52 protein-coding genes and 2 pseudogenes (1 of these 54 only partly in view) are annotated in these 45,663 nt (G+C 65.8%); 24 read left to right on the plus strand and 30 right to left on the minus strand.

What is annotated here, in order from left to right; translation table 11 throughout:
- The 7 genes from DC31_RS15630 to DC31_RS17255 all read right to left on the minus strand — a co-directional run.
- Window positions 1–1,528, minus strand: the 5' portion of a protein-coding gene (locus tag DC31_RS15630) for a cytochrome P450 (protein ID WP_036281745.1). The gene continues 725 nt to the left of window position 1, outside the view; only the first 1,528 of its 2,253 coding nucleotides appear in the window; the start codon lies at window positions 1,526–1,528; its stop codon lies beyond the left edge, outside the window.
- Window positions 1,529–1,566: 38 nt separating this feature from the next.
- The gene (locus DC31_RS20025) at window positions 1,567–2,217 is read right to left on the minus strand and encodes a serine hydrolase domain-containing protein (RefSeq protein WP_200872952.1); all 651 of its coding nucleotides are present in this window, start codon (window positions 2,215–2,217) and stop codon (window positions 1,567–1,569) included.
- A complete protein-coding gene (locus DC31_RS20030) occupies window positions 2,217–2,768 on the minus strand; it encodes a serine hydrolase domain-containing protein (protein WP_200872953.1) in 552 nt (183 codons plus the stop codon). Before DC31_RS20030 ends, DC31_RS20025 begins: the two co-directional genes overlap by 1 nt.
- Window positions 2,769–2,780: 12 nt before the next feature.
- Window positions 2,781–3,590, minus strand: a complete 810-nt coding sequence (locus DC31_RS15640) for an SDR family NAD(P)-dependent oxidoreductase (RefSeq protein WP_036281747.1) — start codon at window positions 3,588–3,590, stop codon at window positions 2,781–2,783.
- Between the two features lie 102 nt (window positions 3,591–3,692).
- Window positions 3,693–5,186, minus strand: a complete 1,494-nt coding sequence (locus DC31_RS17250; protein WP_081813911.1) for an MFS transporter — start codon at window positions 5,184–5,186, stop codon at window positions 3,693–3,695.
- 85 nt (window positions 5,187–5,271) lie between these two features.
- Window positions 5,272–5,877, minus strand: coding sequence for a TetR/AcrR family transcriptional regulator (locus DC31_RS15650; protein WP_036281749.1), 606 nt, complete (start codon window positions 5,875–5,877; stop codon window positions 5,272–5,274).
- 185 nt (window positions 5,878–6,062) lie between these two features.
- On the minus strand, window positions 6,063–6,722 hold the full coding sequence (locus tag DC31_RS17255) for a hypothetical protein (RefSeq protein WP_051607138.1): 660 nt from the start codon (window positions 6,720–6,722) through the stop codon (window positions 6,063–6,065).
- 234 nt (window positions 6,723–6,956) lie between these two features.
- Between DC31_RS17255 and DC31_RS15660 the strand changes: the two genes are divergently transcribed.
- Both DC31_RS15660 and DC31_RS15665 read left to right on the plus strand, forming a co-directional pair.
- Window positions 6,957–7,805 (plus strand): hypothetical protein, encoded by an 849-nt coding sequence (locus tag DC31_RS15660; RefSeq protein ID WP_036281752.1) that lies wholly within the window; start codon window positions 6,957–6,959, stop codon window positions 7,803–7,805.
- Between the two features lie 79 nt (window positions 7,806–7,884).
- Window positions 7,885–8,532: a DUF2510 domain-containing protein gene (locus tag DC31_RS15665; protein WP_036281866.1), complete on the plus strand. Its 648-nt coding sequence runs from the start codon at window positions 7,885–7,887 to the stop codon at window positions 8,530–8,532.
- Here the strand turns inward: DC31_RS15665 and DC31_RS20660 are convergent.
- The gene (locus DC31_RS20660; protein WP_081813912.1) at window positions 8,456–9,121 is read right to left on the minus strand and encodes a DUF262 domain-containing protein; all 666 of its coding nucleotides are present in this window, start codon (window positions 9,119–9,121) and stop codon (window positions 8,456–8,458) included. The genes DC31_RS15665 and DC31_RS20660 overlap by 77 nt on opposite strands.
- 284 nt (window positions 9,122–9,405) lie before the next feature.
- Between DC31_RS20660 and DC31_RS18835 the strand changes: the two genes are divergently transcribed.
- Both DC31_RS18835 and DC31_RS15680 read left to right on the plus strand, forming a co-directional pair.
- Window positions 9,406–10,149, plus strand: a complete 744-nt coding sequence (locus DC31_RS18835) for a type II toxin-antitoxin system Phd/YefM family antitoxin (protein WP_051607142.1) — start codon at window positions 9,406–9,408, stop codon at window positions 10,147–10,149.
- Window positions 10,146–10,523 (plus strand): type II toxin-antitoxin system VapC family toxin, encoded by a 378-nt coding sequence (locus DC31_RS15680; protein WP_051607143.1) that lies wholly within the window; start codon window positions 10,146–10,148, stop codon window positions 10,521–10,523. The genes DC31_RS18835 and DC31_RS15680 overlap by 4 nt, the downstream gene beginning before the upstream one ends.
- Before the next feature lie 28 nt (window positions 10,524–10,551).
- Here the strand turns inward: DC31_RS15680 and DC31_RS18530 are convergent, their stop codons facing one another.
- Window positions 10,552–10,704, minus strand: coding sequence for a hypothetical protein (locus tag DC31_RS18530; protein WP_160173258.1), 153 nt, complete (start codon window positions 10,702–10,704; stop codon window positions 10,552–10,554).
- Between the two features lie 78 nt (window positions 10,705–10,782).
- Between DC31_RS18530 and DC31_RS15685 the strand changes: the two genes are divergently transcribed.
- The 3 genes from DC31_RS15685 (at window position 10,783) to DC31_RS18840 (ending at window position 12,343) form a co-directional block, all read left to right on the plus strand.
- The gene (locus DC31_RS15685; protein ID WP_036281757.1) at window positions 10,783–11,238 is read left to right on the plus strand and encodes a hypothetical protein; all 456 of its coding nucleotides are present in this window, start codon (window positions 10,783–10,785) and stop codon (window positions 11,236–11,238) included.
- Entirely contained in the window at window positions 11,225–11,773 is a 549-nt protein-coding gene (locus DC31_RS15690) for a hypothetical protein (protein ID WP_152545458.1), read from the plus strand. Before DC31_RS15685 ends, DC31_RS15690 begins: the two co-directional genes overlap by 14 nt.
- A 405-nt stretch (window positions 11,774–12,178) precedes the next feature.
- Window positions 12,179–12,343, plus strand: coding sequence for a hypothetical protein (locus DC31_RS18840; protein ID WP_200872955.1), 165 nt, complete (start codon window positions 12,179–12,181; stop codon window positions 12,341–12,343).
- A 175-nt stretch (window positions 12,344–12,518) separates the two neighbouring features.
- Here DC31_RS18840 and DC31_RS18845 read toward each other — a convergent pair whose 3' ends face one another.
- The 6 genes from DC31_RS18845 to DC31_RS19750 all read right to left on the minus strand — a co-directional run bounded on the left by DC31_RS18845 (window position 12,519) and on the right by DC31_RS19750 (window position 16,042).
- Entirely contained in the window at window positions 12,519–12,695 is a 177-nt protein-coding gene (locus DC31_RS18845; RefSeq protein WP_036281764.1) for a hypothetical protein, read from the minus strand.
- Window positions 12,696–12,790: 95 nt separating this feature from the next.
- The gene (locus DC31_RS15705) at window positions 12,791–13,159 is read right to left on the minus strand and encodes a hypothetical protein (protein ID WP_036281766.1); all 369 of its coding nucleotides are present in this window, start codon (window positions 13,157–13,159) and stop codon (window positions 12,791–12,793) included.
- Window positions 13,143–15,047 (minus strand): acid phosphatase, encoded by a 1,905-nt coding sequence (locus tag DC31_RS15710; RefSeq protein ID WP_051607145.1) that lies wholly within the window; start codon window positions 15,045–15,047, stop codon window positions 13,143–13,145. The genes DC31_RS15705 and DC31_RS15710 overlap by 17 nt, the downstream gene beginning before the upstream one ends.
- A 15-nt stretch (window positions 15,048–15,062) precedes the next feature.
- Window positions 15,063–15,326, minus strand: coding sequence for a hypothetical protein (locus tag DC31_RS17265; protein WP_051607147.1), 264 nt, complete (start codon window positions 15,324–15,326; stop codon window positions 15,063–15,065).
- A 150-nt stretch (window positions 15,327–15,476) separates the two neighbouring features.
- A complete protein-coding gene (locus tag DC31_RS17860) occupies window positions 15,477–15,899 on the minus strand; it encodes a TetR-like C-terminal domain-containing protein (RefSeq protein WP_160173259.1) in 423 nt (140 codons plus the stop codon).
- Complete coding sequence (locus DC31_RS19750) at window positions 15,860–16,042, minus strand: TetR/AcrR family transcriptional regulator (RefSeq protein ID WP_235201561.1); 183 nt, start codon at window positions 16,040–16,042, stop codon at window positions 15,860–15,862. The genes DC31_RS17860 and DC31_RS19750 overlap by 40 nt, the downstream gene beginning before the upstream one ends.
- Before the next feature lie 84 nt (window positions 16,043–16,126).
- On the opposite strand from DC31_RS19750, the gene DC31_RS15720 reads away from it, so the two are divergent.
- Window positions 16,127–17,128: an SDR family NAD(P)-dependent oxidoreductase gene (locus DC31_RS15720; protein WP_036281874.1), complete on the plus strand. Its 1,002-nt coding sequence runs from the start codon at window positions 16,127–16,129 to the stop codon at window positions 17,126–17,128.
- Here the strand turns inward: DC31_RS15720 and DC31_RS17270 are convergent.
- Together DC31_RS17270 and DC31_RS15730 are read right to left on the minus strand one after the other, a co-directional pair.
- Window positions 17,082–17,933, minus strand: coding sequence for a hypothetical protein (locus DC31_RS17270; protein ID WP_051607152.1), 852 nt, complete (start codon window positions 17,931–17,933; stop codon window positions 17,082–17,084). The genes DC31_RS15720 and DC31_RS17270 overlap by 47 nt on opposite strands.
- 72 nt (window positions 17,934–18,005) lie before the next feature.
- Window positions 18,006–18,422, minus strand: coding sequence for a cupin domain-containing protein (locus DC31_RS15730; RefSeq protein WP_036281769.1), 417 nt, complete (start codon window positions 18,420–18,422; stop codon window positions 18,006–18,008).
- Window positions 18,423–18,564: 142 nt separating this feature from the next.
- Here DC31_RS15730 and DC31_RS15735 point away from each other — a divergent pair, with 142 nt between their 5' ends.
- Window positions 18,565–19,401: a G5 domain-containing protein gene (locus tag DC31_RS15735; protein WP_081813915.1), complete on the plus strand. Its 837-nt coding sequence runs from the start codon at window positions 18,565–18,567 to the stop codon at window positions 19,399–19,401.
- Window positions 19,402–19,452: 51 nt separating this feature from the next.
- Here the strand turns inward: DC31_RS15735 and DC31_RS18850 are convergent, their stop codons facing one another.
- The 3 genes from DC31_RS18850 to DC31_RS15750 form a co-directional block, all read right to left on the minus strand.
- On the minus strand, window positions 19,453–19,629 hold the full coding sequence (locus tag DC31_RS18850) for a hypothetical protein (RefSeq protein WP_036281771.1): 177 nt from the start codon (window positions 19,627–19,629) through the stop codon (window positions 19,453–19,455).
- Window positions 19,630–19,671: 42 nt separating this feature from the next.
- Window positions 19,672–20,736, minus strand: coding sequence for a phosphogluconate dehydrogenase (NAD(+)-dependent, decarboxylating) (gene gnd / locus DC31_RS15745; RefSeq protein ID WP_036281773.1), 1,065 nt, complete (start codon window positions 20,734–20,736; stop codon window positions 19,672–19,674).
- Window positions 20,737–20,934: 198 nt separating this feature from the next.
- Entirely contained in the window at window positions 20,935–21,546 is a 612-nt protein-coding gene (locus tag DC31_RS15750) for a TetR family transcriptional regulator (protein WP_051607154.1), read from the minus strand.
- Between the two features lie 76 nt (window positions 21,547–21,622).
- On the opposite strand from DC31_RS15750, the gene DC31_RS15755 reads away from it, so the two are divergent.
- The 4 genes and pseudogenes from DC31_RS15755 to DC31_RS15770 all read left to right on the plus strand — a co-directional run bounded on the left by DC31_RS15755 (window position 21,623) and on the right by DC31_RS15770 (window position 26,421).
- Window positions 21,623–22,216, plus strand: coding sequence for a biotin transporter BioY (locus DC31_RS15755; protein ID WP_036281776.1), 594 nt, complete (start codon window positions 21,623–21,625; stop codon window positions 22,214–22,216).
- A gap of 78 nt (window positions 22,217–22,294) precedes the next feature.
- Window positions 22,295–24,626: pseudogene (gene purL / locus DC31_RS15760) on the plus strand (phosphoribosylformylglycinamidine synthase subunit PurL).
- Window positions 24,623–24,814, plus strand: coding sequence for a hypothetical protein (locus DC31_RS15765; protein WP_036281778.1), 192 nt, complete (start codon window positions 24,623–24,625; stop codon window positions 24,812–24,814). Before purL ends, DC31_RS15765 begins: the two are co-directional and overlap by 4 nt.
- A 371-nt stretch (window positions 24,815–25,185) precedes the next feature.
- Window positions 25,186–26,421 (plus strand): SulP family inorganic anion transporter, encoded by a 1,236-nt coding sequence (locus DC31_RS15770; RefSeq protein ID WP_051607157.1) that lies wholly within the window; start codon window positions 25,186–25,188, stop codon window positions 26,419–26,421.
- Between the two features lie 65 nt (window positions 26,422–26,486).
- Here the strand turns inward: DC31_RS15770 and DC31_RS15775 are convergent, their stop codons facing one another.
- From DC31_RS15775 to DC31_RS18855, 4 genes are read right to left on the minus strand one after another with little or no spacing between them, the layout of a single operon-like run.
- Window positions 26,487–26,759, minus strand: a complete 273-nt coding sequence (locus tag DC31_RS15775) for a metal-sensitive transcriptional regulator (protein WP_036281780.1) — start codon at window positions 26,757–26,759, stop codon at window positions 26,487–26,489.
- Window positions 26,756–27,973 carry an FAD-dependent oxidoreductase gene (locus DC31_RS15780; RefSeq protein WP_327036887.1) on the minus strand — a complete coding sequence of 406 codons (1,218 nt, stop codon included), beginning with the start codon at window positions 27,971–27,973 and terminating at the stop codon, window positions 26,756–26,758. Before DC31_RS15780 ends, DC31_RS15775 begins: the two co-directional genes overlap by 4 nt.
- On the minus strand, window positions 27,874–28,434 hold the full coding sequence (locus DC31_RS20375) for an FAD-dependent oxidoreductase (protein WP_327036888.1): 561 nt from the start codon (window positions 28,432–28,434) through the stop codon (window positions 27,874–27,876). Before DC31_RS20375 ends, DC31_RS15780 begins: the two co-directional genes overlap by 100 nt.
- A gap of 4 nt (window positions 28,435–28,438) precedes the next feature.
- The gene (locus DC31_RS18855) at window positions 28,439–28,603 is read right to left on the minus strand and encodes a hypothetical protein (protein ID WP_200872956.1); all 165 of its coding nucleotides are present in this window, start codon (window positions 28,601–28,603) and stop codon (window positions 28,439–28,441) included.
- Window positions 28,604–28,711: 108 nt separating this feature from the next.
- Between DC31_RS18855 and DC31_RS15785 the strand changes: the two genes are divergently transcribed.
- The gene (locus DC31_RS15785) at window positions 28,712–29,065 is read left to right on the plus strand and encodes a TraR/DksA family transcriptional regulator (RefSeq protein WP_036281883.1); all 354 of its coding nucleotides are present in this window, start codon (window positions 28,712–28,714) and stop codon (window positions 29,063–29,065) included.
- A gap of 88 nt (window positions 29,066–29,153) precedes the next feature.
- Complete coding sequence (locus DC31_RS19755) at window positions 29,154–29,321, plus strand: hypothetical protein (RefSeq protein WP_235201562.1); 168 nt, start codon at window positions 29,154–29,156, stop codon at window positions 29,319–29,321.
- 177 nt (window positions 29,322–29,498) lie between these two features.
- On the opposite strand, the gene DC31_RS19760 is transcribed toward DC31_RS19755, so the two are convergent.
- Entirely contained in the window at window positions 29,499–30,128 is a 630-nt protein-coding gene (locus DC31_RS19760) for an SDR family oxidoreductase (protein WP_235201563.1), read from the minus strand.
- Window positions 30,129–30,228: 100 nt separating this feature from the next.
- On the opposite strand from DC31_RS19760, the gene DC31_RS15795 reads away from it, so the two are divergent.
- From DC31_RS15795 to DC31_RS15805, 3 genes are all read left to right on the plus strand, one after another.
- The gene (locus tag DC31_RS15795; RefSeq protein WP_442921915.1) at window positions 30,229–31,434 is read left to right on the plus strand and encodes a helix-turn-helix transcriptional regulator; all 1,206 of its coding nucleotides are present in this window, start codon (window positions 30,229–30,231) and stop codon (window positions 31,432–31,434) included.
- 137 nt (window positions 31,435–31,571) lie between these two features.
- Entirely contained in the window at window positions 31,572–32,408 is an 837-nt protein-coding gene (locus tag DC31_RS15800) for a hypothetical protein (protein WP_036281782.1), read from the plus strand.
- Between the two features lie 248 nt (window positions 32,409–32,656).
- A complete protein-coding gene (locus tag DC31_RS15805; protein WP_051607159.1) occupies window positions 32,657–33,640 on the plus strand; it encodes an NAD(P)/FAD-dependent oxidoreductase in 984 nt (327 codons plus the stop codon).
- A 32-nt stretch (window positions 33,641–33,672) separates the two neighbouring features.
- On the opposite strand, the gene DC31_RS15810 is transcribed toward DC31_RS15805, so the two are convergent.
- From DC31_RS15810 to DC31_RS15830, 5 genes and pseudogenes are all read right to left on the minus strand, one after another.
- Window positions 33,673–35,121 carry a lipase maturation factor family protein gene (locus DC31_RS15810; RefSeq protein WP_036281785.1) on the minus strand — a complete coding sequence of 483 codons (1,449 nt, stop codon included), beginning with the start codon at window positions 35,119–35,121 and terminating at the stop codon, window positions 33,673–33,675.
- 201 nt (window positions 35,122–35,322) lie between these two features.
- On the minus strand, window positions 35,323–36,234 hold the full coding sequence (locus DC31_RS15815) for a glycine betaine ABC transporter substrate-binding protein (RefSeq protein WP_036281786.1): 912 nt from the start codon (window positions 36,232–36,234) through the stop codon (window positions 35,323–35,325).
- A gap of 50 nt (window positions 36,235–36,284) precedes the next feature.
- Window positions 36,285–37,204 (minus strand): annotated as a pseudogene (locus DC31_RS15820) (ABC transporter permease).
- On the minus strand, window positions 37,204–38,502 hold the full coding sequence (locus DC31_RS15825; protein WP_036281788.1) for a quaternary amine ABC transporter ATP-binding protein: 1,299 nt from the start codon (window positions 38,500–38,502) through the stop codon (window positions 37,204–37,206). The pseudogene DC31_RS15820 and the gene DC31_RS15825 overlap by 1 nt, the downstream one beginning before the upstream one ends.
- 336 nt (window positions 38,503–38,838) lie before the next feature.
- Window positions 38,839–39,963, minus strand: a complete 1,125-nt coding sequence (locus DC31_RS15830; protein WP_036281791.1) for a class I SAM-dependent methyltransferase — start codon at window positions 39,961–39,963, stop codon at window positions 38,839–38,841.
- Window positions 39,964–40,076: 113 nt separating this feature from the next.
- On the opposite strand from DC31_RS15830, the gene DC31_RS15835 reads away from it, so the two are divergent.
- From DC31_RS15835 to DC31_RS15860, 6 genes are all read left to right on the plus strand, one after another.
- A complete protein-coding gene (locus DC31_RS15835; RefSeq protein ID WP_036281794.1) occupies window positions 40,077–40,988 on the plus strand; it encodes an ABC transporter ATP-binding protein in 912 nt (303 codons plus the stop codon).
- Window positions 40,981–41,778 (plus strand): ABC transporter permease subunit, encoded by a 798-nt coding sequence (locus DC31_RS15840; protein ID WP_036281796.1) that lies wholly within the window; start codon window positions 40,981–40,983, stop codon window positions 41,776–41,778. The genes DC31_RS15835 and DC31_RS15840 overlap by 8 nt, the downstream gene beginning before the upstream one ends.
- A 187-nt stretch (window positions 41,779–41,965) precedes the next feature.
- On the plus strand, window positions 41,966–42,634 hold the full coding sequence (locus DC31_RS15845; protein ID WP_152545459.1) for an RNA polymerase sigma factor: 669 nt from the start codon (window positions 41,966–41,968) through the stop codon (window positions 42,632–42,634).
- Window positions 42,621–43,067, plus strand: a complete 447-nt coding sequence (locus DC31_RS15850; RefSeq protein WP_036281799.1) for a hypothetical protein — start codon at window positions 42,621–42,623, stop codon at window positions 43,065–43,067. Before DC31_RS15845 ends, DC31_RS15850 begins: the two co-directional genes overlap by 14 nt.
- A 43-nt stretch (window positions 43,068–43,110) precedes the next feature.
- The gene (locus DC31_RS15855; protein WP_036281800.1) at window positions 43,111–44,691 is read left to right on the plus strand and encodes a S8/S53 family peptidase; all 1,581 of its coding nucleotides are present in this window, start codon (window positions 43,111–43,113) and stop codon (window positions 44,689–44,691) included.
- A 49-nt stretch (window positions 44,692–44,740) separates the two neighbouring features.
- Window positions 44,741–45,663 (plus strand): tetratricopeptide repeat protein (locus DC31_RS15860; protein WP_152545460.1); only part of this gene is annotated, 923 nt, incomplete at its 3' end.

The raw sequence follows: 45,663 nt of genomic DNA on the forward strand, positions 1-45,663 counted from the left end.
GGCCATTCACCTCGCGCAGGATGCCAAGGCGCCATTCGCTGCGCTCGTTCGGAGACGACGACAGTGAGTACTGCCGCACGACCACGCCGCCGCCGGCGACGGGCACAGCCACATCGACGTGCGCGCCGGGCAGCCACTCGGGAAGGACGTCGCCGTCAGGATGCCGCAGCGTGAGCGCTGCGACACTGTCGGCGGCATCCGTCTTGCTCGCGATCGTGAGGCTCATGTCGCGCTTGACATTCTTCTTGGCCTTTTCGATGTCGGCGACATCCCAGACCACCGGCAGGCTCGTGCGCACCGGGAGAAGCGCCATCTTGATGAACTCGAGCGGGAAGTCCGGCACCGGTCGCAGCGAGGGGAGGCGCTCGAAGAGCACCTTGAGTCCTGTCGCACCCTGCACGCGGGCGAGCTCCTGACCGAGGCAGGTGTGGCGACCCATCGTGAAGGCGAGGTGATCGGTGGGATTCTCGCGGTGGATGTCGAAATCGAAGGGCGCGTCGTGGTGCGCTGCCTCGGTGTTGGCGCTGGCGAGCGCGACCCAGATCATGTCGCCCTTGGCAATCTGCACGCCCGAGAGCTCCATGTCGCGCATGGCTTGGCGGGAGGCGAACGGCGCGGAGGGGCGACGACGAACGGTCTCTTCGAAGACGTTGGCCCACAGTGACGGCTCGGCGATGGCCTCGTCGATGTACTGCGGCTTCTGGCTGAGGAAGAGGATGGCGTTGGTCATCGCCTGGGCGGTGCTATCGGTTCCGGCCATCGCGAACTCGCAGATCTTGATGGCGATCTGCGGCACGGTCAGCGCGTAGTCGCCATCGGCGCCGCGCTGCACAGCCATCTCGCTGATGAAGTCGCTGCCAGGGTTCTCACGGCGCTCGGAGACCACGGTCGACATCTCGGCGAACGCGCCGGAGAAGCCCTCCCACACCTCGTCGATGACGTCGGCGGGCATCTCCTCCTGCGCGGAGGAGAGCACTCGGCCCATGTCGCCGCGAAGACGGCGCATGAGGTCGTCGTACTCCCAGCCGAGGCCGAGGTGGGCGAGCAGCGTCTGCGTCGTCAGGTCGAGGCAGTACTCGGCCATGATGTTCGCCGAGCCCTGCTGCTGGATCTTGTCGAGGATGCGGTGCGCGCGTTCCTCGATCTGCGGACGCAGTTCTTCCATGCGCGCCTTCGTGAACCCGCGCAGGGCGATGTTGCGGTGCAGGGTGTGCTCGTCGGGATCCATGCCGACGATGAGCTGTGCCATAAGTCCCGGCGGCACGATGTGCTGGAAACGCTCAGGCACATCGATCGTCGCGGTGTTTCCGGCGGACGAGAATTCGGTCCACTCGCCGAGGACGGTCAGTACGTCTTCGCGCCGGGTGACGATCCAGGCGTTCAGCCAGGCGTACCAGAACACCGGGTTCTCGTCGCGCACAGCGGCGAAGTGCGCGGCGGGGTCGCGGTAGTAGTCGTCGCTCATGGCGTCGAAGGCGGCGGCCACGGGGCGCGGGGCCACCGCGGGTGCGGTGAGGATGTCGGTCATGTCGAACTCCGTCGTTCTCGGGTGGTTTCGGATGCCGGTCAGAGGGCGGCGGCGATCGCCATCGTCGACAGCTTCTGGAAGCGGGCGACGTTCTCGCTCTCTTCCATGACTCCGGCGGAGAGGAAGGTGAAGGTGAAGTCGCGCTCTGGATCGACCCAGAACAGCGATGAGCCGGCACCGTAGTTGCCGTGCGTGCGCGGGGAGGTGAAGGGCCCGAAGAAGCTCGGCGCCGTGCCGGTGCCCGAGAGCGAGAATCCGAGGCCGAAGTTGCCCTTCGGGCTCTCCCATCCGCGCGCCTTCGCCATCTCGGCGTAGAGATCGTTGGGCATCTCGCCGGTCTGCAGCGTGGTGGCCTGATCGAGGATCGCGGGCGCGACGAGGTGCTCGCCGTTGTGCTCTCCGCGGCGGCGCAGCCACTCGGCGAACGCGTGCACGTCGTCAGCGGTGGAGACCGAGCCCACCCACGGCATCTCGGCATCTGCGGTGATCACGTCGTTGAGCACTTCGATGTCGCTCGGCTGCAGGAAGCCACCCTCGGGGAGGTAGGCCTTCAGTGGCACAGCGCGATCGGCCAGTGCTGCAGGCAGCCCGAACGACGTGTCGGTCATGCCGAGCGGGCGGAAGATCAACTCCTGTGCGAGCGCACCGAACGATTCCGCACCATAGGCGCGGCGAACCATCTCACCCATCAGGCGTGGTTGATGGCCGGTGCGTAGTTGAGGTTCTCCCCCGGCTCGAACAGCACGTCCACGCCACCGAGCGCCTGGATGACGTCGGCGAGCACGCCGAAGCCTTCGGGGCCGAGGCCGGGGTTCGGCGTGGGGGTGAGCCCTGAGCGGTGCGTGAGCAGGTGGATGAGGTTGATGCGGTCTTTGCGCAGCATCCGGAATGGATCGGTGCCGAGGAACTCGGGGATCAGGTCGACGACCCTGGTCGAGAGCGCGAGCTTGCCCTCGCCGATGGCGCGCAGCGCCATGAGGTTCGTGAACGCCTTCGTCAGCGAGAGCACGCGGAACACGTTGTCCGGGCGCATCTCACGTCCGGTTGCGCGCTCGGCCCAGCCGATCGTGGCGTCGAGCACCTTCTCGCCGCCGCGCGCGAGGATCACGTGCACGCCGTCGTAGGCGCCGCGTTCGATGCCGGAGGCGATCTCGGCGGTGAAGCGCTCGATCGCGCGCGGGTCGATGTCGTCGCGGGTGACGACGTCAGCGGTGCTGGTGTGCGAAACAGGAATGATCATCGGATGCTCCGCTCAGACCATCACGAGCCCGCCCGAGGGCGAGATCGTCTGACCGGTCAGGTACGAGGCCGAGGGGCCGGCGAGGAAGAGCACCATCTCGGCGATCTCCTCGGGCTGCGCGGCGCGGCGGATCGGCTGCATCCCGATCAGGAAGTCGGCGAACTCCTTGTCGCTCTGACGGAACAGCGGGGTGTCGATGGCGCCGGGGGCCAGCGCGTTGACGCGGATGCCGAAGGGAGCGAGTTCTGCGGCGGCCTCGCGGGTGAGACCGAGCACTGCGGCCTTGGATGCCGGGTAGTAGGCGGGCATCGTGACGCCCATGAGGGCTGCGGCCGACGAGAAGTTGATGATGGAGCCTGCGCCGTTGCGCTTCATCAGCGGCACCGCTGCGCGCATCGCGTAGAAGGTGCCGTAGAGGTTGATGCGCATGACGCGGTCGAAGTCCTCGTCGGTGATGAACTCGAAGAACTCGGAGTCGTGCTTGCGACCGGCCTTCATCGCATCGAAGATCTTGCGGTTCTCGTCGTTGAGCGCATCGAGCGCTGCACGGTTGGGAGCGTTGACCCCTGCCGCGTTGACGAGGACGTCGAGGCGGCCCTGCTCGGACTCTACGCGTTCGAAGGCAGCCCGCACGGCGGCACTGTCAGAGATGTCGACGGCAAGGCCGGTGGCACGATCCAGATCGGCGAGAGCGTCGACGACGCTCGGCGAGATGTCGAGTCCGTAGACGGTGGCGCCCGCGGCGTGCAGCGCGCGAACAGTGGCAAGCCCCATCCCGGAGCCAGCCCCGGTGACAAGTGCGACGGTGCCCTCGAATGTCATGTGCTCCTCCTCGAGCGATAGTGACGGTCTGCCTGACCGTGAGATGAGTCTGCCACACTCACTAGACACCTGTCTAGTGAGTGTGGCAGACAGACGAGATTCTCAGTGCGTGACGACGGCGTCTGCGAGCTTGGTCGGACGGATCACGAGTCCGCAGACGATTGCGATGAGCGTCGCGCCAGCGGCGATGAGATAGCCGGTGTCGAACAGCCCTGCCGTGGGCAGCGCGCCGCCCTCGATCGGCACCGAGTTCGCCGCCTGCAGGGCTGCGAAGATCGCCCCACCCAGCGAGGATGCCGCGAGCGCCATCGACACGTACAGCGAAGCTGTGCCCGCGGCAGTCTCCTTCGGCGCCTCGGCCGTAATGACAGACAGCGCCGTCGTCAGCAGCGCGGTGTAGCCGTATCCGAAGACCAGGATCGCGACGACGATCACCGCGAGCGAAGTGTGCTCGAAGCGCAGTGCCGTGAACGCAGCCATGAGCAGCAGTCCGCCGATCACGAGGGTGACGCCTGCGGAGGTGCGGCGAACGATGATCGGCACAGTCTTGGCCGCGACGAGCCCTGCGAGGGTCATCGGCAAGAAGACGAAGGCCGCCTGCAGCGGGCTGAGCCCGAAACCGATGCTGACCGGATCGCCGGGCACCTGAAGGAGCGTGAGGGTGAGGTTGTAGAGCAGCATCCCGCATACGCCGAGCGTCAGGAAGACGAGGTAGGCGGGGGTCAGGTTGCGTCCGAGCAGCGAGCGCACGTCGAGCAGCGGGTTCTTCGCCTTCGACTCGACGAAGAACGAGGCGGCCAGCACCGCAGCGCCGCCGAGCACGGTGAGGAGTGTCGCGGGCGAGGCCAGACCCCACGTCGTGGACTGGGCGATGCCGATGCAGAGCAGGGTGAGCCCGACGCCCAGCAGCAGCACGCCGCCGACCTCGACGCGCTGGCGGGTGCCGGCGTTGCGCACACGAGCATCCGAGTCCTTGCCCCAGATGAGGAAGGCGACCAGACTCAGGGCGGTCAGCAGGCCGCCGATCCAGAAGGCGCCGCGCCAGGTGCCGCCGAACTCGACGATCATGCCGCCGAAGGCGAAGGCGACGAAGATGCCGATGGCCTGACCACCGGCGATGATCGCGACCGCGCGGGTGCGGTCGCCCACTGAGAGTCGGGCGTTGAGGATGCCGATGCACAGCGCCTGCCCTGCCATTGTTCCGGTGAGGGCGCGGCCAATGACGAGCACGATAAAGTTCGGCGCGAGGGCCGAGATAACGAAGCCCAGGGCAATGCCGAGGACGGAGATCACCATCAGCCGGCGGTGACCGTAGAGGTCACCCGCCTTCGACAGCAGTGCGATGGTCGCCGCACCGAAGATGGTCGTGCTCATCAGCGCCCAGGTGGCCTGGCCGGGGCTCAGAGCGAGGTCGTTGCTCATCGAGCCGTAGAGCGGGATGGCCATCATGGCTCCGACCTCGTTGAGCAGCTGCAGCAACGAGAACGTGAGGGCCATTGCCAGTCCGGCACGGCGCCAGGGGAGGAATGCGGTGGGTGCGGTGTCGCGGGTCTTTCCGCCGGCCACTGCCGGTGGAGCGATGTCGGAGGACGTCATCGTCTCAACTCTCTGTCGGGCACGGCGTCGGCGCCGTGCATCTCCGAGAGAGTAGCTCACTTGATAGACACGTGTCTACCCAAAGCTATACGCGCACCGTCAATCCGAAGGCGAGCGTGGAGGCGATCTCAGCGATGATCGCGTCGAGGAAGTCCGGCCGGTCCCCGATAATGCCGAAGTAGAAGGCGCGGTCGATCGTCATCGCGACGGCGATCAGTCGAGCCTGAGCGCGTTCTTCGTCGAGACCCGATTCGATGAGGCGGCTGACCAGCTCGGGCAGTTCGGCGACGATGCGTCCGTACTCCTCGAACCATTCGTCAGCGACCGAGGGCTCGGCGGCCATGGCCTGCACGATCGCGCTGAACTCCATCTGGTGGCGGCGCCAGGTCGCCGCGTGCTCGCGGAGCCAGGCTTCCAGTGCGTCCTGCTCGGCGGGGATCTCCGCGAGTTTGCGGAAGTCGGCGAGGATCTCGGGCTCGACCGCGCGCATCTGCTCGATGATGATCTCAGCCTTCGAGCGGAAATAGAGATAGAAGGTCGCCCGCGAGACGTTCGCGGCTTTCGCGATCGCGTCCGCCGTCGTCGCGGAGTAGCCCTGCGCGACGAACAGGCCGCGGGCCGCAAAGATCAGGGCGTCACGCGTGCGCCTCTTCTGCTCTGCGCGCGAGACGCGCTCAGGTGCACCGCTCAATTTCAGGCTCCGCTCTGCCCGGCGAATCGCCGCCGGGCAGACCCATCATCGCAAATGCGGGGCGCGCGGCCGCGCAGCGAGCAGGTCGAACAGCGAATCACGATGCAAGAAAGCTCCCCTCGCCTGCGAGAGCGACGGCTACGGCGGCCGCTTCGAGACGTGGCCAAGGGCGCTACGCGTAAACCTCAGCAGTACTCGCACACCCCGTTCGCGGGCAGAACCATCCCACATCCCGGCGTCGAGCAGATGCGCTTCTCGGCTTCTTCGCGGCGCCGCTGACGCGAGTTGCGGCCGCCGTCGCGGAGCTTGTTCTCGGGGAACGCGATGCCCTCCTGCGTACCGTCGTCATTGCGGAACCATACGAAGCCCTTGTTGATCCACGCAGTCGGGCGAACGCCTCCACGCGGGATCATCGCGATGTACGTGCGACTCGGCGGAAGGTAAAAGGATTCGAAGTCACGATTGGCGACGAAGTCCCGCGCAGCCGTGATGTTCGCGACCGACAACCGGAACGCGTCCATCGCCGGCTCGAACGAATCGAACGTGATCCGACCGTTCTCAGACTCCATGCCTTCGATCGTGTAACCGAGGTCGCTGAGCCACTTCCCCGCACCGTGTTTGCCACCCGAGAAGTCCTCGCTCGACAAACCGACGCCGTGCTGCCGCTCATACGCAGCGGCGAAAATCGCCTTCGAGTCGTAGCTGCCGGTCTCGGTGACGAGGAAGTACTCCTTCGCCTCACCGAACCCGTACTTCTCAAGGAACGCGAAACGGCCGACGCGGTCGAACTCTTCGAGCGCGGCTTCGACCGCGTTGCAGTCTGTGAGGGTAGCGAGGGATGCCATGATCGGATGCTATCGAGAACCGGGACATTCCAGTGTTTTCAAGGGAACGCGACCAATGTCCGAACCCTTCCCTAGTGTGACCTCCAGCCGGTCCGCACGGACCACAGAGTTCTACCCGAACTCACGACTCGCGCCCTGTTCAGGACGGTATTCGTCGTGCGTGCGAATCGGCGTCCTACGGCATTCGTCGTGGGGCAGGCCGGTGCTTCACGCACACTCCACAAGGAGAATCACATGTCCGTTCCCTATCCCGCAGCCCCTGCTCCGCAGCAGTTGCCGCCTCCGATGCCTCCCGCTGATGCAGCGGCATCCGCACCCAAAAAGACGAACGTCGTCGCGCTGGTCGCGATGATCGTCGCCATCGTGGGGTTCATTTTCGCGTGCATCCCCGGCGCGCTGATCGTCGGCTGGATCCTGTTGCCGATCGCGTTCGTGCTCAGCATCGTCTCGTTGTTCGTCAAGGGCGACCGCAAGTGGATGGGCGTCGTCGGTCTGATCCTGTCGGTCGTCGGCACGATCGCCGGCTTCGTCGTCTTCTTCGCGGTGATGGCCGGTGTGGCGAGCGAGGCCATCGCCGACGAGTTCGGCGACACGGACACCACCGTCACGCAGCCCGCGGATGAAGAAGCTGCGGTGGAAGATGAGGAAGAGCCGGCGGATGCTGCCGAGCAGGGCACGCGGGAGAACCCGTATCCGCTCGCCTCGCAGATCAGTTCCGGCGACTGGACCGTCGTCGTGAACAGTCACACTGCCGATGGAGCCGCTGCAGTGGCCGACGGCAACATGTTCAACGACCCGGCACCTGCGGGATCGCACTACGAGATCGTGAACTACACGGTCACATACACGGGTGATGAATCAGGCCTTGCGCTCGAGGTCGGCATCGCCTTCGTCACCAGCGCGGGCAACGTCGTAAACAGCTACGACAATCTGGTCATGCTGTCGGACAGCATCGGGATGGATGAGCTCTACAACGGCGCATCTGCCACCGGTTCCGAGGCCTTCCTCGTTCCTGATGGCGAGACTGTGCTGATTCGGGTTCGCCCGGGGATGCTGGCTGACGAGGTGTTCGTTCAGCCGTAAGGAGATGAGTGGCAGGCGTGTGACACGTCTGCCACTCGACTCGCGATACGGCGTGACGTTCAACACAAGGAGCGCAATCTTGTCAGACAACGCACCCAAGGCACCGGTGGGCTGGTATCCCGATCTGACGGGAAAGCAACGCTACTGGGACGGCGAAGATTGGTTGGACATCGAGGCCCCTGAAACGGCGTCTCGACTCGCTGGCGACGGAACCCGGGACAAGCCACGTTCGCGGTCATCAAGACGTCGGCTCAGGACGTGGTCCGCGATCGTCGTCGGCGTCCTGGTTCTCGCGGGAGGCGGTGTCGCCTTCGCGATCAAGCTTCAGAACGATCAGGTCGCGGCGGAGAAGGTGGCCGTCGCTCAGGAAACAGAAGAGGCAGAAGCCGCCGAGCAGGCTCGGGCCGAGGCGGAAGAGGAGCGACAGGCCGCAGCCGATCAGCGCGAGCGCGATGGCCGTGAGGTCGCCTTTGACGGCGTCGAGGTTTCGATCAAGACGATGGCAAAGGGCCATGTCGAAGAGGGCATCATCGACGGACCGATTATCGAGGTCTCCTGCGATCCGCTTGGCGGCGGCTCGACGGACGATCTGGCCCAGAAGACGACCGTCTTCCAGTGCTTCGTCGCAAACGTGGACAACGGCGACGGCACTATGTCCGGTTACTACTACAACGCCACGATGAACTGGGATTCCGGCCAGTACACGTACGGATTCGGGCAGCCTTAAGGCGAGCCGTCAGCGCCTGACGCACCTCGGTGGACCAGGCGATGACGACCAGCGCACCGCGAGAGTGACGCGCCGGAACACAAGGACCGGCGGACGACCCTGGGGAGTTCGTTCGCCCCGAATGAGAGACTGGGGACCTCATTCGAACGGGCGGGGCACAGGAGTGCCCCGCCCTTTTTTCTGTCAGTAAGCACGAAACCATCCCGCATCGACGTCGGCACGGAGTATGTGTCAAACTGTCGATCTCCGCCACAGTCTCGGGGTCCCCACTGCCAAGAGAATCGCGCAGTGCTATCAGCAGCAAGAAGAGCGAAGTCAGTCGCTGTTGTCCGTCGACGAGGGTGATTTCGGCCTCGCCAGTTCCGAGGATCGATCCGATGAAGTGCGACTCGTGCTCGTCAGCATTCGCGACAACACGGATGTCATTCAGCAGCGTGCGGCAGGCATCCGCGCCCCAGCGGTAGGCGCGTTGGAACACAGGGACACTGATCTCGGGCGCGCTTCTGAGCCAATCGAGGGTGCGCCAGCCTTGGGCGGAGACGTTCGGATTAGGCAAGGTGTGCTCCTCTGATCGCGCGGGATCGCACATTCATAATGGCCTATCCACCGCGGAAGCGCCCGCGGTGCACGGCCTCCGCTTAATCGACGGCATCGTCGCCATGCAAGAACGAGACAACAGTCTCGTCAGTTTTCGCATTCAATCGTTCCGTCGTAGCGCGATGAGTTCGTTCACGATACTCGAGCGTGTCAGCGAGCTTCACCCGCCGATGCTGGTCGGCTGGTGAAGGAGGTCTCACGCTTCTCCAGAAGCCAAATGAAGGCCAGACAGTTGATGCCGAGCATCTCAGCCGACGCCTGAGTGCTGAGTGCTGAGTGCTGAGTGCTGTGCGCTGTGGCATATGGCAGGGGGTCGCGGCTCACCTCGTCAGCAAGGTCTCGGCGCTCACATATGGCAGTGTCCATCCGGCGTTCGAGCCCATCGGCGAGGTCGAAGACCTCACTAATCGCGTGACGGCGATCATCGAAGAGCGTAAGCGAGCTGCAGAATTGCAGAAGTCTGCTTCCCAGCACGCACGAGAACTTGCCCGCAATCTGGCCGCGGCTGACGTTCTGGTGCGCGACATCGACGCTATCCTCCGCGTCTCACATCAGCGAGCGCACCAGCCTGTGTCGGCGCGGATGGCCGTTCGCAACACTCGGCAACCGCCTGGAGGACGGGCTCAAGTACGCAGCCTCGTCCGCGAGAGTCTCGACCTTGTCCTCATCGAGCAGAATGTCGGACGCTCCAGCGACGCTGTCGGAAGAAAGAAACGGCACCTACTACTTCTACTAGTTCAGGGGTACTCTGGAGGTATGGCCAACGTGACAAAGACGGAACTGAACCAGCAGACCGCGCGGGTGCTGGCGCGCGTCGCCGCGGGTGAACGGCTCACGGTCACTGATCGCGGACGACCGATCGCCGAGCTGTCGCCACCCGAGAAGGACGCCTGGTCGGAGCTCGTCGCAAGCGGCCAAGTCACGCTCCCGACGAAGACGGGAGCGCTCAAGGCACCCGCAGTCAAAGCCGCCAAATCTACCCGGGAGATCCTCGACGACCTGCGTGCGGACCGCCTGTGATCTACCTCGACACTTCCGCCGCCGCGAAAGCGCTCATCGATGAAGACGGTAGCGATCCCGTGCGTCGATTGTTCGCAGACGGCACAGCGTTCATATCCTCAAAGCTCCTCGCCGTAGAACTTCATGCGGTCGCAGACCGTCGCATGATCAGCGCAGACGCCGCGCAAGAACTACTCGACCGGGTGGCGCTCGTGGCGCTCAACGACGGCATCCTCGACGAAGCGGTCAGCATGCACAGCGGCCTGCGCACCCTCGATGCACTGCACCTGGCAACGGCCGTACGACTCAAGGACGTAGTCACCGGCATCCTCACGTTCGACACAGAGCTGGCGGATGCAGCGGCACGGCAAGACATCCGCGCGGTAGTCGCCTAGCGCGATATCCGCACTCGCCGAATGCTCACTACTCCTGTTTGCTGAACATTCCGCGACACACCAGGAACAGACCGGCGCTCGCAGCATCCGCCACATCGCGCAACCCGGTGACTCCCGCCCAGACCTCAGCTTTCTCCCACGGCGCTTCGCCGGCCAGACGACGAGCCCGATCATCATGCATGTATACCTACCTTGACACTAGCTATTAGCTATCTATAGAATGAGGTTTACTAGACTTCCCCGACAGGAGAACATGACAATGGAAACAACTGACATCACCGTCCCTGTGCCGACCCAGCAGGTTGCGAACTTCTACCGATGGTTTGCCGAATGGACGGAACAAAATGGTCACTTTCCTGCTGAGGCCGCGGCTCTGAACACGAACGCCGCAACGCTGTCCGAGCAGGATCAGAAAGCTGCAGTCCGCTGGTGGCAATCACTTGGCCTTCGCGAGCGGGAGATCTTCGGCCTGTGGATCGACGCTGCCCCTAACGTGCTTTCCGCCGACGAGATCGTGAATCGAATGTCACTCAAGGGACCACGCGACATCCCTGGAATTCTTTCGTGGCCGACCCGCAAGGGCAAAAAGGTTGGGTTTAGAGTCCGATGGAGCTTCCGTCGTGATCCGCTCACCGACGAAGCGCTCTACGGCATCGAGGATGGCCCCTACGCGACGCTCCTCGGTCGCGCACGCGCGTTCGTTGAAGGGGAATGACATCGTGATTGAGTTTATGGACCCGGAAGATCTGCGCAAGCCCGCGGTTCCCGGACACCAGGATCTGCGCGCATGGCGATTCCGCGACAAGTGGTGGAATGACGATACGTCCACGGTTCTGTGCTGGACCGGACTGAGGGGAGCGGTGTTCCACGAGCAGCACTGCACAACCACTCCTAAGGAGGAGCCAACAGCGAAACTCCGCATGGACCGAGTCCGCGCGGTCTTCGAAACCGAGCATCCGCTTGGCACATTTAGATGGTTCGGATTCTGCGGGAATTGCCTGACCCAGCGCATCGCGAACTTCGGTTGGCAGCCTTCCGAGCGCGATAAGGCCCAGCTCGATACGCTGAAAACTGTCCTCAACGACATCCGTATCCTCGGTGAGCAACCGATCTCGCGAAAAGAACTGACTGTTCGGATGAAACGCTACAACAGCGGCGCTCCGTCGCCACGCGAACTCAACCGTTTGCTGGACTATTACAGACAGAACCGAGGCGATGAAGAGTCCGATCTCACTTTGTTTCTGCTGTAAGAGCACCGTCTTGGTCACTCCTTATGTATAGAGCCCAGCCATACTGAAGTCACGTCCCGGTAGACGGTGTGACAACCTCGTCACGTTTCGGGAACAGCACACGGCCGCCGCTATGCCAGTGGCATAGGCGGTGGCGCATCCTTGCTACGCAAGATTGGCAACTCATACGTCCTGAGAAGCGGCTCCGGCAGGCCGGAGATCATTCCCGAGTGGCGATGGAGGAACGAGACCTCGTACGGTAGCGACTCATCGACTACGGCCCGACACATCGGGTCAAGGAGACGGACGTCTACAGCTAGCCAATCGGCTTCAGCCGGTAGCTCCCCCTCACACTCGACGCTCTCTCCCACCGCGCTTCGCCGTGCCGAGGTCAGCACCGACGCACTCATCGCCATTCCCGATGACGTGAGGTTCGCCCAGGCCGCCGCAGCGACCGACGCAGGCATGACCTCGGTCGGCGCGCTCTCCACCGCCGGCGTCGAAGCAGGCATGAAGGTCGGCATCATCGGCTTCGGCAGACTCGGCCAGATCGGCGCACGCGTCGCGCATCTGCGCGTTGCCCAGGTCTAGGTCGCCGAGATCAACGAAGCAGTCTGGGACAACGCCCGCGAGGCAGGAGCGGTCGAGGTCGCGAAGTCGATCACAGAGCTCACCGACGGCACCGTGGTCGGACGCCTGGTCGCGCCGGTCGCCGACTAACTCTCACGCTCCCTCGCTCCACCGGGCCCGGGGAGCCAAGCTGGCGTCACTCCGACCGACTGAACACCCCACACAGCACCAGAAACACCACGAGCGTGACGACGGCGACAAGGAGCAGCTTCACGACGAACCACAGCACGCTGAACAGCACACTGACCAGGGTCCACGCGATGATCACGGCGAGGACGACGCCGACGATGGTCCACAGAGTGCTCTTGTTCATGACTCCGGGTTAGGGCGAAGCAGGCGCTGCCGTCACTGACCGGCCGCCAGCAGGTGGCGGCCGGTCACCGAACTTTTCGAAGTTTCCGGCTGCCGTCAGCGGCGACGCAGGCGCGTGCGCACCGCGAGCAGCAGCGCCCCGACCGCGAGCAATGCGATCGCGCCGCCCAGGACGATCGGATCCACCGACCCACCCGTCACGGCGAGCCCCGGGCCTTCGCCCGTAGCAACACCCTCAACCGACAGTGCCGCGCTGGCCGTGAGCTGGCTCTGTTGTCCAGTGACTACGACCTCGTGCTGACCGCCATCCGTCTCTACCGGGATCGTCACTGTCGCGCGCACTGTGCCATCGGTCGACGCTGTCGCACTGCCGAGCTCGACCGGAGTCGAGTGCAGCTGGATCTTCACCGTCTCACCCGGAGCGAAACCAGCGCCCGACAACGTGATGTCAGCGCCCGCGGTCACGGTGCTCTTGCTCGGGCTGACGCCGGCAACAACAGTGCCTTCGCACCGTAACCGTTGCCGATGCCGATGCGAACCCGGCCTTGTGCGCCGTGACCGTCACGCCGATTGCATGCCCGACATCGAGGTAGTTCGGCGTGTAGTTCGCAAGGGTCGCGCCCTCGATCACCTCGCCGTCGCGGTTCCACAGGTAGCTGAACTCCACCGGCTCAGGGCTCCACGCACCAGGATCGACCGTCAGGACCGTCCCAGCGACAGCCGCGCCGGATACGCTGGGCTGGCCGGGAACGAACTGCTCCGGCTCAGCAGCATCGTTGACGAGGTGCACAGCTGAATCGCGGATCTCAATGACCGGGTCGTATCCGTCCGGAGCGCCGTTCACAGTGACCTTGGAGAACCCCTCCCCCGCCCCGAGACCTGCGAACGTCGCGATCACGGCATCATCGGCAGGAACAACGCCGTCGGCGATGGTGACTTCGAGAGCGCCGTCAAACGATCCCGCACCAGCAACCGCAAGCGCCGGGTTCACGTCGTCGATCGTGAGGGCGAGCGTTCCACCCGCCGCGAGTGTGAGATCTCCCGCAACCGTTACCGTGGCATCCGACGCATCGATCAGCGCGCCGCCGACACGCGTGGCGACCGATCCTGCGCCGAGCGCCGTCGCAGAAGCGGCAACGAGCTGGCCTCCCGCAACCGTTGTTCCGCCGGAGTACGAGTTGTCTCCGGTCAGTGTGAGGACGCCGGTTCCGTCCTTCGTCAACGCCCCGACGCCATCGATGTCGTTGCGCCACGCATCCTGAGCGCTGAATCCGCCCTGCGCGGCATCCATGCCAACCGTCACGTCCACATCGAACGCGCTGTATCCGTCGGCGGCAGCGTAAAGGTTGAGGCGTCCCCAACCCTCGGCGTCATCGAGGAGTGCGTATCCGGACTCCAATCCTGTCGACTGCAGAACCCATCGGCGCTGCTCGTCGGTGAGGTAAGGGAGCCGCGACGCCAACAATGCCTCAGCACCCTTCGGCACGACCACGGGGAGGGTGGTGTCACCGACGCGGGGCAGACCGTAGGTCAGTCGCTCGACATACAATTCCTCGTTGTCTGCTCGGTCGGCCCAGCGGTCGTCTCCGGATGCCGGAGTCGCCATGAGTGCGCGGCCGGCGTCGCGGGCATCCGACAGAAGCTGCTCGTTCTCGGGCTGGTTCAACGCGGCCGCAGCGACTGCGGTCGACATGATCCGACCACCGACGACGTCCATTGCCGAGTGCATGCCGGCGACGATGCGGCTGTTGCCGATCTCAGACGCGTTCGTGAGGATCTCCTGGTACCGCTCCGGCGCGGAGTACGCCAGCGCGTAGCTGGCGAGCCATCCGGCGTTGGTGTGGCCACTGGGGAATCCGCCATCGCTCAGCGCCTCGGTATCTGCCTTCTTGACCGGCAGAAGTTCCGGTAACACCGGGCCGTCGTCGCTCCAACGGAATGGACGCGCATAGGAGAAGTACGCCTTCGAAGGGTTCGTCGACGCGGATGACGCGCGGATCTTATCCACCAGCGCAACCATCGCACCGTACTCGGAGTCCTCGTCGGCCCAGCGTCCGTTCGCGTTTCCTCCGTCGTCGTAGCGAACCATGGTGGCATCAGCCGGTGCGTCGCTGGGGATGGTGGTTCCTGTGTTCGTGCCAGCGCGGAACTCCGCAGCCCACGGGCCCAGTCCGTTCACCGCCGAGTAGTTCTGGTTGCGGCGATCGATAACCCATGACTCGTTGCCCTGCTCGGCCGTCCGGCCCGCCGCTATGGTCGCTGACGTCGCGATGTTCGCGTCAAGCACCTCACGGTTGATGACGGTTCCGACGCTCTCGGGAAGGAACTTTCCGGCCTCGTCCCACTCCGGCATGAGCGGGACATCGGGCTACCAGTACTCGGTCATCGTCGAGAGAAGGCCGATGGCGGCGTTGGTCTCTGGGGACGAGTTCTCGGTCGCGTTCGACGCCCAGGCGTCAACGTAGTAGCGACCCCACGCGTCGGGCGCGGGGGCGATCGGGCTCGCGCTGGATGCTGCAGTAGCAGCCTCAGCAGCGGATGCAGCCGGGGCGGCAATGCCGACCAACGCCACAGCTGCGACGCACGCCGCGGTCGTTCGGGATGCACGTACAGCGAATGAAGTGGTCTTCAACGAAAAACTCCTCGATACAGACAAAGGCGCCCGAACGTTACGGGCGCGACGCCGAGTCAATCGAGGTCAGGTGAACCGCAGGCAACCCCAGCCTGAACGCGGTGCGGCGACTGTGAACGCGCACCGCCCGACGGTCAAAAAGGTCGAAGATCAGCGCGCGGAGATCCCCCGCATCAGCACGTCCACGACAGCATCCACCCGCGCCTCGTCCAACGGCCTGCCCAGCAGCGCCGCGTATGACGACATCGCGATGAACTGGTCGGCGACAACCGCGACGTTGACGTCGCCTTTCACATCCCCAGCATCCTGCGCCACCTGAAGACGCGAGACGACCTGCTCGACGATCGGGCCAGCCAGGCGCTCGTTCAACCGCAGGCCGAGCGCCGCATCCGTCGCAGTCACCGCGATCAGCGCCCGCGCGACCTCGACGCTCGCGCCGTGCTCGGCCTGCGACGACATCGCCGAGAACCAGGCCCGCAGGTCCTCCGCCAGATCCTCTGATACCGGCAGCGGAGGCGAAGGAAGCGACCCCTCTAACAGCGCCTCACCGAGATGGCGGCCTTCGACGACCACCAGCGGTAGATCGTCTGCTTCGAGACACCCGCCTCGGCCGCGAGGCCCTCGATCGTCACCGACTCGTAGCCATCCGACGTCACCGCAGCACGCATCGCCGCCATCACGGACTGGCGAGCTTTCTCACTGCGGAGACGAGGCACGTTTCCAGCCTATTCGGCGTAGACTTCAAATAACGAGACGCACCGTTGCGAAACATGCACACGGCGGACGAAAGGGAGAACGACATGGCACTGACCGCACACTCCACCATCGGTGAATGGCTGAATGACCAGACAGGCGGCGAGCTCATCAAGGGCCTGCTCGCGCGGTCGGGCGCCAACCCCGAATCTCTCGCCCCCGTGCTCGGCCTGCCCCTGCAGCAGCTCGTTGTTCTCAGCCAGGGCCAGATGCCGCAGTCGGTCGTCGACGACCTCGTCCGCGCGGCCAACGGCGGCGAGATCCCCGAAGACACCGGCCCCGCCGGCTGGGTCGAGAAGATCACCGCTGGCCGCTTCATTGGCAAGACCGTGATCGTCACAGGTGCGGCATCCGGAATCGGCAAGGCCACGGCATCCCGCATCGCCCGTGAAGGCGGGCGCGTGATCGCATCCGACATCGCCGCCGACAAGCTCGACGCCTTAAAGGCCGAACTTCCGGATGCTGACATCATCACCGTCGCAGGCGACCTCACCAAGCAAGACGCGATCGACGCCGTGCTCGCCGCAGCCGGCGACCGCATCGACGCGCTCGCCAACGTCGCCGGCATCAATGACGACTTCTCGCCCGCCGGCGAGACGACGGATGCTGTCTGGGACCGCGTCATCGCCATCAACCTGACCGCGCCGTTCAAGCTCATGCGCGCAGTTCTGCCAGCCATGGAGAAGGCGGGCCACGGCGCCATCCTCAACGTCGCCAGTGAAGCGGGCCTGCGCGGCAATGCATCCGGCAACGCCTACACCGCGAGCAAGCACGGCATCATCGGCGTCACGAAGTCGGCAGCGTTCATGTACGGACCGAAGGGCATCCGTGTGAACTCCGTCGCTCCCGGCGGTGTAGCCACGGGTATCCCGATGCCCCCGAACATGTCGGAGACCGGCTCAGCACGTCTCGCCCCGTTCCAGCAGGCCATCCCGACCGTGGCTACGGCAGAGCAACTCGCCGCCTCGATCACGTTCCTGCTCAGCGACGACGCCGTGAACATCAATGGCGCTGTGCTCGCGTCGGACGGCGGATGGTCGGCGCAGTAGTTCGCATACCCAGCGGGGAGCGGATGTGGACCGCGAAGCCGCCCCGAGCCCGTGATCGCCGACGCTCTGGAGCACTGCCATACGCGCGAGATTGATGCGATTCCGGCGCCACGTGGTGCGCATCGGCACCTCCGACTTCGCCGGAGCTCGCCCCGGGCAACCTACGCTCGCGTGCGCCTCCGCGCCCACGCCACCGCGAACAACACCGCGGCCACCAGGAACGCGACGCCGTACGCCATCCGTCCGATCGGCGGCAACGCGAACTGCGGAAGTGCGAGCGCGGCCACCACCCCGAGCGGCCAGGTTCCCCACATCGCGCGCCCGCACGCGCAGCCACGACGGCGAAACAGACCATTGCAGCAGCGACGAGCAACAGCCCCGCACCGAACAGAATCACGGCCATGAGATTCATGCGGATGCTGCCGCTCAGCGCGACCACGTCGACGGGCGATCCGGCGAGCGCCGCCCGGCCGATCTCATGCAGCGCGAACGTCTCAGCGCCGTAGTACGGCAGTATCAGTGCGGCCCCGAGGGCCGTGCCGTAGTGAGCGATCCGCACGACCGGCGACCGGCGTCGCAACGACTGCTCCCGAAGACCGGATGCGACCACGGCCTGCGCGAGCATGGCCAGCATCACGAACGCCGCAGCCCCGGCGAGGTGGGCGACGACCCACCGCGGATTCGCAAACGCCTCCGCCATCGCCGCCGGTTCCTCGGACACATCGCCCCACGGACGCACGAGCTGGAACGTCGCCATCAGCACTCCGGCGACCACGGCGTACACGGAGACGAGCTGCTTTGACATGCGCCCGAGGCTAGGCGGGCCAGATGAACGGCGAAGGAACCGCAGGCCGCCGCGCTGGAGGACGAGCCGTAACTACTCCGACCAGGGCATCGGGCGTTCTCGGTCGAGCTCGCCGTCGTGGCCGATCTCGCCGAGGGTAGATCCCCCGGCGCGGATGCACAGCCAGCGCAAGGGGTCGGGGCTGTCGGGTACGGCGTGGAATGCGCGCCACGTCCCGGTTCCAACACGCACAATCGTGCCGGGTTGAATGTCGACAACCTCATCGTCCAAGGCGAGCTGGCCGCGTCCGCTGAGGAAGACATACAACTCCTCGTGCTGAGAGTGCGTATGCCAAAAAGGCGCCTGCGAGCCGGGGGCGTTCGAGTTCACGGACAAGCCCATATATTTCGCGGCGAGGTCCTTCTCCACGAAAAGCTTTCCTGGCGCTGCCCCATCGATTTCATCCCACGAGTCAAGGTCGCCTACCTGCACCACATCAAAGTCAGTCATGACGCCACGCTAACGGAGGTGTTCGGCACACTTCTATTACCTGAAGCAACTTGCCCCACCGGGCAGAACCCGCTATACACAGCACTAGATGTGTATTCGCACACATCGATTTCGGTTCGCTTCAACCCGATAGGTGCGTCTCATGTCCAACCCGAAAAAGACTCCCGGGAAGCCCCGCCGCGGCTGGCTCATTCTGGGCATCATTGTCGGCGTGCTGGTTCTCGGCGGCGTGCTCGCACGCTGGTCTCCCGTCGCAATCGTGCTGGCGTTCCTCGTTGTCGCCGGACTCGCGATCTTCGTCCTGGTTGCGCGACCGCTGCCAATGCTGGGGCTTCGTTCCCGTGGTTCCGGTTTCGCGGCGCTGGGTCTCGCGGTTTTGCTGGTAGCTGGCGGCGGCGTCGCCGGCGCAGCCACCCGAACGACGGATGCACCGACTGCCGCGGCGCTCAACCTCGTCGGTGATACCGTTCCGCGCGCATCGGCAACGCCTACGCACACACCGACGGCCGCACCGAAGCGCACGCCGTCACCTACGCCCACGACCTTCAAGGTCGTAACTGAACGGATCACGGTGCCCTTCGAGCAGACGACCGTTGAAGACAGCCAGCTGGATCAGGGCACGACCGCCCTGGTCACTGCGGGCGCCGCTGGGGCCGCCGTGGTGACGTACCGTCTGACGCTGGTGAACGGTGTCGAAGTCGCCCGCGATGCGGTCAAGGAAGTCGTCGGGTTGGCGCCCGTCGCCGAGGTCACGTCAGTCGGAACCCGCGTGCCCGCTCCAGCACCCGTTCCCCTGGTGCAACAAGATAACTCCGGGTGCCACCCGAGCTACACCGGCGCGTGCGTCCCCTTCGCCAGCGATGTCGACTGCGAAGGCGGAGGCGGCAACGGACCCGGATACGTCACCGGACCAGTACAGGTAATCGGCCACGATGAATACCAGCTCGACCGCGACGGAGACGGCATCGCCTGCGACTGACGTCGCTCGAATCGGCCGAGCGATGAAGATCGCAGCGGTACCTATGTCCCGCTACTCCTGCTTGCTGAACACTCCGCGCAGCACCAGGTACACGACCACGGCGACCACCGCCACGACGGCGAGCTTGACGATGAACCACAGCACCGAGAACAACGCGCTGACGACGAACCACGCGACGACCACAGCGACGATGACCCCGACGATTGTCCACACGCTGCTCTTGTTCATTCGTTCAGCCTAACGGCGCCGCTCCCACCACCGGCGTCCCGGTCAGCTCTTCTCCCCGGCATCCGTCTTGCGCCCACCGGCTTCCAGCACATCGCCGGCGGGGAGCTCCTGGTGCCCGCCGAACTGCAACCGCATCGCCGAGAGCACCTGGTTCGCGAACAGATCCTCGTCGCGCGAAGCGAAGCGCTCGAAGAGCGACGCCGCGAGCACCGGAACAGGCACGCCCACATCGACCGCAGCCTTCACCGTCCAACGGCCCTCACCCGAGTCCGAAACACGGCCGGCAAGACCCTCGAGCTTCGGGTTCTCGTTCAGTGCAGCAGCGGTGAGGTCGAGCAGCCACGACGAGATGACCGATCCACGACGCCATAGCTCCGAGACCTTCGCGGTGTCGATCGGGAACTGGTAGAACTCGGGCTCCTCTAGCGGAGCGATCTCAGCCGAATGCTCGGCCTCTCGCAATCCAGCATCCGCGTTGTGGAGCAGGTTCAAGCCCTCGGCGATCGACGCCATGATGCCGTACTCAATACCGTTGTGCACCATCTTCACGAAGTGACCCGACCCCGACGGACCGCAGTGCAAGAAGCCCTGCTCCTCTGGTGCGAGCTCGCCTTCGCGTCCGGGCGTGCGCTCGATGTCGCCGACACCCGGTGCGATCGTCTTCAGGATCGGCTCGAGGTGTGCGACCGCAGCATCCGGCCCGCCGACCATCAGGCAGTACCCGCGCTCGAGACCGAAGACCCCACCGCTCGTGCCGATGTCGACGTAGTTGATGCCGCGCTCGCGCAGCGCCGCGGCACGACGCACGTCGTCGCGGTAGTTCGAGTTGCCACCATCAATGAGGATGTCGCCTTCCTCGAGCACTGCAGCAACCTCTTCACCGACCGAACCGGTCAGCGACGCGGGAACCATCATCCACACCACCCGCGGAGTCTGCAGCTTGCTCGCCATGTCAGCCAGACTGTCGGCGCCCGTCGCGCCCTCGGCGGCCAGTGCTTTCACGGCATCCGGATTCACGTCGTACACGACGCACTCGTGGCCATCGTTCATGAGACGGCGAACGATGTTCGCCCCCATCCGTCCGAGACCGATCATCGCCAGCTGCATGGCTGTTCCTTCCCGCTACGGCTCCGGTGAGCCGAGTCTCGATCAGCTTTACACGAGCTCGATCAGCTTTACACGAGTAGGTGTCGTGTTCAACGGCGGGGCGGCGTGTGGGTTCGATCATCCGTTATAGCTCCAAGCCGACCGTCTTTGACGTCAGACATCATTTACTGCATGAGACGCCACCGCAGACGTGGTGTCTCATGCAGTTCTTGTTGACTCATGCGACATCCGCTGTCTCGCCTCCCGCACCCCGGCGACCACCATCGCGAGCCCCGCCTCGAAAGCATCCACTCGTTCCTCGACGCGAGCCGGAACAAGATCGACCGATGCATCCGCCGCACCCAACACGGCCGCGTGCATGCGCTGCTGTTCGTGGAACGTGTAACCGATCACGAAGTGCACGAGAGTGTCTGCGGCGATCGCTGCTGCTCCTTCGTCAAGTCCCAAATTGCGCCCCGCCTCGACCAGGCTCGCACGACTAGGCAGTTCAAGCAGACCGAGCGCCAGCGAGCTCGACACGATCTCCGCGCCATCGCGATGAGCGAGCAGCCGGTCGCGCAGCGCCGTAGCGATCGCGGCGAGATCTGGTGCGGCATCCGGGTTGCCGGTGTTGACGATCTGCGCACTCACGGCCGCCAGGAGAGCCTGCTTGTTCGGAAAATGCCAGTACAGCGCGCTGACCTGCACATCGAGAACCTCGGCGATGCGCCTCATCGATAAGCCGGGCAGTCCCTGCTCTGCCAGTACGCGCATCGCCGCCGCGACGACGTCGGGCTTCGAGTACCGCGTGTGCGACTGGGCTGCGTTCATCCTGCTAGTGTACTGAACATCGTTCTAGTGAACAGTGTTCAGGTTGACACTGCTCGGATGCTACTCAGGAGGAACCATGTCCGTCGCTGCGACCACCACCCCTCGAGTTCCCGTGTTGGCGGATCTCATTCCGGGCACCCGCGCCCGCGACATCGCCCTGACACTCGGCGGCACTGCGTTCATCACAGTGGCCGGATACATCGCGATTCCGCTGCCGTTCACGCCGGTACCGCTCTCGCTGGCAACCTTCGCGGTGCTCCTCACCGGTGCGGCGCTCGGGCCGCTGCGCGGCAGCATCAGTGCCGCTCTCTATCTCACCCTCGGCCTCGTCGGCGTCCCGTTGTTCGCGCACGGAGCATCCGGGTGGGCATTCTCTTCGTTCGGCTACATCGTCGGATACGTCATCGCCGCGCTCATCGTCGGCACGCTTGCACGGCGCCGATCCGACCGAAATGTGTGGTCAACGCTCGGCCTGGCCGTGCTCGGGTCGCTCACGATCTACGCGTTCGGCGTGCCATGGCTCGCCGCGTTCTTGGGCGTCGACCTCATCACAGCCTTCACCCTCGGCGTGCTGCCATTCCTCATCGGCGATGCGATCAAGGTTGCCGCGATGGCCGGGGTGCTGCCCCTCAGCTGGCGCATCGTGGACCGCACCGGCGAGCGCAGCTGACGGCCCCGAGCAACCCCGACGACGCGCAAGACCCACCGCCGGTAGACTGAACACGCCCCGCTGGACCCTTCTTTTGGAGTGCGTGTGACCAACCCCGCAGCATCCGCCCGTCAGCACGTCCCCGACTCCGTCTCGAACGCAGTCGCGACACCCGAGAAGGAGCAGCCCTACGCGGCCCTCGGACTCAAGCCCGACGAATACGAGCGCATCAAAGAGATCCTCGGCCGCCGCCCGACTTCGGGTGAGCTGGCGATGTACTCGGTGATGTGGTCTGAGCACTGTTCCTACAAGTCGTCGAAGAACTACCTGCGCCGTTTCGGCGAGAAGGTGTCCGACGAGATGAAGGAACGCCTCATGGTCGGCATGGGCCAGAACGCGGGCGTCGTCGACGTCGGCGAGGGTTGGGCCGTCACCTTCAAGGCCGAGTCGCACAACCACCCGAGCTTCATCGAGCCGTTCCAGGGCGCAGCGACCGGCGTCGGCGGCATCGTCCGCGACATCATCTCGATGGGCGCACGCCCGGTCGCCGTGATGGATGCTCTCCGCTTCGGTGCGATCGATCATCCAGACACCGCCCGTGTCGTGCACGGCGTCACTGCGGGAATCTCGTTCTACGGCAACTGCTTGGGCCTGCCGAACATCGGCGGCGAGACGGTCTTTGACTCCGTCTACCAGGCGAACCCGCTCGTCAACGCGCTCGCGGTCGGAGTCCTCCGCCACGAAGACCTCAAGCTCGCGAATGCCACCGGTGTCGGCAACAAGGTCGTCCTGTTCGGCGCGCGCACCGGCGGCGACGGAATCGGCGGCGCCAGCATCCTGGCATCCGATTCGTTCGATGACGGCGGTCCCACCAAGCGCCCCGCGGTGCAGGTTGGCGACCCCTTCGCCGAGAAGGTGCTCATCGAGTGCTGCCTCGAGCTCTACAAGGGCGAACTCGTCGAGGCGATTCAAGACCTTGGCGCTGCCGGAATCTCGTGCGCAACCTCTGAGCTCGCGGCCAACGGTAACAGCGGCATGAAGGTCTCGCTCGACAACGTGCTGCTGCGCGATCCCACGCTGACTGCCGAAGAGATCCTCATGTCGGAATCGCAGGAGCGCATGATGGCGATCGTCGCGCCCGAGAAGCTGGATGCCTTCCTCGAGGTCGTAGGCAAGTGGGAGGTCGAAACCTCCGTACTCGGCGAAGTCACCGGCGACGGCCGCCTCATCATCGACTGGCAGGGCGAGCGCATCGTCGACGTTGACCCGTCGACCGTCGCGGTTGACGGCCCGGTCTATGACCGTCCAGTTGCGTACCCGACGTGGATCGACGCGCTGCAGGCGGACGCCGCTGAGCTGCTGCCCCGCTCATCTGAGCCTTCCATTCTGCGGGAGCAGTTCTTGTCGCTAGTGGCTCGCCGAACCTCGCCGACACCTCGTGGATCACCAACCAGTACGACTACTACGTGATGGGCAACACGGCGCTTTCGTTCCCCGATGACGCCGGCATGATCCGCGTCGATGAAGAGTCCGGACTCGGCTTCGCCATCTCGGTCGACGCCAACGGCCGCTACTGCCAGCTCGACCCCTACGCGGGCGCGCAGCTGGCGTTGGCCGAGGCGTACCGCAACGTCGCCGTCACCGGTGCGACCCCGACGGCGATCACCGACTGCCTGAACTTCGGGTCCCCCGAGAACCCCGAGGTCATGTGGCAGTTCGGCCAGACGGTCGACGGCCTGGCGACGGATGCTACGAGCTGGGCACCCCGGTCACGGGCGGCAACGTCTCGTTCTACAACCAGACCGGTGATGTGCCGATCCACCCGACACCGCTGGTGGGCGTGCTCGGAATCATCGAAGACGTCTCGCGTCGCATCCCGTCTGGATGGCAGGACGAGGGCCAGAACATCTACCTGCTCGGCACAACGTCGACCGAGCTTTCGGGGTCGGCCTGGGCCGATACCGTGCACCAGCACCTCGGCGGGCTGCCGCCTGCGGTGGATCTTGCTGCTGAGAAGCGTCTCGCAGGGCTCATCGCCGCGGCCCGCGACGAGTGGCTGATCTCCTCGGCACACGACGTCTCGGAGGGTGGCCTCGGGCAGGCGATCGCCGAGGGCGTCATGCGCTTCGGCGTCGGTGCTCGTGTCTGGCTGACCGAGCTCATGGATCGCGATGGGGTGGATGCAGCATCCGCTCTCTTCTCGGAGTCGACCGGTCGCGTCATCGTCACCGTGCCGCGCGAGGATGACGTGAAGTTCCGCGGGCTCTGCGAGGGACGCAACTACCCGGTGCTCCGGATCGGAGTCACCGATACCGTCGCCGATCTTGAGGTCACGGGGCTGTTCACGGTTTCGGCTGCTGAGCTGCGCTCGACCTCGCAGGCGACGCTGCCGGCTGCGTTTGGGGCTACTGTTTCGGAGCCGGTCGCATGACGGACGTCGAGCGGCGGGGGGCTGCCGGTCGTACTGGCTCCGGTTCTGGTTCCGGTTCCGGGGAAGAGGACTACGGCCGGCTCGGCGAGCACCGCACCCGCCGGATGCGCATCGTCGCCTGGGTGACGATCGCGTCACTGATCCTCATCGGCGGCGGCTCGACCGTGCTTTCGCTGCTGTTCGGCTGAGGCTCCTGGGGCAGTGGCGGGTGCTGTTTAGGGACTCGCCACCGTTGTAGATCTCGTGGGGCCTCCTCGGGAGGAGAACTCCCTCTCGGGAGGAGAGCCAGAGGGAATTCTTCCTCCCGACGCGGAGAACTCCTCCCGACGCGGTGAGCTGCTGCCGACGCGGAGAGCTGCTGCCGACGCGGGTGAGCTGCTGCCGACGCGGAGAGCTGCTGCCGACGCGGGTGAGCGCCGTGCGCGGCAGACCTCTCCGGCCACCTCCGGCACAGCATCCACCTCCGGCACAGCATCCGCTGCCTGCACGGGCTCAGGCGTTCGAGGCCGTGTGCGAACGTCCAGCATCCCGCGATATGATGACTTCATCATGTCGCTAAGTGGTGCCGTCGCTCACCGTCGGCGGGCAGGCGGATGCCGCGAGCCACAGCTCCAACGCCCTGGTCGCGGCGATCCAGGCGATCGGCGACGCCGACTGGACGTACGTTCCGTGGGCGGTCGGCGCCGCACTCATCGTGGTCTTGTGCATGCTTCTCGCGCAGCGTCTGCATCGCGGCATCCCCGGCTCCCTCGTCGGAATCGCGGTCGTGACGATCCTCTGCCTCATCGTCGACAGCCCGCTCGCCGTCATCGGTGCTCTGCCCGACGGGCTGCCGATGCCCTCCTTCCCGACGTTGACGCTCGGCAGCGCGGCATCCCTGCTGGGCCCTGCTCTCACGATCGCGGCGCTCGCCGCCATCGAATCGCTGCTCTCGGCTCGTGTCGCCTCATCGCTCGCCGACACGGGGCCATATGATCCGGACCGCGAGCTGGTCGGCCAGGGCATCGCATCCATCGGTTCCGGCCTGTTCGGCGGGATGCCGGCGACCGGGGCCATCGCGCGCACCGCGGTGAACGTGCGATCCGGCGGCCGCACCCGGCTCGCGTCGATCGTGCACGCGATCGTGCTGCTGCTGTTCGTGCTCGTCCTGTCGGGCCCGGTCGGGATGATCCCGCTAGCGGGTCTCGCGGGCGTGCTCATGCTCACCGCGTACCGGATGGTGCACCGGGCCACGATGCGGTCGATCCTGAAGTCGGCCAGATCGGATGCTGCGGCATTCATCGTGACCGCGATCATCACAGTCTCGTTCGATCTCATCGTCGCCGTCGTGATCGGCATCGTGTTCGCCGGCGTCTTCGCGATCCGCAACCTCTCGCGCGGCGCCGGCGTGCAGCGTGAGGAGATCGCCGGGACTGCGCAGTCCGGGGATGAGCGCATCTCGGTCGTGCGCATCGACGGACCGCTGATCTTCGCCTCCGCCGACCGCGTGTTCGAGGAGATCACCCGCATGCAGGGCGCGACGGTCGTCATCCTGCGCATGTCGAAGCTCGAGCACGTCGATGCGAGCGGCGCTCATGCCCTGCAGGACATCGTGCAATCGCTCGAACGCCGTGGGGTCACAGTGCTCATCAAGGGCGTGCAACCGGTGCACGAAGATCTGTTCCGGACGATCGGCGTGCTGGCGTCGCTGCGCCACCACCGCCACCTCTTCACCTCATTGGATGACGCCGTCGCCCACGCGCGAAGCCACGTCGCGCGCGAGACGGGTCACGCCGGAGCTCCGACGCCCCAGTAGTTCGGGTCGCCCCAGCGGCGGTCGGGTGCGGGTGTGCGGCGGGCGCGCCGCGGGTGTGCGGCGGGTCAGGCGAGCGTCAGGAAGAGCTTCTCCAGCTCGGCGAGGGTCGGAGCATCCTCGTCGGTCTGCTCATCGCTCGAGACGCAGGTGCGCAGCGCCGTGCTGATCACGGCGAAGCCGGCCCGGTCGATGGCCTTGCCGACCGCTGCGAGCTGGATGACGACGTCGCGGCAATCCGCCTCGGTCTCCATCGCGTCGATGACCGCCGACAGCTGACCGCGTGCGCGCTTGAGGCGGTTGACAACCTTGCGAATCTCTTCCTCGGATGCCGTGGTCATGAGAGCTCCCTCACCTTCTCCGTCATGCGGATGCCTGCCTCCCAGGTGAGGTAGCCACCGTCCAGATTACGTGCGGCCCGGCCGTGCTGGCGCAGAATCCTCACCGCCGTATGACCACGCTGACCGACCTGGCAATGCACGATCAGTTCGCCCTCGGGCAGCTCATCAAGCCGCTCGCGCAGCTCGTCGACCGAGATGTTGAGGCTTCCGGGGATCGCGCCGTGCTCGTGCTCTGCTGCCGAACGCACGTCGATCACGGTCGCGCCCGCCTCGGCGGCCTCGTTCAGCTCGTGCCATTGGATGCTGTCGGTCAATCCCGTCGCCGCGTTGTCGGCGACGTAGCCGAGCATGTTCACGGCATCCTTCGCTGACCCGAACTGCGGTGCGTAGGCGAGCTCGAGCGTGCTGAGCTGCGAGGCGGTGAGCCCTGCCCGCATTGCCACGGCGATCACGTCGATGCGTTTGTCGGCACCGCGGCGTCCGATGACCTGCGCGCCCAGGATGAGGTCAGTATCAGGATCGACGAGCAGCTTCATCGTGAGCCGCTCCGCACCCGGGTAGTACCCGGCGTGATCGAGCGGATGCGCATGGATGACGCGGTGCGAGCGCCCCGCGTCGCGCAGCCGCTGCTCGCTCCAGCCGATCATCGCCACGGCGAGATCGAAGACGCCGACGATCGCCGTGCCGAGTGCGGGAGCGACATCCGCCGGTCGCTCGTCAAGCATCCCGGTCTGCCACGCGATGGTGTCGGCGGCAGTGCGTCCGTGCCGGTTCGCGAGTCCCGCCATCGTGACGAGGGTCTGCGCGCCGGAGATCGCGTCAACCTTCTCGACGGCGTCGCCCACGGCCAGAATGCGCGGATCGCTCGTGCGCTGCAGTCCGTCGACGGCGATGCCGCCGGTCGGGCCGATCTCGAGTGCGGCCTGAAGGGCGATGGATGCCGCGGGCCGCACTCCGCGCGCATCGACGACAAGCTCGGCTGCAACGACGCTGCCGTCGCCGAGGTGCACGCCATCAGCGTCCAGCGCAGCCACCGTCGAGTCGGTGCGCAGCTCGACCCCGTACGCGCGGAGTTCGTCCACCACGAGCGCGGCCATCTCAGGATCGAGCGGGCTCAGAGGGTAAGAGCCGCGCTGCACAAGCGTGACCTCGAGCCCCCGACGCACGAGGTTCTCGACGGCTTCGAGTCCGATGAATCCGCCGCCGGCGACCACGGCGCGGGCCTCGTGGGGACTGCGGCGAGCGCGTCGGTCAGACGATCCACATCGTCGATCGTGCGCAGCGTCGAGACCACCGGGCCATCGACGGTCCGCACGAACTCGTCCCGCGCAGCGGCGCCGGTTGCGAGAATGAGCCAGTCGTAGCGCTCGATCTGGACAGCACCGGAGCGCACATCACGCACGCTGACAGTCTGCGCGTCACGATCGATTGAGCCGACAGACCACCCGGTGCGCACGTCGAGGTCGAAGCGCGCGCGCAGCGACTCGGGCGTCTGCAGCAGAAGGGACTCGCGCTCGGAGATCACTCCGCCCACGTAGTACGGCAACCCGCAGTTCGCGAAGCTGACGTGGTCGCCCTGCTCGAACACGATGATCTCGGCGTGCTCGTCGAGCCGCCGCATCCGGGTCGCCGCCGACATGCCTCCCGCGACCCCACCGACGATGATGACGCGCATGGGACTACTTCCGCCCGAAGAGCTTGGCGAACAGGCCGGTGGACGGTTCGTTCTCGTGTCCGGCGCAGCGGTCAGTGCGCGGCACACCGCGCATGACGCTGTCGACGTGCTGGCCGCATCCGGCCCAGGTGGTTTTGCCGCACTTGCGGCAGGTGACTGCTCGACACATGGTTCGCTCCCTCGGGTTGCTGACTTTAACCTTAGATGATACCCCCGGGGGTATCTGAGAGCGCCCTGTGCGCGGCCCCGGGAGTGGACGCGGGCCTAAGGTATGGGCATGAGCAACGAAGAGCTGCGCACCCTGCTCGAGGTGCTGCGCCGCGAGGCGGCTGCTCGCACGGAGTCGATCTCAGCCACGCTCACCGAACTCACCCGCGACCGCAGCAGCCAGAGCGATGACGACGAGCACGACCCGGAGGGAGTGCCGCTGTCTGCCGAGTGGTCGAGGCTGAGCGGATTGCTCGACGGCGCTCGCGACGAACTGCAGCAGGTCGACGACGCGCTGGCCCGAATGGATGCCCGCGACTACGGAATCTGCGCGAACTGCGGGCGCAGCATCCCGATCGCGCGACTGCGCGTCAGGCCGTTCGCCACGCTCTGCGTGCCGTGTGCGGAGAAGCTGGGTCGCTGACGCGCTAACGGTCGGGTTGTCAACCCTCTGGCGACCGAAGGACAGTCGGACGACGCTGGGCGAACACACTCACGAACAGGAGCCTCCCATGAGCGATCCGAACACCGGCGAACCCCGCATGGACGACCCCATCGAGACCGGACTCGACAAGGGCACCGGCGATCCGAACGACGACCGTGCCTATCTCGACGACATGCCTCCGGCGCAGGTTTCCGAGGAAGTCGACGACTCAGACGAGGCGGATGCCGACTCCTGAGTGCCCTGCACGAGCATCGGTTCGTGGCTGAGCGGGTGAGGTCAGCCCGCGGCCTGCATGGCGAAGCGTTCAGCGCCGCGATGACCTGCGCCTGATCACCCCGCACCTCGCCGTACCGCAGGAACTTCACCCGCTCGACCTGCACTTCGGTGACATCCGGCTGCGTCTCGAGGATCGTCATCGTCTCGTCGATGTACTCATCGAGGGGCATCGCTGTCGGGTCATCGCGGTGTCCGGGGATGATGTCGCTCTGCACCGACGGCGGCACGAGCTCGACGATCCCCACGCTCGTGCCTTCGAACTGCAACCGCAGCGTCTCGCTGAGCTGATGGATCGCGGCCTCGTCGCGTTGTAGGTGGGTGTGGGGCGAAGCGGCGCGAATGCCAAACCTGACGACACCGTCATGATCGTGGCATCCGGTTGCGCGAGCAGGTGTTCGATGAACGCCGAGATCAGTCGGATCGGGCCGAGCAGGTTCGTCGCGAGCGTGGCTTCGGCATCCTCCAGGAAGCTGCCGGGGGTGGTCCAGTCCTCCGCGCGCATGATGCCCGCCATCGGCACGAGCACGTTGAGGTCGGGATGGCGTGCGATGACCTCGTTCGCCGCGGTCGTGATGGATGCGGCATCCGTCGTGTCGATCCGGATCGTGTCGATTCCTGGATGCTGCGCCGCGATGTCCGCGAGCAACTCGGTGCGGCGACCGCCGATGATGACCCGGTTGCCGGCGTCGTGGAGTCGGATGGCGAGAGCAAGGCCGATGCCGCTGGTCGCTCCGGGGATGAAGATGGTGGTTCCGTTGATTCGCATGCTTCGAGTGTCGAGCGGGTGCACGGTGCGCGGCAGAGAGCGGTTGTCGGGGGACTGGCGATCCCTGGATACCTGAGCGCCACACGCGCATGATGGATGCATGGATCGTGAAGCCCTCGCCGAGTTCCTCCGCGGTCGTCGGGAACAGCTGCAGCCCGGCGACGTCGGGCTGTCGGTCGGAGTGCGCCGGCGCGCACCGGGGCTGCGTCGCGAGGAAGTCGCGCAGCTCGCCCTCATGTCGACGGATTATTACACCAGGCTCGAGCAGCAGCGCGGGCCGCAGCCGAGCGCACAGATACTCAGTTCACTCGCTCGCGCGCTCCGCCTCACGGCCGACGAGCGCGACTATCTGTATCGCGCCGCGGGTCACGCCGTGCCGGATCGGATCACTCCGTCCGACCACGTCGCTCCACCGCTGCAGCGCGTGTTCGATCGACTGCAGGACACCCCGGCGCTGATCATCTCGAACCTCGGCGAGACGCTCGTGCAGAACGCCCTCGCCGCCTCCCTGCTCGGAGACAACGTCGGCGCGGCAGGGTTCGAACGCTACGAGCCGTACCGCTGGTTCGTGCAGCCCGAACAGGCGCGCGCGCACTATCCCCAGGACGATCATGCCCGCAACAGCCGGGCGCAGGTCGCCGGGCTTCGTGCGGCATACGGCGCGATGGGTGCGCAGTCGCAGGCCGCGATGCTGGTGGCCGAGCTGACTCGTCGCAGCGCGGAGTTCCGCGACCTGTGGGACAAGCAGGAGGTCGCCCAGCGCTTCGCCGACCACAAGACACTGATCCATCCGGAAGTCGGGCCGATCGAAGTGGACTGCCAGGTGCTCTTCACCGAAGACCGCGGTCAGGCGCTGCTCGTCCTGACCGCGGCACCGCGGAGCGAGGATGAGGAGAAGATCCGGCTGCTGAGCGTGCTCGGGGCGCAGCGGTTCACGGCAGACGCGCGGGCGCGAAAGGGTGAGGCGGCGCGGGTCTGCTCGACGCCGTGCCGGTACAGATGTCGGGCGATTGAACGGATGTCGGGCCGAAACCACTGTTTTCGCCCGACATCCGTACGTTCTCCCGACATCCGTACCGCGGCCAGCCCTCGGGCATCGGGGAGGGACGGGTCAGCCGGCGTCGGCCTTGCGGGCTCCGGCCTCCAGCACGTCGCCGGCCGCGAGCACCGGAACCGGAACGCCGACGTCGACCGCGGCCTTCACCGTCCACCGCCCCTCACCGGAATCCGAGACGCGACCAGCCAGACCGTCGAGCTTGGGGTTCTCATGCAACGCGGCCGCCGTGAGGTCGAGCAGCCACGATGAGATCACCGATCCCCGTCGCGATCCGTTCGGCAACATCTGGTGGGTCATGACCCATGTCGAGGACGTTGAGATCCCCCGGGCATCCGCACCAGCGGAGAGGCGTATGCAGCGAGCCATCGCAGTAGGCTGTTGGCATCATGCAAGAGTTCTGGGACTGGGCGGGCAACTTCTGGTGGCTCATCTTCCCGATCATGGGGATGGCCGGCGGGGCCGCGAAGGCGTGGGAGCAGGGCGCGAAGCGCCGGCACGAGCGACGCCTCGAGACGCTGCGCCTGAAGGGCGAGCTGAAGGCTGCCCAACTCGCTGCACGCGGCCAGGTCGCGCCTTCGAAGAAGCCCCGTGAGATCGCATCCGACGCCCAGGTGTCGTCGAACCAGCTGCTCGAGAGACTCTTGACCGAACACGATGAGATCACCGCCCGCTGGCTCGACTACGAGCTCGACGTCGCCAAACTCATCGCGTTCCCCGCCATGAGCGACGGCCGCCAGCCGCTGACCGCCGCGTTCCTGCGGGCGAAGAAGACGGCGGATGCGCTGCGTCCGGCATCCGCGGATGCCAAGATCAGCGAGCAGCGCGTCTCGGAATATCTGGATGCCGTCGGCAACTACGCCGTCGCATTCGAGATCGCCGAGCGGGATGCCAGGCGTCTGCGGGATTCGAGCTTCAGCGAGGCCGAGCGCAAGCGCCTCGACCGCGCGCAGAAGCTGCTCAAGGTCGCGATCGACGAGTCGGCGACGCAGGCCGAGCGCAACGTCGCCTACAAGCGCGTGCGGGAGGAGCTCGAGGGGCTGATCCTGCTCTCGGACGACGCCGTAACGGTGCTTGAGAAGCAGGTGGCGCGAGAGATCACGTCGGGTTCGACTCAGGCTCCGGCCCCCGAGCGCGCGCCCGAGGCCGAGCGCGCAGCCGAATCGCAGCGCGCACAGGCACCGCAGCCGGAGCCACTCCGCCAGCCGAAGCACGACGCGCCGTAGCGCCCGCGGCGGCATCGCCGACCTTCATCGACGCCCCCTCCCATCGTCGGCGCCCCCTCGCATGTGCGCACGTCACGGGGGCGTCGACACGGAAAGGGGGCATGGGCGCGGAAAGGAGACCTCGACGCGCAAAGGGGGCCTCGACGCGGGATGCCTGACCCGCCCCATCCCCGAATGCACACCAACCTTTGCTCGCGCGACTGTCAACCCCGTGTTCGGCGAGTGTCACGACGCCTACCGTCGGCCGGGTGAGCACTCCACACGCGGCAGCAGACGCATCCAGCAGACATCGCATCGTCGTCATCGGCGGCGGCAACGCGGGACTCTCGGTCGCAGGCAGACTCAGGCATGCGGGCATCTCCGACATCGCCGTGATCGACCCCAACGACACGCACTACTACAAGCCCCTGTTCTCGCATGTCGCCGGGGGGACAGCCAAAGCGAGCGAGACGATGCGCGCGCAGGCAGACGTGATCCCGAAGGGCGTCGACTGGATCCAGGGTTCCGTGACGAGCGTGGATGCCGACGCGCACGAAGTGCGACTCGCATCCGGTGCCACCGTCGCATACGAGCACGTCATCGTGTGCCCGGGGATCGTGCACGACTGGGACACGATCCCCGGGCTCACCGACGCGATGCGTTCGCCGGAGGGCGCGTCCAACTACGAACTCGATCTCGCCGTCAAAGCGTCAGCGCTGCTGCGAGATGTGCGCGGCGGAACGGTCGTGTTCGTCCAGGCCAGCGGCCCCGCCTCGTGCGCCGGAGCCGCGCAGAAGCCCATGTACACGACAGAGGAGCATCTCGCCTACGACGTGCTGCTCGTCGAACCGCCGCAGTCCGCACCGAAGTGGATCGGCGAGAGCGGCCTCGCGTCCGAGCCAGGCGGATTCGTCGACGTCGACGTACGAACCCTTCGATCTTCGACGCACCCTGACGTCTGGGCGCTGGGTGATGCCGCCGCGACGACGAACTCCAAATCCGGCGGCGCGCTGCGCAAGCAGACCAAGATTCTTGCGGACAACCTGCTCTCCGTCCTCTCCGGACGCGAGCCGACTGCGCACTACGACGGTTACGGCGTCTGCCCCTTCACGGTTTCACGGTCGACGCCGTCTTCGCCCAGTTCGACGACGAGCGACGACTCACCCCCACGCTGTGGCGCACGTCCTACCGGGAGAGCCGCCGTTCGTGGATCATCGACCGCTGGGTGTTCCCTCAGGTCTACTGGCACCTGATCCTGCAGGGCAAGGCCTGACCCGGCTCCCACTCAGCGCAACTCGACGGCTCCTACGAGCTCGTGCCGCCGATCCCGCACCCACACGACACCCTCCGCCCGTCGCTGTTCCCGGGTCGCGAAGCGGTAGCGGTACGACACCGCCCGCACCCACCGTGGCCGGTGGCCGTCGAACGGATCGACGCGCAACAGGGCCAGCGTCGGCGGATCAGCCTGCAGCAGCCGTGCCAGCAGCAGCGTGAACCAGTCATCCAGCGAGCGTCCGAGCGGCAGGAACCACATCAGCCAATCAAGACGCAGGTGGTACGGAGCGTATTGCCGCGGCACGCGGCGCACGTCGCCGGGCTTGCCCTTGAACTCGTATTCGCGCCAGTCCGCAGCATCCGGATCCTCATCGAGAGTGCCCTCTATGACGATCTCCATCCGCTCCTTCGTCACGGTGCCGAACGCCCCATAGGCGTTCGCCAGCTGCCAGCGGTTGAAACTCGCATTCATCAGCTGGCGGTGGGCGAACAGATTGCGAAGTGCCGGCCAGCTGACGACGAGATACAGGATGCCGACGGCTGAGGTTATGACGATCCAGTAGAGCTCGATCCCCCGTTCACCGGCCGCGCCCGACGACACCCCGATGGCCGAGAACGCCAGCACGATCGTCGCCCAGTTCAGCCACGCGAAGTTGCCGGTGATCACGAGCCAGACCTGGGTAGCGACCACGATCGCTGCCGCCACAGCGCCGACCAGCGCGGGCACCGGACTCTCGATCCAGAGCCCCAGTAGCGGAGCGAACAGGAAGAACGGCACGAACAGCTGCGCGAAGTGATTGCCCAGCACCTCACCCTTGTGGAACCACCGCGGCAGCAGATGCGCCTGGCGGCTGAGTGGCCCAGGCATCGGCTGAGTCTCGTGGTGGTACGTGAGGGCGGTGAGGTCGCGCCACTCCCGTCCGCCGCGGATCTTGATCATGCCAGCACCGAACTCCAGCCGGAACACGAGCCACCACATCAGCACGATCACGACCGTCGGCGGCGGCTGATCGCGCGAGCCGAGGAAGGCGGCGAGGAACCCCGCCTCCAGCAGCAGCATCTCCCACCCGAACCCGTAGAACGTCTGACCGATGCTGGAGATCGACATGTATCCGAACCACAGCGCGAGGAAACAGAGCATCGGCACCCACGGCGGGGCGAGTTGAGGGATGCCTGCGACAAGCAGCGCCGCGACAGCGATGCCGACCCAGCACAGCGCCGCCAGTCGTGGGTTGGTGTACCGGATGCGGCGGAACAGGGTCGGGTGCAGCATGCGCCCTCGTGACTTCGACGTGGCGGCCCAGTCCAGCAGCGCCGGCGCCGGAAGCAACCCGTGCTCGCCCAGAAGGGGCCGGAACTGGTTCAGAGTCGATATGAACGCGACGAGATACAGCGCCGCGATGCCCCGCTGGAGCACCTCACGTGCGAAACCGAAGTCGACAGCCGCGAAACCGTCCATGCGGCCAGGCTACGCGCGTCGCGTCGAGGCGGGAGGGGGTTGCGCGCACGCCCGATATCAGTGCGGCGCGGCATGCGCGACAGTCTGGGGGTCGGCGCGAGTGTCGCCCGAAGAGTCGCCCGAACACCGGCAGGCCGCACGAGAAAGGGCGTCGCGACCGAAGCCGCGACGCCCTTTCGGCGCTCAGTGAGTGAGAAGTGATTACTTCTTGACGACCCAGTCGAACTGGTCGCCGTTCTCCTCGAGCCACTTGTCGATGGCTTCAGCTTCCTGACCCTCGCCGAACTCGTTGACGACGAGGTCTTCGAGCGCGCCGTACTGGTCATCGTCGAGCTTGATCTTCGACATCAGCTCTGCGGCGTCGGGGAACTCCTCTGCGAAGCCCTTGTGCGACATGAAGTTCAGCGTCTCCGCATCACCCATCGCGCCGAGCGGGTCTTCGAGGTCCTTCACGTCAAACGCAGTGTTGGCCCAGAACGGACGCCACAGCGTGACGACGACGTCTTCCTTGTTGTCGATTGCCTCACCGAGGACGGTGAGCATCGCCGCGGTCGACGAGGTCTCGAGTGTGTACTCACCGTCAAGGCCGTACTCCGGCATCATCGAGTCCTGGGTCACGCCGGTGAGGCCTGCACCCGGCTCGATGCCGATGATCCTGCCGTCAAAGCGCGCGGCCTGGCCCTTGAGGTCTTCGATCGAGTCGATATCCATGTAGCTGGGCACAGCGATCGTGAGCTTGGCGTTCTCGTAGTAAGCGCCGAGGTCTTCGAGGTCGTCGCCGTAGGTCTTCATGTACTCGGCGTGCGTGACCTCGGGCCAAGCCGACGGGAACACGTCGATGTCACCCTGGGCCAGGCCGGTGTACAGCGGGCCCGCCTCGGTGAGCGTCTGCAGCTCGACGGTGTAGCCAAGCTTCTCAAGCTGGTCCTGAGCCAGGTACGCCATGCTGAGGCCGTCCGACCACGACGGGATGAACCCGAGGGTGATGGTGCCCTTGTCTCCGCCGCTTGCATCGCCGCCAGCGGTGTCGTTGCCCGTCGCGCATCCTGCGAGGGCGAGGGATGCTGTGACACCGATTGCTGCGATGGCTGTGATGTGCCGGTACTTCTTCATGGTGCTTCCTTTCGTATGTTCTGCTGCGTTACGTATGAGTTCAGTGATGGTTATGCGACTACGGGTTCTGCCGTGGCATCCGCCGTCTGCTCGCGCTGCGAAGCGCGCCGACGCGACAGCATCCCGAGCAGTGATGACGGCTGATCGCCCGGCGTTCCGAGCGCTGCGGTGACCCGGTCGAGGAAGACGGCGATCAGCACGACGCCAAGGCCGGCCTCGACGCCCTTGCCGATGTTCACGGTAGAGATGGCCTCGACGACCAGCTTTCCGAGACCGTCGGCGCCGGCCATCCCGGCGATGACGGCCATCGACAGGGCCAGCATGATCACCTGGTTGATTCCGGCCATGATGGTCGGCATCGCGAGCGGAAGCTGGATGCCGCGCAAGATCTGTCCCGGCGTCGCGCCGAACGCGTACCCGGCCTCGACGGTCTCAGAATCCACACCGCGGATGCCGAGCTCAGTGAACCGCACCCCAGGAGGCAGCGCGAAAATCACGGTTGCGACAAGTCCCGGTACGACACCGATGCTGAAGAACACGATCGCGGGGATCAGGTAAACGAGGCCGGCATCGTCTGCATGAAGTCGAGCACCGGCTTGAGGATCGTGCGCACGGTGTCGCTGCGCGCCGACCAGATTCCCAGCGGAATCGCGATCACGACCGCGATAAGAGCGGCGACGATCACGAGCGAAAGCGTCTGCATCGCCGCGACCCACAGGCCCATGCTGAGGATCAGCAGGAACGAGACGACGGTTCCTGCTGCCAGCCAGATCGAGCGCACCGCCCAGGCGATGAGCGCCGCGATGATGATCACGACGGCGAGAGGGGTGGCCGTGAGGATCTCGGTGAGACCGTTCACGAGGAACTTCACGACGAACGAAATGAAGTCGAGCAGGCCCTCGAGGTTGTCCTTGATCCAGTCGACGCCGGTAGCGACCCACTGGCCAAGCGGAATACGGAATCCATCCATCAGCGCACCTCCCCTTCGGTTGCGGATGCTTGGGCGGGCTGAGCCGCCGCATCAAGAACTGCGTCGATCTCGGCCTGCGGCACGGGAAGGTGCGGCAGGGTGATCTCCTCGGTCGAGTTCGGTCCGGGGCCGAGCGCTGCGAGCAGCGTGACGCGCGGGATGACACCGGTCAGACGTCCGGCGCTGTCTGTGACCGCGAGCGGCAGCGGCGACTCGACCGCAGGGACGAACAGGTTCATCAGAATCTCGTCTTCGGAAACAGCCAGCGGCACCGGCCTCATGATCGATGCCAGCTGCGTCTCGCCCTTGCGGACGAGCTTGATGGCGTCGCGGTCCGTGACCATGCCGACCAACTTGCGGTCGCGATCGGTGACATACGCCGCCGACATGTAAGCGTCGCGCATCTGGCGAAGCGCCGTGCGAGGACCGGCAGTCTCGGCGATGACCGGCCGCGGGCGCTCCATGACATTGGATGCCGTGAGCACACGAGCCCGGTCAACGTCCTGCACGAACTGCTCGACGTAGTCGTTGGCGGGGTCAGTGAGGATGTCTTCTGGGGTGCCGATCTGCACGATGCGCCCGTCGCGCATGACGGCGATCCGGTCGCCGAGGAACATCGCTTCGTTGAGGTCGTGCGTGATGAAGACGATGGTCTTCTGCAGCTTCTGCTGCAGTTCGAGCAGCTGCTCCTGCATCTCGCGACGGATGAGCGGGTCGAGTGCGCTGAACGCCTCGTCCATGAGCAGGATGTCGGTGTCAGCGGCGAGCGCGCGGGCGATGCCGACGCGCTGCTGCATGCCACCGGACAGTTCGGAGGGCAGCTTGTCGCCCCAGCCGGTCAGGCCGACCATGTCGAGCACTTCGGTGGCGCGCGCCAGCCGTTCGGCCTTGGCGACGCCCTTGAGCTCGAGTGGGTAGGCGACGTTTGCAGCGACCGTGCGGTGCGGCAGCAGTGCGAAGTGCTGGAACACCATCGACACGTTCTGGCGGCGGATTTCACGCAGACGTGACGCGGAGACACCAGCGATCTCGTCGCCGTTGATGACGACGGATCCGTCGGTGATCTCGTGCAGGCCATTGAGCATGCGGATGATGGTGGACTTGCCAGATCCGGACAGGCCCATGATCACGAAGATCTCACCGCGGTTGACGGTGAAGCTCGCGTCGATGACGGCAGCGGTTCCGGCATCCTGAATGTCAGAGCGGGATTCGCCCGCCTTTAGGCGGCGAACAGCCTGGTTCGGGTTTCGCCCGAACACTTTGAAAAGTTGGCGCGCTTCAAGAGCGGTTTCGGTCACGTTTCCCCCGCGGCTTACCGATTCTTCGGGTTTCGGAAGCCGGTTTCGGTTACGCCCGGGTGATGCTCACATGGCCATTTCGATATCGCTGCACCGGCGGCACTGACGACGGATTCGGATCCGCCGCAAGAACATCGACCGTACGCCCACGCCTCTTCGCAGCACAGCACATCGAAAGAAGGACGTGGCCGCGGACTGGTCTACAGACCAAAAGGTCTACATTTCAACGTAACAAAAGTGCAGGTCAGGGGCAAATCCCATCGCGGCTGAGCGCTCCCTTTTTGTCGCCTGAACGGGGGTTCTGTCTAATGTAGACAATCTGCGGCGCGGACAGAATCAGCGCTTGAAACTGCGGGTGACAGTGAATTTCGCCGTCCGGCGGACCTGCTCGGTGCGACCGATCAGCCGGGAAAGCTCGGCCTTGTACTCAAGCGAAGAGTTGTAGACCGTGAGGAGTTCGCCGCCGGGACGGAGCAGGCGCGCGGCCGCCTCGAACAGTCGCGTCGCCGCACGCGTGTGAATGCTGGCCCCGAGGTGAAACGGCGGATTCAGCAGAATCAGATCGGCGCTCGCATCCGGCAAGTCGGCACCGGCATCGTCGTGGGTGACAGTGACGCGGTCCGCGACGCCGTTGGCAATCATCGTCTCGCGAGCGGATGCCACGGCCGCAGCCGAGCGGTCGGTCGCGGTGATGCGGGCATCGGGGTGGTTCAGGGCGTAGAACGCAGCAAGCGCGCCGGTGCCGCAACCGAGGTCGATCACTCGTTGCGTGGCGTCGGCGTCCACGGAATCGGCGAGCACCTCCAGCAAAACGCGCGTACCGATGTCGATGCGGGACGCCGCGAACGCTCCGCCGTGCGAGGCGAGCGTGAGGGCGAATTCGGCGTGCGTCGCGCGCTGCGGGTACGGCGGCTCGTCCGGCACCGGCCGCACACCGGATGCCACGATCAGCCGCGACTTCCGCTCGGCCCTCTGCGCCTGCACTTCGCTGAAGCTCCGCCCGAGCACCTCGTTCTGCGTGATCGTCATGTGCTTCACCCGTCCGCCGGCCACCAGCACGACGTCGGGAGCGGCCCAGCGGGCCACGGCATCCGCGATCTCTTCCAGCTCGGAGAGCGCCTTCGGCAACTGCAGCAGCACGAGGCGGGCACCCTCAAGCAGCGACCGATCCAGCTCGTGCGAGGTGAATCCGGCGAGGCCCAGCGACTCGGCATTGCGAGCCAGCGCGATTCGCCCGGTCGCAGAGTCCTGATGCACCCGGACGCCCTCGAGCCCCGCATCCGTCAGCGCCAGGGTGATCGCGCCGTACTCGTCGCCTATCACGGCGACCTCCGTGCCCACGAGTTCTGACGAAGCGAGCGCGTGCTCGACCAGCATCCGATCTGTCGCGTCGTAGGCGAAAAGGTTCTCGGCTTCGACATCGGGGGAGCGGCGCAGGCGGTCGTACGAAAAGTCAGGCACCTGCCAAACTTACGCGTCCCGCGGCGCTCCGCGCGAAGGCTCCTACCGCTCAGCCCGCTTCAGGCCTAGTGTGCAGTACAACGGCGGCATCACACCGGGGAAGGGCAGTGTCCATGAGCGCTGCGATCGAGATCACCCAGCTGCAGAAGAACTACGGCCGCCACACCGCCTTGCGCGGCATCGATCTGCACGTCGCGCCCGGCACAGTGTTCGGACTCATCGGCCCCAACGGCGCCGGAAAGACCACGGCGCTGCGCACGCTGGTCGACATCATCCGACCGACGTCTGGCACGACCAGGGTGCTCGGCGAGGATCCGCACACGGGCGGGCCCGCCCTTCGTCGTCGGATCGGATACGTGCCAGGCGAGCTGCGCCTCGAGGGCCACGTGAGCGGACACCGCCTTCTCGCGTTCTATGCCGAAGTGTCGGGGCCGGTCGCACCGGGCGCCATCCACGACCTCGCCGACCGTCTCGGCGTCGACCTCGCTCGTCCCGTCCGTACGCTCTCGAAGGGTAACAAGCAGAAGCTCGGGCTCATCCAGGCGTTCATGCACCGCCCGGAGTTGCTCATTCTCGACGAGCCGACCAGCGGTCTCGATCCGCTCGTGCAACGCGAGTTCTTGGCGATGCTGCGCGAGGCTCGCAATGCCGGGCAAACCGTGCTGCTCAGCTCGCACGTACTCAGCGAGATCCAGCAGATTGCCGACGAGGTCGCGGTTTTGAGCGACGGGCGCATCGTGGCCGAGGGCGACGTCGCCTCGTTGCGCCTCGGATCGGTTCGCAGGGTGAACGCGAAGATCTCGACGACGGATGGCGCAGCTGCGCATGCACGATTCTCGGGGTTCGCCGGGGTGGAACTGCAGGAAGAAGCGGGTGGATTGCGCATCACCGGCACCGTGGATGGTGCGATCGACCCGTTCGTGAAGGCGCTCGCCCCGTTCGAGGTCAGCGAGCTCACCGTGGAGGAGCCGGATCTCGAGGAGTCGGTGCTCAAGTTGTACGGAGCCGGAGGCGGAGATGCCTAGCATCCTGCCCGTGTTTCGGCGCAGCATCCAGGAGTCCTGGAGGGGCCTGATCGGCTGGTCGATCGGTGTGGCCGCCGTGCTGCTGCTCTACCTTCCGCTGTTTCCGACTTTCGGCGCCGACGGACAGTTGCAGAACATCATCGACGCTCTGCCGAAACAGCTGGTCGAAACTATCGGCTATGACCAGATCTCCACCGGCGCCGGGTACGCGCAGAGCACTTTCTATGGACTGCTCGGCTTCTTACTGCTGACGATCGCTTCGGTCCTGTGGGGCTCGGCCGCGATCGCCGGCGCCGAAGAGTCCGGGCGTCTCGAACTCGACCTCGCGCACGGCATCGGACGGATGCAGTATGCCGCTGAGGCAGCGCTGTCAGTGCTCGTGAGACTGCTGTGGCTCGGAGCCTTCGCCGGCGCGATCGTCTGGGGATTGAACGGCCCGGCGGGGCTCGGCATTGACCCAGTGCACATCGTCGGAGCAAGCGCCGCGCTCGTCGGGCTCACTTTCCTCAGCGCTTCTGCCGCTCTGCTCGCCGGGGCTCTCACCGGCCGCAAAGCCTGGGCGAGTGGCGTTGGTGCCGGGATCGCCGTTCTCGGATACGTTTTCCAGGCGGTCGCGAAGCAGTCGAAGAACATCGAGTGGCTGAACGTCTTCTCTCCGTACAACTGGGTCTACCACCAGCCACCGCTACTGGGCGGGGTGGATCTCGGCGGTCTCGCACTCGTGTGGGGTTTCGCGCTGGCGTGTGCCGCGGCATCCGCTCTCGCGCTGCGTGGGCGCGACCTCGCCTGACGACACCCCTCCCCAACTTGGAAAACCCGGACGATCTCAGTGCCGCCCGGCGTGTCCGGCCTCGACACGCCGAACCGACGATTGATGATCCCGGTTTTCCGATGGGCGAGGCGGATGCCGGCGCAACCGCGCAATGTATCAGCGACCCCTTGCCGCGCTCCTAGTAAGTGTGAGCACAATAGGCACCATGACCGACGCCTCCCCTGAGGGCGCCGTCAGCGATGATCCGCCACGTTGGGAACGCGCCGCCGATCTGTTCGCCGACTGGCGTGCTGGCGACGCGCGCGCGATGGACGGCCTGGTGCGTCTGATGACACCCGTGCTGTGGCACGTCGTACGCGCGTATGGACTCGAACGCATGCACGCAGAGGATGTCGTGCAGTCCACCTGGCTCTCGCTCGTTCGGAGCGCCGAATCGATCATCGACGCTCGCGCGATCAGTGGCTGGCTCACCGTCACCGCACGACGCGAGGCTTGGCGCGTGAGCAAGAACCACCGACGAGCGGCTGCCACGGCAGACGAGATCCTCGAACCAATGCTGCCGCCGCAGGAGTCGACCGAAGCTCAGGTTGCGGCATCCGATGAATCGGCCCGCCTATGGGCAGCCGTCCGCACCCTCGCCGAACGCTGCCAGCGCCTGCTGCGCATCGTCGCGTTCGACGAGCGACCGGACTACGCGGCAATCGCCGCAGATCTGGAGATGCCGATCGGCAGCATCGGCCCGACCCGAAAACGGTGCCTGGCGAAGCTCCGCACCGCACTGACCACATCAGGGTTCCACGACGCACCTCTCGACCAAAGCACACCGCCCAACCACGCCACACCTCGCGAAGGGAGCAGCGATGAACGATTCTGATGCCGTGCTCTTCGCGCAACTGCGCACCGCCATCGACGACGCAGACCCTGTTCCGAGGGATCTCGCCGACCGGATGGTCGCGGCCGTCGCGGTCGCCGACCTCTCGCGAGAGTATGCACTGCTGACCCTCGTCGAGGGCGCCGAACACGCTGTGCGCAGCGACGCCGAGACGACCACCTTGCAGTTCAGCGACGGCACGGCGAGCGTACTTCTGCACGTCAGTCATACGGCCCGCGACCTCCGCCGCGTCGACGGCTGGGTGGATGCCGATGTCATCGAGATCCGGCTCATACAGGGCGAGCGCTCCTGGAGTGTGCCACCGGGAAGACAGGGCCGCTTCGCATTCGACGACATCCCGCCAGGACTCACGCGAGTACAACTCGTCACCGCCGGTGAGACCAAAGATCTGCTCACGCCGCACTTCGAGGTGTGAGACCCGACGAACACGGCGGGTGATCCGCCGGGAAGGTTGAGCGATGGATCATCCTCGTGGCTGGAGTTGGCAGGACCGTGCAGAAGGGTCGATCCCTCGCGGTACGGCGCTAGATCCGAACGTCGATCCGATTCCGGGTATCACGGCGTTCCCGACCGCATATCTTCCGAGTCGGATGCTGATCGCCGAGGAGCCCGACGATGAGAACGGTGCATACGACCGCGACGTGAAGGTCCTCAAGGACTCCGCTCGTTCGTTCGGATGGCAGTTGGATGTCGAAGCCGACGACCTCCTTCGCACCGGCCGCGCCTCCGAGATGCTGCCAGGCATCGCCGGGCTGCACCGTGCGCACCTCACGACTCCTGTGGAGCTCGGCGAGGGCGTCTCGCCGGTCGCTCCCGACGCATGGCGGGTATTGCAGCGCGCTCGGCGTCTCACCGAGAGCTCAATGCCGCGGGCAAGCCTTGAGCATGTGCTGGCGATCGACCCCGTCGGCCTCAACCCGTTCACCCGTACAAACCCGTTCACGCGTACGAATCCCTTCACCCGCACCAACCCGGTGCGTGGAGCAGGCGCCGTCGGCAGCGACGACTATCTCGAACCGGGACGCGGCGGCCGCCAGCCCATCATGTGGATCGGCGCTGGCCCGGTGCGGGGAGCGAATCTACGGAAGGGACGCCGGGCGGTCGTTGCCATCCTCGACACCGGTTGCGGCATTCACGAGTGGCTGCCAGATACGATCGTCACGCACAGGGTCGAGCTCGACGGCATCGCCATCGGTCTCACCGGCGACGATGACCCTGAACTGTACCCGGATCTATACGGTCAGCTCGATGGCGAAATCGACGCAGTCGCAGGTCACGGCACGTTCATCGCCGGGATCATCCGCCAGACCGCTCCGGATGCCGACATCCTCGCCGTCCGCGTCGCAGGGTCACTGGGAGTCGTCGACGAGAGCACGTTCCTTGAGGCTCTCGCCGCGGTCATCGAGCTGCAACGTCGGTTCGTGCACGGGATCGACGGCGGCCGCCCGATCGACGTCCTCAACCTGTCGCTCGGGTATTACCACGAGACTCCGACCGACAGTCTGTTCTCGCTCACCCTCTACGACCTGCTGCGCGCGGCGCGCGAGCTCGGAATCATCGTCGTTTGCTCGGCCGGGAACGACGCAATCGATCGGCCGTCGTTTCCGGCATCGCTGTGGGCATGGCCGGGCGCCGACAACGGACTCGCACCAGACGGCGCCGTGCCGCTCGTGTCGGTGGGTGCGTTGAATCCCTCGGGTCGATCGGTCGCACTGTTCTCGAATGTCGGGCCGTGGGTGTGCGGCTATGCGCCGGGAACTGCGGTGGTCTCCACGACCCCCGCGTTCACGGGCGGGGCGCAGGCTGCGACCCGCGACGACATCGGGAATCTGCCACGCGAAACGGTCGACCCCGACGACTACCGTGGCGGCTTCGCGGCGTGGAGCGGCACCTCGTTTGCCGCGCCGTATGTCGCGGGGCGGATCGCCGCGGTCCTCGCCAGCGCCGTGCCGTCGGGCGGTGCCGCGCCGACTTCCGCAGCGAAGAAGGCTGTGGATGCTGTGCTGAAAGCGCTGCCCCCGGAGGCGCCGTTCGACTAGGCGGCGCCCTGCCCTTCCGCCAGCACCGTGAAACCGGCATCCTAAACAGATGGATACCTCCGCGTTCACGCTGTACGAGCGCGGGCGCGACGCCACCAACGCGCAGCGCTACGGTGACGCACGCAAGTTACTCGCTCGCGCATCCGCACGGGTAGAGGATGCCGATCTGCGGGCACGCATCGACGGCACGATGGCGTATCTTCTCGCGCAGACCGGGGAACCTGCCAAGGCCGAAGAGTTGTGCCAGGAGGCGCTCGGCCGCGCCGGAGTGAGCTCCGAGACTCGGGCTATCCTCGCCGGCCAGCTCGGCGTGCTGTTCACCCGCGCAGGCCGACTGGATGACGCGGAAGAGATGCTCACCCGCGCAATCGACGGACTCGAGTCGGTGGCAAAAGCCAACTGCCTACTCAACCGCTCGCTCGTGCACATGCAGCGCCGCACTCTGGATGCCTGCACCGCCGACCTCGAACTAGCGATCGAGATCTACGAAACGGCCGGTGAACACGCGGCCGCAGCCGAAGCGCGCCACAACCTCGGCTACACCGCCCTCCTGCGCGGCGACCTGATTGCGGCGCTCGATCTGATGGCGCAATCCCGGCCTGTTATCGCCGCAGACTCCGACGTGAGTGCCGCGATGAGCGATCTGGATCGTGCCGAGGTGCTGCGCGACGCCGGCCTGGTCGACGAAGCAGAACACCTGCTCGAAGGTGTGGCTGTGACGTTCGGCGCCGCGCGCATGCGGCAAGCGCGCGGCGAGTCAGAGTTCCACTTGGCCCGGTCGCTGCTGCGGCATGATCCGGCCCGTGCCGAAACAGTCGCAAGGACGGCAGCACGACGGTTCCGCGCCCTCGGCAGCGCGAGTTGGGCAGCGCGCAGCGATGCCATCCGCCTCGACGCGCGCCTCGCGACCGGCAAGGCACCACGCCCTGCGGAGTTCGCTGCCACGGCCGCGGCGCTTCGTACGGCGGGGTT

Source organism: Microbacterium sp. CH12i, from assembly GCF_000685355.1.
GTDB lineage: Bacteria > Actinomycetota > Actinomycetes > Actinomycetales > Microbacteriaceae > Microbacterium.

Coding starts and splice junctions, on each gene's coding strand:
- DC31_RS17255 (WP_051607138.1), bottom strand. CDS start 6,722: ATGGCATCCCTCGCTACCCTCACAGACTGCAACGCGGTCGAAGCCGCG.
- DC31_RS15835 (WP_036281794.1), top strand. CDS start 40,077: ATGAGCGCTGCGATCGAGATCACCCAGCTGCAGAAGAACTACGGCCGC.
- DC31_RS15855 (WP_036281800.1), top strand. CDS start 43,111: ATGGATCATCCTCGTGGCTGGAGTTGGCAGGACCGTGCAGAAGGGTCG.
- DC31_RS15810 (WP_036281785.1), bottom strand. CDS start 35,121: ATGGACGGTTTCGCGGCTGTCGACTTCGGTTTCGCACGTGAGGTGCTC.
- DC31_RS15720 (WP_036281874.1), top strand. CDS start 16,127: ATGGCACTGACCGCACACTCCACCATCGGTGAATGGCTGAATGACCAG.
- DC31_RS19760 (WP_235201563.1), bottom strand. CDS start 30,128: ATGCGAATCAACGGAACCACCATCTTCATCCCCGGAGCGACCAGCGGC.
- DC31_RS15785 (WP_036281883.1), top strand. CDS start 28,712: ATGAGCAACGAAGAGCTGCGCACCCTGCTCGAGGTGCTGCGCCGCGAG.
- DC31_RS15640 (WP_036281747.1), bottom strand. CDS start 3,590: ATGACATTCGAGGGCACCGTCGCACTTGTCACCGGGGCTGGCTCCGGG.
- DC31_RS15730 (WP_036281769.1), bottom strand. CDS start 18,422: ATGACTGACTTTGATGTGGTGCAGGTAGGCGACCTTGACTCGTGGGAT.
- DC31_RS18850 (WP_036281771.1), bottom strand. CDS start 19,629: ATGAACAAGAGCAGCGTGTGGACAATCGTCGGGGTCATCGTCGCTGTG.
- gnd (WP_036281773.1), bottom strand. CDS start 20,736: ATGCAGCTGGCGATGATCGGTCTCGGACGGATGGGGGCGAACATCGTT.
- DC31_RS18845 (WP_036281764.1), bottom strand. CDS start 12,695: ATGAACAAGAGCACTCTGTGGACCATCGTCGGCGTCGTCCTCGCCGTG.
- DC31_RS15800 (WP_036281782.1), top strand. CDS start 31,572: ATGCAAGAGTTCTGGGACTGGGCGGGCAACTTCTGGTGGCTCATCTTC.
- DC31_RS20030 (WP_200872953.1), bottom strand. CDS start 2,768: ATGATCATTCCTGTTTCGCACACCAGCACCGCTGACGTCGTCACCCGC.
- DC31_RS18855 (WP_200872956.1), bottom strand. CDS start 28,603: ATGTGTCGAGCAGTCACCTGCCGCAAGTGCGGCAAAACCACCTGGGCC.
- DC31_RS15735 (WP_081813915.1), top strand. CDS start 18,565: ATGTCCAACCCGAAAAAGACTCCCGGGAAGCCCCGCCGCGGCTGGCTC.
- DC31_RS15850 (WP_036281799.1), top strand. CDS start 42,621: ATGAACGATTCTGATGCCGTGCTCTTCGCGCAACTGCGCACCGCCATC.
- DC31_RS15710 (WP_051607145.1), bottom strand. CDS start 15,047: ATGCCGGAGTGGGACGAGGCCGGAAAGTTCCTTCCCGAGAGCGTCGGA.
- DC31_RS15660 (WP_036281752.1), top strand. CDS start 6,957: ATGTCCGTTCCCTATCCCGCAGCCCCTGCTCCGCAGCAGTTGCCGCCT.
- DC31_RS15765 (WP_036281778.1), top strand. CDS start 24,623: ATGACGGACGTCGAGCGGCGGGGGGCTGCCGGTCGTACTGGCTCCGGT.
- DC31_RS15795 (WP_442921915.1), top strand. CDS start 30,229: ATGGATCGTGAAGCCCTCGCCGAGTTCCTCCGCGGTCGTCGGGAACAG.
- DC31_RS20375 (WP_327036888.1), bottom strand. CDS start 28,434: ATGCGCGTCATCATCGTCGGTGGGGTCGCGGGAGGCATGTCGGCGGCG.
- DC31_RS15840 (WP_036281796.1), top strand. CDS start 40,981: ATGCCTAGCATCCTGCCCGTGTTTCGGCGCAGCATCCAGGAGTCCTGG.
- DC31_RS20660 (WP_081813912.1), bottom strand. CDS start 9,121: ATGTGCGATCCCGCGCGATCAGAGGAGCACACCTTGCCTAATCCGAAC.
- DC31_RS15815 (WP_036281786.1), bottom strand. CDS start 36,234: ATGAAGAAGTACCGGCACATCACAGCCATCGCAGCAATCGGTGTCACA.
- DC31_RS15755 (WP_036281776.1), top strand. CDS start 21,623: ATGTCCGTCGCTGCGACCACCACCCCTCGAGTTCCCGTGTTGGCGGAT.
- DC31_RS19755 (WP_235201562.1), top strand. CDS start 29,154: ATGAGCGATCCGAACACCGGCGAACCCCGCATGGACGACCCCATCGAG.
- DC31_RS18530 (WP_160173258.1), bottom strand. CDS start 10,704: ATGCATGATGATCGGGCTCGTCGTCTGGCCGGCGAAGCGCCGTGGGAG.
- DC31_RS15685 (WP_036281757.1), top strand. CDS start 10,783: ATGGAAACAACTGACATCACCGTCCCTGTGCCGACCCAGCAGGTTGCG.
- DC31_RS15845 (WP_152545459.1), top strand. CDS start 41,966: ATGACCGACGCCTCCCCTGAGGGCGCCGTCAGCGATGATCCGCCACGT.
- DC31_RS20025 (WP_200872952.1), bottom strand. CDS start 2,217: ATGGGTGAGATGGTTCGCCGCGCCTATGGTGCGGAATCGTTCGGTGCG.
- DC31_RS17250 (WP_081813911.1), bottom strand. CDS start 5,186: ATGACGTCCTCCGACATCGCTCCACCGGCAGTGGCCGGCGGAAAGACC.
- DC31_RS15750 (WP_051607154.1), bottom strand. CDS start 21,546: ATGAACGCAGCCCAGTCGCACACGCGGTACTCGAAGCCCGACGTCGTC.
- DC31_RS15775 (WP_036281780.1), bottom strand. CDS start 26,759: ATGACCACGGCATCCGAGGAAGAGATTCGCAAGGTTGTCAACCGCCTC.
- DC31_RS17270 (WP_051607152.1), bottom strand. CDS start 17,933: ATGTCAAAGCAGCTCGTCTCCGTGTACGCCGTGGTCGCCGGAGTGCTG.